Annotated in this window: 48 protein-coding genes and 2 pseudogenes (1 of these 50 cut by a window edge); 19 read left to right on the top strand and 31 right to left on the bottom strand. The window is 39.6% G+C overall.

Annotated features, from left to right (window positions below; genetic code table 11):
* Window positions 1-790: the 3' portion of an arsenosugar biosynthesis radical SAM (seleno)protein ArsS gene (gene arsS, locus NCWK1_RS08980; protein ID WP_103124474.1), read on the top strand. It extends 200 nt beyond the left edge of the window; only the last 790 of its 990 coding nucleotides appear in the window; the start codon falls outside the window, past its left edge; the stop codon is at window positions 788-790.
* Window positions 791-1,477: 687 nt separating this feature from the next.
* Here arsS and NCWK1_RS08975 read toward each other — a convergent pair.
* Window positions 1,478-2,431 carry a glycosyltransferase gene (locus tag NCWK1_RS08975; RefSeq protein WP_096579656.1) on the bottom strand — a complete coding sequence of 318 codons (954 nt, stop codon included), beginning with the start codon at window positions 2,429-2,431 and terminating at the stop codon, window positions 1,478-1,480.
* A gap of 159 nt (window positions 2,432-2,590) precedes the next feature.
* Here NCWK1_RS08975 and NCWK1_RS08970 point away from each other — a divergent pair, with 159 nt between their 5' ends.
* Window positions 2,591-3,823, top strand: coding sequence for a glycosyltransferase family 4 protein (locus NCWK1_RS08970; protein WP_096585204.1), 1,233 nt, complete (start codon window positions 2,591-2,593; stop codon window positions 3,821-3,823).
* Between the two features lie 226 nt (window positions 3,824-4,049).
* Here the strand turns inward: NCWK1_RS08970 and NCWK1_RS08965 are convergent, their stop codons facing one another.
* Window positions 4,050-4,370: a hypothetical protein gene (locus tag NCWK1_RS08965; RefSeq protein WP_103124473.1), complete on the bottom strand. Its 321-nt coding sequence runs from the start codon at window positions 4,368-4,370 to the stop codon at window positions 4,050-4,052.
* Between the two features lie 621 nt (window positions 4,371-4,991).
* Between NCWK1_RS08965 and NCWK1_RS08960 the strand changes: the two genes are divergently transcribed.
* The 4 genes from NCWK1_RS08960 (at window position 4,992) to glpK (ending at window position 10,576) form a co-directional block, all read left to right on the top strand.
* Window positions 4,992-6,269 carry a hypothetical protein gene (locus NCWK1_RS08960; RefSeq protein ID WP_096579652.1) on the top strand — a complete coding sequence of 426 codons (1,278 nt, stop codon included), beginning with the start codon at window positions 4,992-4,994 and terminating at the stop codon, window positions 6,267-6,269.
* Between the two features lie 959 nt (window positions 6,270-7,228).
* Complete coding sequence (locus tag NCWK1_RS08955; RefSeq protein ID WP_103124472.1) at window positions 7,229-8,419, top strand: helix-turn-helix domain-containing protein; 1,191 nt, start codon at window positions 7,229-7,231, stop codon at window positions 8,417-8,419.
* Between the two features lie 17 nt (window positions 8,420-8,436).
* Window positions 8,437-8,958: a GNAT family N-acetyltransferase gene (locus tag NCWK1_RS08950; protein ID WP_096579648.1), complete on the top strand. Its 522-nt coding sequence runs from the start codon at window positions 8,437-8,439 to the stop codon at window positions 8,956-8,958.
* Between the two features lie 109 nt (window positions 8,959-9,067).
* A complete protein-coding gene (glpK, locus tag NCWK1_RS08945) occupies window positions 9,068-10,576 on the top strand; it encodes a glycerol kinase GlpK (RefSeq protein ID WP_103124471.1) in 1,509 nt (502 codons plus the stop codon).
* 24 nt (window positions 10,577-10,600) lie between these two features.
* Here glpK and NCWK1_RS08940 read toward each other — a convergent pair whose 3' ends face one another.
* Both NCWK1_RS08940 and NCWK1_RS30080 read right to left on the bottom strand, forming a co-directional pair.
* Complete coding sequence (locus NCWK1_RS08940) at window positions 10,601-11,581, bottom strand: hypothetical protein (RefSeq protein WP_103124470.1); 981 nt, start codon at window positions 11,579-11,581, stop codon at window positions 10,601-10,603.
* A gap of 11 nt (window positions 11,582-11,592) precedes the next feature.
* Window positions 11,593-11,838: a hypothetical protein gene (locus NCWK1_RS30080; RefSeq protein WP_096579644.1), complete on the bottom strand. Its 246-nt coding sequence runs from the start codon at window positions 11,836-11,838 to the stop codon at window positions 11,593-11,595.
* Window positions 11,839-12,127: 289 nt separating this feature from the next.
* On the opposite strand from NCWK1_RS30080, the gene NCWK1_RS08930 reads away from it, so the two are divergent.
* A complete protein-coding gene (locus NCWK1_RS08930; protein ID WP_103124469.1) occupies window positions 12,128-12,340 on the top strand; it encodes a hypothetical protein in 213 nt (70 codons plus the stop codon).
* A gap of 249 nt (window positions 12,341-12,589) precedes the next feature.
* Here the strand turns inward: NCWK1_RS08930 and NCWK1_RS08925 are convergent, their stop codons facing one another.
* Complete coding sequence (locus tag NCWK1_RS08925; protein ID WP_103124468.1) at window positions 12,590-13,711, bottom strand: Gfo/Idh/MocA family protein; 1,122 nt, start codon at window positions 13,709-13,711, stop codon at window positions 12,590-12,592.
* Window positions 13,712-13,974: 263 nt separating this feature from the next.
* On the bottom strand, window positions 13,975-15,117 hold the full coding sequence (locus NCWK1_RS08920) for an IS4 family transposase (protein WP_103124467.1): 1,143 nt from the start codon (window positions 15,115-15,117) through the stop codon (window positions 13,975-13,977).
* 883 nt (window positions 15,118-16,000) lie between these two features.
* On the opposite strand from NCWK1_RS08920, the gene NCWK1_RS08915 reads away from it, so the two are divergent.
* Window positions 16,001-17,188, top strand: a complete 1,188-nt coding sequence (locus NCWK1_RS08915; protein ID WP_103124466.1) for an NADH:flavin oxidoreductase/NADH oxidase — start codon at window positions 16,001-16,003, stop codon at window positions 17,186-17,188.
* Window positions 17,189-18,069: 881 nt separating this feature from the next.
* Here NCWK1_RS08915 and NCWK1_RS08905 read toward each other — a convergent pair.
* From NCWK1_RS08905 to NCWK1_RS08865, 9 genes are all read right to left on the bottom strand, one after another.
* Window positions 18,070-19,326 (bottom strand): hybrid sensor histidine kinase/response regulator, encoded by a 1,257-nt coding sequence (locus tag NCWK1_RS08905; RefSeq protein ID WP_103124464.1) that lies wholly within the window; start codon window positions 19,324-19,326, stop codon window positions 18,070-18,072.
* Between the two features lie 48 nt (window positions 19,327-19,374).
* On the bottom strand, window positions 19,375-21,789 hold the full coding sequence (locus tag NCWK1_RS08900) for an MASE1 domain-containing protein (RefSeq protein ID WP_103124463.1): 2,415 nt from the start codon (window positions 21,787-21,789) through the stop codon (window positions 19,375-19,377).
* Window positions 21,790-22,060: 271 nt separating this feature from the next.
* Window positions 22,061-23,422, bottom strand: coding sequence for a (Fe-S)-binding protein (locus tag NCWK1_RS08895; protein WP_103124462.1), 1,362 nt, complete (start codon window positions 23,420-23,422; stop codon window positions 22,061-22,063).
* Between the two features lie 151 nt (window positions 23,423-23,573).
* Window positions 23,574-24,857, bottom strand: a complete 1,284-nt coding sequence (locus NCWK1_RS08890) for an FAD-binding oxidoreductase (protein ID WP_103124461.1) — start codon at window positions 24,855-24,857, stop codon at window positions 23,574-23,576.
* 83 nt (window positions 24,858-24,940) lie between these two features.
* On the bottom strand, window positions 24,941-26,287 hold the full coding sequence (locus tag NCWK1_RS08885; RefSeq protein WP_103124460.1) for an FAD-binding oxidoreductase: 1,347 nt from the start codon (window positions 26,285-26,287) through the stop codon (window positions 24,941-24,943).
* 106 nt (window positions 26,288-26,393) lie between these two features.
* A complete protein-coding gene (locus NCWK1_RS08880) occupies window positions 26,394-27,209 on the bottom strand; it encodes an ABC transporter permease (RefSeq protein ID WP_222838776.1) in 816 nt (271 codons plus the stop codon).
* 16 nt (window positions 27,210-27,225) lie between these two features.
* Window positions 27,226-27,978 (bottom strand): ABC transporter ATP-binding protein, encoded by a 753-nt coding sequence (locus NCWK1_RS08875; protein ID WP_103124458.1) that lies wholly within the window; start codon window positions 27,976-27,978, stop codon window positions 27,226-27,228.
* The gene (locus tag NCWK1_RS08870; RefSeq protein ID WP_103124457.1) at window positions 27,975-29,042 is read right to left on the bottom strand and encodes an ABC transporter substrate-binding protein; all 1,068 of its coding nucleotides are present in this window, start codon (window positions 29,040-29,042) and stop codon (window positions 27,975-27,977) included. The genes NCWK1_RS08875 and NCWK1_RS08870 overlap by 4 nt, the downstream gene beginning before the upstream one ends.
* A 30-nt stretch (window positions 29,043-29,072) precedes the next feature.
* Complete coding sequence (locus NCWK1_RS08865; RefSeq protein WP_015115012.1) at window positions 29,073-29,543, bottom strand: tetratricopeptide repeat protein; 471 nt, start codon at window positions 29,541-29,543, stop codon at window positions 29,073-29,075.
* A gap of 460 nt (window positions 29,544-30,003) precedes the next feature.
* On the opposite strand from NCWK1_RS08865, the gene NCWK1_RS08860 reads away from it, so the two are divergent.
* The 4 genes from NCWK1_RS08860 to NCWK1_RS08845 all read left to right on the top strand — a co-directional run bounded on the left by NCWK1_RS08860 (window position 30,004) and on the right by NCWK1_RS08845 (window position 34,315).
* A complete protein-coding gene (locus tag NCWK1_RS08860) occupies window positions 30,004-31,263 on the top strand; it encodes a GTP cyclohydrolase II (RefSeq protein ID WP_103124456.1) in 1,260 nt (419 codons plus the stop codon).
* 178 nt (window positions 31,264-31,441) lie between these two features.
* On the top strand, window positions 31,442-32,644 hold the full coding sequence (locus NCWK1_RS08855; protein WP_103124455.1) for a URC4/urg3 family protein: 1,203 nt from the start codon (window positions 31,442-31,444) through the stop codon (window positions 32,642-32,644).
* Window positions 32,645-32,764: 120 nt separating this feature from the next.
* Complete coding sequence (upp, locus tag NCWK1_RS08850; RefSeq protein ID WP_096579613.1) at window positions 32,765-33,400, top strand: uracil phosphoribosyltransferase; 636 nt, start codon at window positions 32,765-32,767, stop codon at window positions 33,398-33,400.
* A 510-nt stretch (window positions 33,401-33,910) separates the two neighbouring features.
* Window positions 33,911-34,315, top strand: coding sequence for a Na-translocating system protein MpsC family protein (locus NCWK1_RS08845; protein ID WP_096579611.1), 405 nt, complete (start codon window positions 33,911-33,913; stop codon window positions 34,313-34,315).
* Here NCWK1_RS08845 and NCWK1_RS08840 read toward each other — a convergent pair.
* From NCWK1_RS08840 to NCWK1_RS08810, 8 genes are all read right to left on the bottom strand, one after another.
* On the bottom strand, window positions 34,284-34,679 hold the full coding sequence (locus tag NCWK1_RS08840; protein WP_096579609.1) for a response regulator: 396 nt from the start codon (window positions 34,677-34,679) through the stop codon (window positions 34,284-34,286). The two genes, NCWK1_RS08845 and NCWK1_RS08840, sit on opposite strands and share 32 nt — an antisense overlap.
* A 322-nt stretch (window positions 34,680-35,001) precedes the next feature.
* Window positions 35,002-35,940 carry an ABC transporter permease gene (locus NCWK1_RS08835; RefSeq protein WP_103124454.1) on the bottom strand — a complete coding sequence of 313 codons (939 nt, stop codon included), beginning with the start codon at window positions 35,938-35,940 and terminating at the stop codon, window positions 35,002-35,004.
* 115 nt (window positions 35,941-36,055) lie between these two features.
* Window positions 36,056-37,099 carry an ABC transporter permease gene (locus NCWK1_RS08830; protein ID WP_103124453.1) on the bottom strand — a complete coding sequence of 348 codons (1,044 nt, stop codon included), beginning with the start codon at window positions 37,097-37,099 and terminating at the stop codon, window positions 36,056-36,058.
* A 7-nt stretch (window positions 37,100-37,106) separates the two neighbouring features.
* Complete coding sequence (locus tag NCWK1_RS08825) at window positions 37,107-37,778, bottom strand: DUF1877 family protein (RefSeq protein ID WP_103124452.1); 672 nt, start codon at window positions 37,776-37,778, stop codon at window positions 37,107-37,109.
* A complete protein-coding gene (locus NCWK1_RS08820) occupies window positions 37,756-38,802 on the bottom strand; it encodes an endonuclease NucS domain-containing protein (RefSeq protein WP_103124451.1) in 1,047 nt (348 codons plus the stop codon). The genes NCWK1_RS08825 and NCWK1_RS08820 overlap by 23 nt, the downstream gene beginning before the upstream one ends.
* An 85-nt stretch (window positions 38,803-38,887) precedes the next feature.
* Window positions 38,888-39,019 (bottom strand): hypothetical protein, encoded by a 132-nt coding sequence (locus tag NCWK1_RS30385; protein ID WP_281259102.1) that lies wholly within the window; start codon window positions 39,017-39,019, stop codon window positions 38,888-38,890.
* Complete coding sequence (locus NCWK1_RS08815; RefSeq protein ID WP_103124450.1) at window positions 39,016-40,473, bottom strand: ABC transporter ATP-binding protein; 1,458 nt, start codon at window positions 40,471-40,473, stop codon at window positions 39,016-39,018. Before NCWK1_RS08815 ends, NCWK1_RS30385 begins: the two co-directional genes overlap by 4 nt.
* Window positions 40,474-40,555: 82 nt before the next feature.
* Window positions 40,556-41,611 carry a BMP family protein gene (locus NCWK1_RS08810; RefSeq protein WP_103124449.1) on the bottom strand — a complete coding sequence of 352 codons (1,056 nt, stop codon included), beginning with the start codon at window positions 41,609-41,611 and terminating at the stop codon, window positions 40,556-40,558.
* Window positions 41,612-41,815: 204 nt separating this feature from the next.
* On the opposite strand from NCWK1_RS08810, the gene NCWK1_RS08805 reads away from it, so the two are divergent.
* The 4 genes from NCWK1_RS08805 (at window position 41,816) to NCWK1_RS08790 (ending at window position 44,989) form a co-directional block, all read left to right on the top strand.
* Complete coding sequence (locus NCWK1_RS08805) at window positions 41,816-42,259, top strand: hypothetical protein (protein WP_096579595.1); 444 nt, start codon at window positions 41,816-41,818, stop codon at window positions 42,257-42,259.
* A 384-nt stretch (window positions 42,260-42,643) separates the two neighbouring features.
* On the top strand, window positions 42,644-44,011 hold the full coding sequence (locus tag NCWK1_RS08800) for an NAD(P)/FAD-dependent oxidoreductase (RefSeq protein ID WP_103124448.1): 1,368 nt from the start codon (window positions 42,644-42,646) through the stop codon (window positions 44,009-44,011).
* A gap of 305 nt (window positions 44,012-44,316) precedes the next feature.
* Entirely contained in the window at window positions 44,317-44,580 is a 264-nt protein-coding gene (locus NCWK1_RS08795) for a Precorrin-3B methylase (protein WP_103124447.1), read from the top strand.
* Between the two features lie 70 nt (window positions 44,581-44,650).
* Window positions 44,651-44,989, top strand: coding sequence for a hypothetical protein (locus NCWK1_RS08790; RefSeq protein ID WP_103124446.1), 339 nt, complete (start codon window positions 44,651-44,653; stop codon window positions 44,987-44,989).
* A 160-nt stretch (window positions 44,990-45,149) separates the two neighbouring features.
* Here NCWK1_RS08790 and NCWK1_RS08785 read toward each other — a convergent pair whose 3' ends face one another.
* The 4 genes and pseudogenes from NCWK1_RS08785 to NCWK1_RS08765 form a co-directional block, all read right to left on the bottom strand.
* The gene (locus tag NCWK1_RS08785) at window positions 45,150-46,475 is read right to left on the bottom strand and encodes an NAD(P)/FAD-dependent oxidoreductase (RefSeq protein WP_103124565.1); all 1,326 of its coding nucleotides are present in this window, start codon (window positions 46,473-46,475) and stop codon (window positions 45,150-45,152) included.
* A gap of 152 nt (window positions 46,476-46,627) precedes the next feature.
* Window positions 46,628-46,813 (bottom strand): annotated as a pseudogene (locus NCWK1_RS08780) (helix-turn-helix domain-containing protein); the annotation flags it as partial.
* 115 nt (window positions 46,814-46,928) lie between these two features.
* Window positions 46,929-48,323 (bottom strand): tRNA uridine-5-carboxymethylaminomethyl(34) synthesis GTPase MnmE, encoded by a 1,395-nt coding sequence (mnmE, locus tag NCWK1_RS08770; protein ID WP_103124445.1) that lies wholly within the window; start codon window positions 48,321-48,323, stop codon window positions 46,929-46,931.
* Between the two features lie 141 nt (window positions 48,324-48,464).
* Window positions 48,465-49,127, bottom strand: coding sequence for a class I SAM-dependent methyltransferase (locus tag NCWK1_RS08765; RefSeq protein WP_103124444.1), 663 nt, complete (start codon window positions 49,125-49,127; stop codon window positions 48,465-48,467).
* A gap of 528 nt (window positions 49,128-49,655) precedes the next feature.
* On the opposite strand from NCWK1_RS08765, the gene NCWK1_RS08760 reads away from it, so the two are divergent.
* Complete coding sequence (locus tag NCWK1_RS08760; RefSeq protein ID WP_096579581.1) at window positions 49,656-50,522, top strand: SDR family oxidoreductase; 867 nt, start codon at window positions 49,656-49,658, stop codon at window positions 50,520-50,522.
* Between the two features lie 255 nt (window positions 50,523-50,777).
* Here the strand turns inward: NCWK1_RS08760 and NCWK1_RS29075 are convergent, their stop codons facing one another.
* From NCWK1_RS29075 to NCWK1_RS08745, 3 genes are all read right to left on the bottom strand, one after another.
* Window positions 50,778-50,984 carry a hypothetical protein gene (locus NCWK1_RS29075; protein ID WP_146033965.1) on the bottom strand — a complete coding sequence of 69 codons (207 nt, stop codon included), beginning with the start codon at window positions 50,982-50,984 and terminating at the stop codon, window positions 50,778-50,780.
* A 59-nt stretch (window positions 50,985-51,043) separates the two neighbouring features.
* A complete protein-coding gene (locus NCWK1_RS08750; protein ID WP_103124443.1) occupies window positions 51,044-53,263 on the bottom strand; it encodes an alkaline phosphatase family protein in 2,220 nt (739 codons plus the stop codon).
* Between the two features lie 325 nt (window positions 53,264-53,588).
* Entirely contained in the window at window positions 53,589-54,818 is a 1,230-nt protein-coding gene (locus tag NCWK1_RS08745) for an L-lactate MFS transporter (protein ID WP_245894862.1), read from the bottom strand.
* A gap of 236 nt (window positions 54,819-55,054) precedes the next feature.
* Here NCWK1_RS08745 and NCWK1_RS08740 point away from each other — a divergent pair, with 236 nt between their 5' ends.
* Window positions 55,055-55,966 (top strand): cation diffusion facilitator family transporter, encoded by a 912-nt coding sequence (locus NCWK1_RS08740; protein ID WP_103124441.1) that lies wholly within the window; start codon window positions 55,055-55,057, stop codon window positions 55,964-55,966.
* On the opposite strand, the pseudogene NCWK1_RS30685 reads toward NCWK1_RS08740, so the two are convergent.
* Window positions 55,960-56,043: pseudogene (locus tag NCWK1_RS30685) on the bottom strand (alpha/beta fold hydrolase); the annotation flags it as partial. The gene NCWK1_RS08740 and the pseudogene NCWK1_RS30685 sit on opposite strands and share 7 nt — an antisense overlap.
* A gap of 318 nt (window positions 56,044-56,361) precedes the next feature.
* On the opposite strand from NCWK1_RS30685, the gene NCWK1_RS08730 reads away from it, so the two are divergent.
* On the top strand, window positions 56,362-57,486 hold the full coding sequence (locus NCWK1_RS08730) for a hypothetical protein (RefSeq protein ID WP_187308091.1): 1,125 nt from the start codon (window positions 56,362-56,364) through the stop codon (window positions 57,484-57,486).
* Window positions 57,487-57,671 lie beyond the last annotated feature (185 nt).

The raw sequence follows: 57,671 nt of genomic DNA, 5'->3' as shown, positions 1-57,671 counted from the left end.
ATTTCCCGAAATTGAGATTGTTGATTTGACTGGTGGCGCACCAGAAATGAATTATGGTTTTAAACCATTAGTAGAAGCAGCGAGAGTCACTAATAAGCAGGTAATTGTTCGCTCTAATTTGACCATTTATTTTGTAGATGGTTTTGGGTATTTACCAGAATATTTCGCGCAAAATCAAGTCAGAATAGTTGCCTCTTTACCCTGTTATTTAGCAGATAATGTAGATAAAATGCGTGGCGCTGGGGTTTTTGATGATTCTATCAAAGCTTTGCAGTTACTCAACAAACTTGGCTATAGTCAAGACCCAAATTTAATATTAGATTTAGTTTATAATCCTCAGTTGCCTACAGATGAAAAATTTGCTTTATCTCCTGAACAAAATAATTTAGAGCAAAATTATAAAAGTTTTTTAAAAGACAAGTTTAATATTAAATTTAATAATTTGTTTACCATTACAAATTTACCAGTAGGTAGAACTAAAATGTATTTAGAGCGCAAAAAAATCTACATTCCCTATCTACAGTTTTTAGAAGCCCATTTTAATGCCAGCACCATTGAGCATTTAATGTGTCGTAATGAACTTTCGATTGATTATTTAGGCAATGTTTATGATTGCGATTTTAACCAAATGATGAATCTACCAGCGAAAAATGCTAATGGGGAAAACTTAACAGTTACTCAGTTGTTAGCAGCTAGTAGTTTAGACTTAGTTTCGGAGGTACAAACAGCCCCCTATTGCTACGGTTGTACCGCTGGAAGTGGTTCTAGTTGTGGTGGTGCTTTAATCTAAAAATTAACTCCAGAAAAAATTAAATCCCTCATCATTGAGAGTTATGTCATCAAACGATAATCTTGCTGCAAATTTTATTAAGAGTGAGTCAATAATCTTTCTAGGGGTTATATGATGAGATTAGTTAAGTCTCCTCACACCACACTATAAAACCGTAGAAATTATATTTTTCTACGGTTTTTATTTTGTCTGAAAAGAGTACAACTGGGAGTTATGGCTGTGCTTGCTAAAAATTTCTGTTACCAAAATTGTTACGAGGATGTAGCAAACTAGTCAGCTACCGTATCATGATATCTGACTTTTCCCGTTATCTTTCTATCACAGCGATCGCGATCAGGAGTGCTATCCTAAAAGTCCTATTTTCCCGTTGTTATATTCTCATTAAACATTTTTTATTGATAATAGACTTGTGTGCTGAAACTCTTACTATATCCATGTTTCGAGACTTAACGGGAAAAGTCAGATCATGATATGTAGTTAAGCTCCTCATACCACACCGAAAGCGCTGCAACGCTGAGTTGCAGCGGCTTTTTTCTTGTCTGTATCTGACAAGTATTAAGCAAAAATACTCATAATAATTTAGGAATGATATTTGATTTTTGCAAAAACTTAGATATCTGTCAGATGGGCATAAACTACTGTATTGTACGTTGATTGAAAGATGGACTGAAAATGCCCACTCTACGTCTACTTCTGTGCCTTTTTCACTAACTTTAACCTGATTAATTTCCCAGCTGTTCTGGGAACAGCATATAACTTGCTAAACACAAGATTCCATAAATAACCATATTGAGGAAAGTGTTTAATTAACAAGGCATCAGAAATCACATGAAATCTCGGTGGTTTTAAAGCGGGATCTTTATCTATATATCTAATTTGTTCTGGTTTTGGCATCCAGTGACCGATAATAGCATCTTTCTCGAAAAAGTTAGCCTGGACAAATAAACCAGATAATCTATCAAATCCACTTGAGGGTATCCACGTCACGGCTCCCATAACTTTTGTGGCGTGTGAAAGTTCAGGAAGGGCTTGCTGAATTAAATCATTTCGCCAAACAACGTTGTTAAAATTTTCCACATGATAACCTTCGTTGTCTTTTCTGGTTAAAAATGGCCAGAAAAGATAACGCCAATCAAAATTTTTATCTAAAGGAGCAATGGGAACTTCTAATAAACCTTTGTAGTTACCTTTTTGATAAGGATAAGGATTTTCAGGAGTTTTTTTGCATATTTCCAGTTGTTCCACATCAGGAATTTCTGCCCAAGGCTGTTGGATACGTTTTTCATCATTCATATCTATATTCAGCTTTTGTAAACGCAGAATCCAACTTGCAGGAAACCGTTGAAAATATTTAGCTAATAATTCACATACTTGGGGATGTACATAATCATCATCATCTAAGGCTAGAATATAGTCTCCTTGAGCATTGAGTAAACCTACAAACCTTTGTGGCATCTCACCTTTGTAGGTACTAATTATTTCTGTAACTCTGGGGTCATTTATTGCTTTGGGTTTGACTTTAGGTGGATAAACTAAAATAAATTGAACGGAACCTTCCACTTTTAAAAGATTTTCTAGCCAATAGTCAGAAAACTTACCCAAGGTAGGAGTAATAATAGACAAAAGCGGTTTGTTATTCATATTTTGTGATGATAATTTTGTGGGAGATTGGTTAAATAAAATGAGGATAATGACTTGAGATGAATCAGCTTACATTTAACAAAATAAAAGTTAAAGTATTATCGATTAGCGCAATGATTGCATAACAATATTTACTAGAAAAAGGAGATGCAAAATTATATGCGGATATTAATGCTATCGTCTACATTTCCATATCCGCCCAGTCGTGGAGGAACAGAAATTAGAACTTTTAATTTACTGAGATATCTTCAATATAACCACGACGTAACGTTGATTACACAGAATAACAAGGAAACAACATTAGCCGAGATAGAGGAATTACGGAAATATGTAGGTGAATTGATTGTTTTTAGTTTACCGCCAGAACCCCAAGAAAAAAATGCGATCGCTCGTTTATTTGGTAAGACAGTGCGCTTTATAGAATCAGTACTCAAAGCCACACCGCCAAATGTTCTCCATCGCTATTCTCCAGAGATTCAAGCTTGTGTCGATGAATACGTCCGGGCTGGTAAGTGTGATGTGATTACTTGTGAACATAGTGTTAATGAAATTTATATTCAGCCAGAGTACCGTCATAGTGTAAATACGGTGGTTGATGTCCACAGTTCCGTATACGGCTGGATTCGTGATCATCTAGAAATGGGTGCGGCGCAAAATGCACTGCGCGATCGCCTTTATTTATCTCTGGTTCTCAAACGCTACGAACAGCGTTACTGTAATAAATTTTCTAACATTGTGGTGACAACCGAAGACGATCGCCAAGAATTTCTGAAACTGCGTCCTGAACTAGAAATCAAAGTTATTCCCAACGGTGTCGATTTAGAATTGTTTCCCTGTCGTCACCAAGATCCAGGTGGACATAAATTAATCTTTGTCGGCGCGATGGATGCTTCACATAATATAGATGCAGCACGCTTTTTTGCTGTGGAAGTTTTACCAAAATTACAAACCCATTATCCAGACACCACATTTAGTATTGTTGGTGCTAGACCCACACCAGAAGTTTTAGAGTTGAAAAATCTTCCCGGCGTAATTGTGACTGGTCGTGTGGCTTCAATGTCAGAATACTTGCATCAGTCTACGGTTTGTGTAGTCCCGCTGAGAACTGGTTTTGGGATTAAAAATAAAACCTTGGAAGCAATGGCTGCTGGTGTACCCGTAGTAGCCAGCGATCGCGGTTTGGAAGGATTAGCTGTCGATATTGCAGACCAACCTCTACGCGCTTTTCGAGCCAATACACCAGCAGAGTATGTTACAGCTATTAGCAAGCTGTTTGATCATCCCCAACTGCGTTCAGAATTGTCTGATTACGGTAGACAATTAGTCGAAACAGAATTTACATGGGATATTGCTGGAAAACGTTATGAACAAGTTCTGCTACAGCAGTCTTAAATAACTTGATGTGCGACTTATTTTTGAAACCCCACTTCCATTCCTCTCCCCGCATCAGAGAGAGGCTTTGATTCTTACTCCCCTTCCCTACAAGGGAAGGGGTTGGGGGTTAGGTTTGAGAAAAAGTTAAACACGGCGTTAAATAATTAGTAAATAAATAGATCCCTGACTTCTCAAAGAATTCAGGGATCTGAGTTTTCCAATTTTAAGAAAATAAAAGCTGATTTTACTGTTGCATCGAAGGGGAAGCAAAAATCCGACTGCTGATAGGAATGCGAAATGTAGGTTGAGGATTAGTTTGATTACCAGTTACAGCAGCTGTAGTTTCAGACTTATCGGAGATAACAGTTGATTTAACAGTTGCAGAATCATCTGTAATATTTACTGGCAATACTTCATTATTATTAAATGATGTTTTCTCAGGCAAATTATTATTATCTAGCTCAGATTTTGCTTCTGTAGTAACTTGAGCATGACATGGAATGCAGACGAAACTAGAGACTACACTTAAGAGTAGTGCTAGGAGAGGACAACTATATTGGTTCATTATTGCAGTGGTCTAGTGTTGGAACTTAAAACTGGTATATGTTGCGTTATGCTATAAGCCAAAATTTTGAGTTTTATTTTCATGATAAATAGATCATTATGTTGCTATTTTCAAAGCAATTACTCAATAAAACTCATCTAAAAAGTAACTAAAAACTCAACCGATAGATGCACACTAATATAATAGTTATGGGGTTTGTTTGGGAAGCAAGATAACGCAACTATCAGCAATATAAAAGAAAACCAGATAATAGTTAAAGAGCAAAAGTACTGATTTTATTGCGGTTGCTAACCTTTAGCAAAAGATGATTTATTCGCATATTTAAGGATATATACAGCTTAAATATATGAATTTTTTATCAACAATCATTTTAATTATGTTTTCTATATCGAAACTTCACTAAAATTCAATAAATAGACGTATATTAGCTGTATAAAATTTTGTTGCAAGCAGAAACTTTAAAAGTATATATTAAGTCTTTATATTTCAGAATTACTTACGAAACTGAGTATTTGGCGATCGCAGCTATAGTTGAGCTATAAAAATAACATCTGAATCTGCTGATTTAGACTCAAAAATAGATGTTTTTCACCATCTCCAACTTCTCTTTATGGAAAATATATGACATTAAAAAACTTTACAAATGCCTTTGTTTTGACCTTGGTGATTTTAAATTTTTGGTCAACAGCGAAAGCGCAAACGCCTGTAAATGAAACTTCTTTGCTATCTCAAGAAGTTGCTGTGTTACGCAAACAAGGAAATCAGGGATTGCAAAAATTCTTGGATTCCCACAAAAATGAACTTAATCCTCGCACTTTAAATGCAGCTATCCCAAATCCCGAAATTCGTGCAGCCTTAGATGAACTTTGTCAACAGCGAGACTGCTATGCTTCGCGGTTATACTGGTACACTGATTTAGAAGCAGCTAAAGCAGCAGCTAAAGCTAGTGGTAAACCAATTTTATCTCTGCGTTTGTTAGGTAGACTAGATCAAGATTTAAGTTGTGCTAATAGTCGGTTTTTTCGAGTAGCGCTGTATCCCAATGCAGCAATTGCTCAAGCTTTACAAAACCGCTTTATTTTACACTGGCAGTCAGTCCGTCCTGTACCCAAAGTTACAATTGATTTTGGGGATGGTCGCAAACTAGAGCGAACAATCACAGGGAACAGCATTCACTATATATTAGATGCTTCTGGTCGTCCGATTGATGCAATTCCTGGACTCTACGGCCCCAAAGCTTTTTTGCGCCAACTACAACAGGCTGAAGTTGCAGCAAAAGAATACAGCAAACTTTCTAGCACCGAGCGTCAGGCTTTCTTAAAGAAATACCATAGCGATCGCCTGAATGCAATCCAAACTCAATGGACTGCTGATTTATCCCGCTTAGGTATTCAATCTCCTCCAAGACTGGTAGAAAACCCATCACCAACAGCAGAAATTGCAGGTTCTCTGGCGGTAACTAAAATGGCTGTAGAAAACCCAATGCTGAATGTTCTGCGTTCTGGTGCTGAAGTAAATCGCCAGACCTTAGCAGCAATTACCGACCAACAAGCTTGGAACAAAATTGCTCAACTTTATGCCAATGATGCCAAACTAGATCAAAACAGCATCTCTTTGATAGGTGCAAAAAAGTTTTCATCTACCAAAACCGCCGCCGAAAGTTTGCCGAAAATAGTCAACAAATTTGAAATTTTGATGGCTTTAGATACCGTCAGAAATGAATATATGCTGCACAGCCAAATTCATCAATGGTTTATACAAGATAATCAAACTAGTAACTTAGCTAAGTTGAACGATAAAGTTTACGCTCAACTTTTTTTGACTCCTAGTTCTGACCCTTGGCTGGGACTTTTAACCAACGATGGCTACAGTGCTATTGATAATGATGGTTTACGTTAGCAGAAATGCAGTAATTCCACCTTTGTTAACGACAAATCAGGTTATACCTACGGTAGTAGCAGTTTTATTCTTTTGATAGAAGCTAAGGCAAAAATTAACATCTATTGTTAAGCCATAGCAGTTCTAAATTATTCCTGAACCACAATATACCCGATTTTATGACAAGTCGGGTATGTAAGACTAGTAATTTTTTCCATTCACAGATGAGTTCTATAGACGAATTAGAACTGGCTCAATAATAACCCACTAACAAGTTTATAAAATAACCCCTAATCTTTACAGAGTAAGCTTTAGGTAAAGATAAATTATGTAGATAATAAAATATTGATATAAAGATGTCTGAAAACTTTTTGATGTTGTATTTGAGACTTGTAGATCCCCCTAAATCCATACTACTTGCTACAACGGAGGGAACCTCCCTTCGGGTTCGCAGTTCCTTCTCCTAATCGGAGACGCTGCGCGTAGCTTGCTTCCCCGTAGGGGTACAAGTCGGGCATTGCCCGCCCAACGGACTGCTCACCGCAACGCAGTGGCTCCCCTTTTTAAGGAGGGCTAGGGGGGGTCAGGCAAAATATTTAATACTTCTCAGACATCCTCTTAAAGCTTTTCGCTAAATACTAAATTTTTGTCACAAAATTGCACTTAAAGTCTACCAATAAGCTGTAATATGAGTTTGGGCTAAAGCTGTGTTAATAAATAATTTTGAATACGGAACAGTTATCAAGATGATATCCATGTTTGATAATCTGCATAACAAAATAAAGTTATAGTATTTAAAATCATCAAACACGTTTTTTTGTTTAGTTACACAACTCAAACAAAATATTATTAATAGATATATTAATAATTCATACAAAATAATAGAAAGTATTGAAAATAATAGATTTTTTCTGCTTTCTATAATTATTAATCTGTGGTGTTTTCGCTGAATATCTGCAAGTAAGTAGCGGCAATAAAAGATGAATATACAACTATTTATCCAACGTTTAGAAGCCTTGCACAAACCTCTAGCAGATCTGTACCAAACTGCTAGTATTTTGCCTTGGATTCCTCCCGATATGCTACCACAGGCTTTTCAAGAACTTTATAGTACTTCTAAGATGGTACAGTTAGCAGCAGAAGAACTATATCAACAAAATGAAGCTTTAAAAGAAACACAAAATTTACTAGAAACAGAACGCCAACATTACCAAGATTTATTCGAGTATGCACCAGATGGCTATTTAGTCACTAATCCAGAAGGTATTATTGAAAACGCTAACTTAACCGCTGCTAAACTGCTGAATATTTCCAGACAGTTTCTGATCGGCAAAGCAATGATTAACTTTGTTTGTCTAGAAGAACGACAGCACTTTCGCCATGAACTTAATCAGCTACATCATACAGATAGAACCAAAGAGTTAGTTATTCGCTTGCAACAACGTCATGGCGAGTACTTTGATGCAGCCTTCACAGTTAAAGTAGTGCGGGATCAGCAGACTCAAGCTGTACATTTACTCTGGTTAATCCGGAATATTGGCGATCGCCAGCCAACAGAATTACAATCAGCCAAGAATTACAGCGATTTGATTGAGAATCGCCCTAGATACAAACATTCTAAAGGCGAAAATATTTCTCTCAATAACTCTGTTGTTTGGTATATTTGTCGAGGTTTGGTCAAACTCAGCACCTTTAGTGAAACTGGCGAAGAAGTCTTGCTAGGGTTGGCAAAAACACAAATGGTATTTGGTTCTAGTATGACTTCTCTATCCATTTACCAAGCTACAGCTTTATCAGATGTTGAGTTAGTACCAATTTACGCATCAGAAATATTAGTAACCCCAAAACTTAGTCATACTTTATTACCCAAAATCAATCAGCGGTTACAACAGACAGAATCATTTTTAGTTATCTCTAAAAAACAATTAGTAGAAGACAGGTTGAACTATTTATTAGAGCTTTTGAAACAGGAAGTAGGTGAACAGATAGAAAGTGGGACTCGCTTCAGCGTGCGCTTTACTCATGAAGATATAGCTAGTGCTTGCGGTACTACCAGAGTCACAATTACAAGATTGTTTGGTAAATTACAACAACAAGGTTTAATTACGTTTGATGCCAAAAAACACATAATTTTGAAAAATTCAGAAGTCAGAATTCAGAAGTCAGAATAAATCAATTACCAATTACTATGATTCCTCAACTGAAAACTCAACGCCTCATCCTGCGGGGGTTTTGTGAAGCAGACTTGGATGCTTACGCTGATATGTGCGCCCATCCAGAGGTAATGCGCTATATCGGTGCTGGTCAACCTTTATCTCGTGAGGAGTCTTGGCGGAATATGGCTATGATAGTTGGTCATTGGCAACTGCGGGGCTATGGATTGTGGGCTGTTGAAGAAAGCCAAACTGGTGAGATGATTGGTCGGATTGGCTTTTGGCAACCAGAAGGCTGGCCAGGATTTGAGATTGGTTGGTCGTTGCGTTGGGCTTATTGGGGACGTGGTTTTGCTACAGAAGCCGCAACAGTAGCCATAAACTATGCTTTTACCCAATTACAGCGATCGCATATTATTAGTTTGATTCACCCCCAAAATACTGCTTCTGTGCGTGTAGCACAAAAGTTAGGCGAAAAACTGCAAGGGACAACAGAAATTTTCAAAACTGAGGTGTTAGTTTACGGTCTGAGTCGAGAAGACTGGCAAAAAATGTAGAAACATGATGATGTGTTATGTCAGTCCAATAGCTTGTGATATTTGTACCCAAACAATATAAAGTATATTTCATCCTTCATACTTCACACTTCATACTTAATCAGTAACCTTGGACAGCACATCTCCATCATCAGGCTATATCTTGGCTTTGGACTTGGGTACAACAGGCAACCGTGCTTTTGTGTTTAACACAGCAGGTCAAATTGTTGGGCAAGCATATAAAGAACTCACACAGTATTATCCCCAACCGGGCTGGTTAGAACATGACCCCAAAGAAATTTGGCAAGATACTTGCTGGGTGATGCAAAATGCGATCGCTCAGGCGCAAATTTCGCCATCAGAAATAGCCGCCTTGGGATTGACTGTACAGCGGGAAACCTGCTTAATTTGGGATAAAACCACTGGTAAGCCCCTACATAAAGCTATTGTCTGGCAAGACCGCCGTACTGCACCGCTTTGTCATCAATTACAAACACAAGGTTATGCAGCAGACATTTATGATCGCACTGGCTTGGTGATTGATGCTTATTTTTCGGCAACTAAGTTGAGATGGCTATTAGAAAACGTTGCAGACCTTGATTTAAACAATGTTTTGGCAGGTACGATTGATACTTGGGTGTTATGGAAATTAACAGGCGGGAAAGTCCATGCGACCGACCACAGCAACGCCAGCCGCACAATGTTAATGAACCTCAAAACCTGCGCTTGGGATGAAACATTACTCAAAATCTTACAAATTCCGGCTCAGATTTTGCCACAGATTCAACCCAGCTTAGGCAAATTTGGTGTGACTGATCAAACTTTGCTGGGTGTAGAAATTCCCATCACCGCTATTTTAGGCGACCAACAAGCAGCATTATTTGGTCATGGCTGCGATCGTCCCGGTTTAATGAAATGTACTTACGGCACTGGTAGCTTTTTGGTAGCCCATACTGGTTCAGAAATTGTGCGATCGCCACATCAACTAATTTCTACTTTGGCTTGGACGCAAAACCACAGCGGTAATTTAGATATTGGTTATGCCTTAGAAGGAAGTATGTTTACTAGTGGCGCTTGTATCCAATGGTTACGCGATGGCATCAAACTGATCAAGACAGCCGCAGAAACTGAAACAATGGCTAACCAAGTTCCCGATAACGGTGGTGTGTACTTTGTACCTGCCTTTAGTGGATTGGGTGCGCCTTATTGGGATATGAGCGCCAGAGGAGCCTTTTTAGGGATTACCGCCAGCGTCCAACCCCAACATTTAGTGCGGTCTGTTTTAGAAGCGATCGCTTACCAAGTTGTAGAAGTTGTGCAAGCTATTAATGCTTGTTCTCCTACACCAATGGGGCGGTTAATTGTCGATGGCGGCGCTTGTGAAAACAACTTTCTCATGCAGTTCCAAGCCGATGTTTTGGGGATTCCCGTAGAACGACCAAAAATGCGCGATACAACAGTACAAGGTGCAGCATTTGCCGCTGGTTTAGCAGCTGGATTTTGGGACAGCTACACAACATTAGTTAGTCAACGGCAAATAGACCGCATCTTTGAACCTAATCAATCTAGCAATAACGCCTTAGCTAACTTTGCTACTTGGCAAAAAGCAGTTCAGCGTAGCTTAAATTGGGCAGAGTAAAGTATTTCAACTTCTGCCCTCATTTCAGCCTGAAGTCTTGCGGACTAACTTAGTATCCAAGGTATAAAAGCCGACTGTATCGGGCATTCTCGCAAATCGTCCTGTCCGATAACCTCGTGAGAGTTCATTTAGTACCTTGCTTTTTACTTCTCTGACTTCTTCCGCATCTAGGTTGCCATAAATGCCAGCGATGACTTCAGCCACACCAAAAACTTTCCCCGGATTTTGCCGAAAGAAAATACTTAAGGCATCAATCAAAAATTGTCCTTCAAAAGCTTTGAGCATAGGAACAACTTTTGTTTGTGGCACTATCACAGGCTTCTTCTTACTTTTGCCAGTTTTAGAATTATTGTTGGTTTGATTGGTATTCACCAAACCCAAATCTAGGGTATAACAACCAGGCTCATTGGGGATGCCAAACCAAGCTTGTCTTTCTCTACCTTGGGTGAGTGAAGATTGAACTCTACCTTTGACCACCTTAAATACATGGGGTTCTAAGTCACCATAAAGCGATCGCACAATAAAATCTATGTGACAAACTGTACCCAAATGTTGCTCAAATAACTGTTTAATTGCTTCCATCCGAGTTAAAGATCGATACTCGCTCAACATAGGAATGTCTACGTTATTCAGCGAGTTAATGGTTTCTATCGCTGGGGACTCGTTGATGTTTATCGTTGCAGTCGCAGAACTATCCAGTTCTAATTCTTCCGAGTCTGGCTGTGGTGATGCTGAATGGGTTTCTAATTCGCTGTCAGACGGAGATAGAAGTAAGTCTTCTTTGGAAGCAGACAGCATTTCGTTCACGACTTCAACTGTCAGCAGCTTATTGTCAACTTCTGATGATGAAGACCAGCTAGACAATAAACCTTCCACATTGTTGAGTTGCGATCGCGCTTGATTATATAGAGTTCCGTACTCTTCTACAAGACGAGCATAGTAGTCTCGTAATTCCAACAACGGCGAGATTAAGGTTTGGGGAGGGGGTTCCAATTGCGGTTTCATAAAGCGTTAAATCAACCCAAAGTGGTATCACTTGTGTAAGTCATTGGTCTTGGTTTGGCTTTTTGAGAGGACTGTGTGGATTTGCGCGGAGGTTGTGGAGGACGGCAGCTTTCGCAATATAAAGGACGGGGGCCATACGTCTCGCGTTTGGTTGTCTGATTGCATTCTTTGCAGACAAAGTGAAAGACCCTAGTGTGAATTTGTCTTTTATGCGCTCTAACAGTGTATTCCTGCACGTCTATATATTTACTTGCCATAGTCCAGAAGCATGAATTTCAATTCTATCAATATAGCTATTCAAGCAAATGAAATTGAATCAGTGTGTGTTGATTTGTAAGTTTTATTCAAATCAATGATTCAGTCCCAAAACTTAGGTTGCAAATATTGCATCAAGGTAACTAGGCACTCACCAATTTGCTATCTTCCGACAGAGACATCAGTATTCATCTAACTTAGATTTAAGTCTTCTGATAGTGTCTGATGTAGAGTGTGTCAGTTTAGGTTGGGAGTGTGAATCTCTAGAATATCACTGTGGAGAAAATAGTTATGCCTAGTGGTCATGCAAGTCATAAAGGGACTGGGGACAAACCTAATACTAACGCTGAAGGCCGGATGGATATGGCTGCTGATAAAACTGTGAATCCAGAGGATGAGTTACTCGAAGGAGCAACTACAAATACTACGAGAACCCAAGAATTTGTGGATTATCCTCCAGCTATCCAACGTCCAGACAAGGAAATAGAAAAGGAAGAGAAATAACATCACACGATAGCATTTGCTAAAATTTTTGCTGCCTCATGTACTGTGGAATTAACTAGAAATCATCATTATCTCTACCTAGTATCACATCAGATTAACTAGTTAAACAAAATTAATTACATAATGTCATTGCGAATGCAGAGACATTATGTAATTAATTTTGCGTAGTTACTTACTATAGCAAAACCAACTGCTTGCTGTTTAGGCTGGCAGTTGGTTGTACTCAATGTTTCCCACTCACAGGCTGCGTTAAGAATTACCGGAAGGTGCAGCAGCACGAATTAGCGCTGGCTGATCTTCGTTAGCAGGACGTTTAACAGTTTGATCTGATGTAGGACGTTGAGAGCGATCGCGAGTTTGCACAGGCACTGGTTGACCTGTTTCAATAGATTGGTAGATTGCCTGAATGATGCGAACATCGTTCAATCCTTCGATTCCCGATGGCTCTGGGTCTTGGTCTTGGAGAATGCAATCTGAGAAATATTTGAATTCAGCCGCTAACTGATCGTGTTGTTCAAAAGTACGCTCTTGGGTTTCACCATCAATTGTGAGGTAATGCTTAAGTTCTCCATGCCATGTATAGGCGGATTCTACTTTTAAATCGCCTTTAGTGCCAACAACTTGATAAGTTGAAACTTTAGCGGCTCCAAAGCTACAGGTAAAGGTCGCCAGTCGTTCATGAGGAAAGCGTAAGATCACGCTGGCCATTTCTTCTACCTCGCTGAAGCGTTGTTCGCCTTTACTAGCAGCTACAGCAAATACTTCGGTTGGTTCATCTTGAAATAGATAACGTGCAGCGTTAATGCAGTAAATACCAATGTCATAGATAGTTCCGCCACCTGTAACGTTGCGTAAACGAATATTACCGCCTTCGACTTGTTGAGTAAAAACAGAGTTGAAAACACGCGCTTCACCAATTTGCTGCGATCGCACAATTTCTACAGCCTCCAAGTTGGCTGGTTCTAAGTGTAATCGATAAGCAATCATCAGCTTAACACCGTTATCTTTTGCAGCCTTGATCATAGCCTCACATTCTTCGTCGGTTACAGCCATCGGCTTTTCACACAGCACATGAATCGCTTGATTAGCTGCTCGCACAGTATATTCCCGATGTAAGTGATTGGGTAAAGCAATATAAACAGCATCAATCTCACCACTAGTTAAACAGTCTTCATATTCCTCATAAGAGTAAGTATGCTGAATGCCATACTTTTGGCTAATTTCTTTGAGTTTGGTCGCATCATCAGAAACTAAAGCAACTAATTCAGAGTTATCGGTATTAGTAAATGCAGGTAAGGCGGCTTCTTGTGCAAACCAACCTAAACCAACAACTGCGTAACGAATTTTATTTTTCTCATTTGTAGCCGTCATTATTTAGACCTCTTGAGGAAGAAATTGTTTTCAGAAAATTACTTTTATAAGGTGATGAATTTTTTGAAATACTCCATCCTGCTGATGAGAGAGGGAAGCATCGACTTTTGGAAGATATACCAGGCGATTGGAAATCGCGGTTCATCTTGCATACAAACTAAGTCCGCCTATCGCGCTTGGCGATAGGCGGACTATCTCAAAACCCGCGCAGGCGGGTTTAGTTTGTACTTCATACCGTTTCACTTCAAGGGGCGACAAGCTCCCTAAAGTGCTTGCTGTATAAGCTTAATAGCCTTTAAACCTCGCTGATAATATGCCCGCTTATTGCGAATCAAACCGACTAGTGCCTCGACCCATGCTTGACACCCTTGCCACGCAACTATCCAATTAAAACCATATAAACCTATCCAAAAGTTGCTGTGCCTTTTTTCAGTTTTACCTTGCTCTTGGGAGCGACAAACATAAGATTGTTGTCGTTGTAATTTAATTTTTTGACCTTGTATCCAAGCACTAGTCATTGCTAAAGCAATCAAAAAGATTAAACGTACAAGTCTATCAGGACTGGCTTGAGAGCTTTCCAAATTGTAGCCACCTGTTTTACAATCTTTGAACATAGCTTCAATCCCAAAACGTTGAGCATAGATTTTGAGAGCAGTATTGAAATCAGGCAAATTAGTTAATAAATACCAAGCTTCTTTATCTTGTTTACCTCTGTACTTCCTTTTCCAATAAACAGCCAAATTGAAACAACCAAACCCTTGCTTTTGAGTCACCTTAACATTTGTGTAAAATTGGTGGACACCAGGATAAATCTCAATGTTACTTAAAGGTTGAAATTTTTGCCTTTTCTCTCGAAAAGTCGTGTCCTTCTTTTGACGAAATACAAAACTGAGGTTCTGCTTGTGGAGCCATTGCGCTAGTTCGACGCTGTGAAATTCCCTGTCTCCAATAATTACTAATTTGTACTTTTTTAATAAGCGGATTACTGGACGTAATACTTTTTGCTGTTCTTCTAAGTTGCTACTACCCTCTTTCTCTAACAAGCACCAATATATTGGCCAAGCTCTCTTTTGGTAAATTACACTCACCATCAACACATTGTTTTCTTTCCACTGTGTTCTATCCATTGCAATGGTTAATTGTGACCCCTGTTTAAAATGTTGGTTAATTATTGCTTCAATAATCGGAAACCACAACAATACTACACTTAAGGCATTCAGTGTTAAAAACCTTTGTAAATGCCGTCTACGACTGTTTTGCTGTATAGGTAAAGGTAGCGTCGCTGCCAGTCTTTCTATCCTTACCTGCTTCTGATTTTGTAACAACCACACCAACATCTTCAGGGTGATTAACTGTGCTTTATTTAGGTATTTTTCTAAGAAGTTTTGGTAGAATGATGCCAGCATTATTATGACGGTCTTGGTCAAATTACGAGACCGTTCTTTTTTACCACGAAACCGCTCTCCATAGAAAAGTCTACTATCCCTATACAGTTCATTCTCAATAAGCACCCAAATTTTTTAAGGGGTTTGTAAGCCTAAAACCTTTATCTGGCTTGCTTTAGAGGCGATTGTCGCCCCTTGAACCGTTTCACTTTAAGTTTTATACAAATAGACTACAGGGGGCAGGGGGAAAGAATGAAAAACCCATAAATTTGTCTCATTTTTTTCGTGAAATGGTATTAGCGCAGGGTTATTTGCTTATGAGATATGCAGTTAAACTCACATCTTGCACCAAGAAAAATTGATGTAATTTTATTACTCTGTAAAAAAGCAAAAGCCTTGATTTAGCGACAATAGCCTATAAAAGTAAGGTATCTTTATCGCGCATCTTTTGACTTTACCTGTATTTATACGTAGAGGTGCAAGATATGAGTAAATAAAAAACTATAATTTAAGTAAATTTACTTTTTTATTTAGAATATTGGAAAGATACCGAACTTGCTAGACTTTTAGGCGCTTATTTAGTTAGTTGTGGAGTTGGTCTAACCGTAGGTAGTGGTGATACTTGTATCGCAATGGTTTAAATGTAGGTAAATATTTACGAGTAGTTAAAGAAACAGAGGAGTTAACCCGCCAAGCTCTTTGAGCCAGAAAACCACGGTTATTTAGAGCCAACTAGCGCGTAAAATGAACAGATGCTGACGGTATACACCAAATACAAACAAGTTGTTATAGTAAAGTGCTGAGTATAAACCCTATATCTTCGAGGCTTTGAACAATCAACCATTGTCCGAACCTAAACTAAGTACAGCTATAGCTCACAGATTAGAGGAATTTAATTAAAGATATGAATACAGATAATGTGACAAATTTATCATCCCTAGAGCAAAGGGGATTAGAATTCACGCGTTCTTCTGGAGGTGAATCAGCTTGTTTACATGATCAGGAAATACCTGAATTAGACTTATTTAGTCCCTTCAAAATTCGCGATTTAACTTTGCCAAATCGTGTGGCCATGTCACCTATGTGTCAATATTCCGCTGAGAATGGAATAGCAAATGATTGGCACTTTGTTCATTTGGGAAGCAGGGCTGTTGGCGGTGCTGGTTTAATTATGGTGGAAGCCACAGCAGTCACATCCCAAGGGCGCATTACACCTGGTGATCTCGGTCTTTGGGATGATACTCAAATTGAACCATTAGCCCGCATTGTGCGTTTTGTTCAGCAACAGGGAGCAGTTGCGGGTATCCAACTGGCTCATGCTGGGAGAAAAGCAAGTTGTCATGTTCCCTGGTTGGGTGGTACACCTTTAACACCTGAACTAGGTGCTTGGCCTACAATTGCACCCAGTGCCATTCCCTTTCATGACAATAGTCCTGTTCCCAAGGCTTTGGATGAACGTGGTATTGAAGAAGTTATTACAGCGTTTGTTCAAACAGCAGAGCGATCGCTGCAAGCTGGTTTTCAAGTTATTGAAATTCACGCGGCTCATGGATACTTATTGCATTCTTTTCTGTCACCACTCAGTAATCAGCGAACAGACATTTACGGAGGTTCTCTAGAAAATAGAATGCGTTTATTACTGGAAGTAGCCAGACGGATACGCGAGATTTTACCGCCAGGAATGCCACTTTTTGTTCGTATCTCTGCTACTGATTGGGTAGAAGGGGGTTGGGATATTGAACAATCAGTAATTTTATCTCGTGAACTAAAAGGTTTAGGTGTTGATGTAATTGATGTTTCTACAGGTGGCTTAGTACCCCACGCCAAAATTCCTGTAGAAAAGGGTTATCAAGTGCCTTTTGCTGCCAAAATCCGGCAAGAATCTCAAATCAATACCGCAGCTGTAGGGATGATAACTGAAGCTGAGTATGCCAATCAAATCATTACTCGTGGCTGCGCTGATTTGGTTCTGATTGGTCGAGAATTGCTCCGCGACCCATATTGGTCTATTCATGCTCAGGGTCACTTAGATGAAGTTCCTAACTGGCCTGTACCTTATGGTTATGCGGTAAAACGACAAAAACGTAGATAGATATTGGCTTTTTTTCTGTTTATATCCAATGGACTGCAACTCTTTCTGAAAATGGTTTTTTCACTTCTATTAAGTGTTAAAAGCATCTACAAGAAAAGTTATCATTGACATCAAAGTAGGAATGCACAGATGTGCATTCCTACCATTTTTTCCTAAATAAGCTGTTGGAAACAAACATTTTCCACCCACTTACTTAGTAGAAAAAACTATTATTATTAGACCTTGAGTGGTCTATAGTATGAATTCTATTATCATGATAGCTGATTGAATTTATACCAGCAGCTTCAATTGTATAATCTCCTCCGACAGCATTTATTGATAGGCTATCAGTAATATTGATTATATGAAAACCATAAGGATAACCACCTGCTAATATAGTTTCTGTTTCCTCTGGAGTTAAGTTTTGGATAAACGTCTTGTTCTGAATAGAATCTAAGCTAGAGATTATCAATTTATACATAAGTTTAATTAGTTTTTATTCTTGTAACTACTAAAATGAATTTTAAAATATTTATATATTTTTTTTGATTAAAATCTGTTATTGTCTATTTATCTTAGGACATAAGTTAACCTCTTTTGTCTAATAAAATCTGGCGCTTAATTTTAGAGCAATGTTCTCATTAATAATATATAAGTTTTTTGTGTAAACAGGGTAGAAATTCGCCACAAAATAGATAAATTTAAAAGACATAATTTAACGGCAAAAAAAGACATAAAAGCAAGTAATTACCTTGGATTATAAATGGTCTAGTATATAAATGAAAACCTCTCAAATTGCTGATATAACAATCGCCGGATGCCATAAAAATATGGGTTTACGCTTGAAAAAATAAGGCTATTTATCCATTCGGCAATTAAATACCATTCATCGCCCTATCTTGTTATTGGAAAGGCAGGATAATGACAAATTCACTACCTTGATAGGGGTGGGAGTTAACTTTAATTGCACCGCCATGCTTTTCGACTACAATTTGATGAGCGATCGCTAATCCCAATCCTGTACCTTTACCAACTGCTTTCGTGGTGAATAAACTGTCAAAAATACGTTGTTTCACCTCGTCTGTCATTCCAATACCATTATCAGCAATCCGAATCGTGATATATTCAGGGCTGGACATTTCTGTAGAGATTTTGATTATCAAGAAATCATCGACTTGCTTTTCTTGCTGCCAAACATCTTCTAAAGCATCAACGGCATTAGCTAAGATATTCATAAATACTTGATTGAGTTGCCCTGGATAACACTCAACTTTTGGTAAAGCAGCATATTGTCTGAGAATTTGAATTTCTGGTCGCGTCCCGAATCCTTTCAGACGATGGCGCAGAATTAATAATGTACTCTCAAGTCCTTCATGAACATCAAACTTAACCTTTACCGATGTGTCAGCACGAGCAAAGTTGCGTAGTGAAACAGAAATATCTTCAATTCGTTGCGTGCTAACCTGCATAGAATTGAGGAGTTTTGGTAAATCTTCTAAGAGAAATTCTAAATCTGTTTGGGCGATCGCATCTTGAATCACCTCTGGTAATTGCTCATAATGTTGCTGACATAATTGCAGAATTTTCGACAAATCCGCAACATATTCTTGCGCGGGAGGAAGATTACTCACAATGCAGCTAATAGGATTATTCATTTCATGGGCTACACCTGCTACTAACTGACCCAGCATCGACAGTTTTTCTTGTTGTACCAGTTGTACTTGTGCCTGTTTTAGCGCGGCTGTTCTTTCTATTACCCGTTGTTCCAGATTATCCGTCAATTGCTTGAGTTGTAAGTGCATTCGCACCCTAGCAATTACTTCTGCTTGTTCAAAGGGTTTAGGAATGTAATCAACTGCGCCTAAAGAAAGTCCTTTTACCTTATTTTCAGTATCAGTTAATGCTGTCATAAAAATAATGGGGATGCTTTGGGTTAAAGGATCAGCTTTGAGTTTCTGACAGGTTTCAAAACCATCTATTCCCGTCATCTGCACATCTAATAAAATTAGTGCTGGTGGTTTATGCTGCACTAATTCAATTGCACTTTCTCCATCTTCAGCTACTCTCACCGCAAAACCTGCACTTTTTAGCGCTTGTGATAATACTGACAAATTAGTAGGATTATCATCAACAATTAAAATAAATTCTGAGTTTGGCATTGGTTAAAATATTGCATTTCATTAAGACTAATTAACACTATTAATATTCTAGTTATTTTGATTTATCCATTGAGTTAAAATTTCTCGTAGCTTTTTCATTTGAAAATTTTCTGCTAGTTGGATTACTTGTTGAGCAAAATCAACATAAATATGATTATCAGTTTTTAAATCATTAGCTGCTTGCAATACTCCATCAACATTGCCATCTTTGGCTAAATCATATAAGTGATTCAATATATCAACAGTCGGTAAAGTTAAATCATTGTAATTAGATTGAACATTAGTTTGGTTGCGATTGGCATTAATTTGGGAGCTTGGTGCATAAATCCAAATTAAATTCAGATGTACTCGCAGTAGTTCTAATAAAATTTCCACAACAATAGGCTTAGATAAAAAGGCATTTGCACCAACATCTAAACTCTGATTTTGATCACTATCAAATACACTGGCAGAAGTAGCAATAATTACAACACTTTGTAACTGAGGAGATTGTTTAATTTGTCGGATAAAGTCAAAGCCATCCATGACAGGCATGATTAAATCAGTGATGATTAAATCAGGTAAAGACGCTACAGCCTGATTAATTCCCTCTTCTCCATTACTAGCTTCAATTAATTCAAATCCAATGGGTTCTAGTAAATTGAGCAGAACAGAACGATTTTCCCACTTATCATCTACTAGTAAAATGGTGCGTTTTTTGCCTTGATAACCTGTGATAGTTCCTTGTGGCATAAGTCTAGAACTTTCTGCCCATTGTTTTGCTTCTGGTAATTCCACTTCAAATGAGAAAATACTACCTTGACCAAGTTGACTTTCAACTTGCAAATTACTGCCCATCAGATAGACGATTTTTTGACTAATAGCTAATCCTAATCCAGTGCCTTCAGACTGTTTATTAATTTCTCCTACTTGCTCAAAAGGTAGGAATATTTTTTGTAATTGTGCCGATGTCATGCCTACACCTGTATCTTCGACCTGAAAGCGAATTTTATAGTTAGTTATTTCTTGTTGTTCTATTTTATTCAGGACATTGACTTTTAATGTCACTCCGCCTTTATCTGTAAATTTGATAGCATTACCTAAAAGATTAATTAGCACTTGCCTTAATCTTTTTTCATCAGCTTGAATGCCAATGGGAATTTGAGAGTCGGGTTGATAATTGAAAGCAATTACTTTCTGATCAGCTTTAATCCGGCATATTTCCACAACACCTTCTAGAAATGAAGGAAAATGAAAATCAATGGGATGTAACTCCATTTTGCGGGCTTCGATTTTGGATAAATCTAGCACATCATTAATTAAAGTTAAGAGATGAAAACCGCATTGATGGATGATTTCAATACCTTTATATCCTTTTTCTGTTAAGGTTTCAGTTCGTTGTAAGATTTGAGTGTAACCCAGGATGCCATTTAAGGGTGTGCGTAACTCATGGCTCATATTGGCGAGAAATTCACTTTTGGCTTGATTAGCAACTTCTGCAATATTTTTAGCTTCTTGGAGTTCAGCCGTTCGTTCTGCTACACGCTGTTCTAGTTCATCATTAGCTTGGCGGAGAATCATGGCTGATTTTTGATTTTCATGAGTTACCGCAGAGATGATAAAAGTAGTGATAGCAATCACACAAATGAATGATTGCAGTAAGATGAGTGATTCATTTGGCGATGGTTGTTTAGCAAAAGAACCAAAACCGTTAACAGTGCCAAAAACTGCGATCGCACAGACAATAAGTACAGCTACAGTCGATATCCGCGCGTCAAATCGATAGGCTGTCCAAATCAGCGGCGGGATAATCATATATTCAATTGGGTATCCCCCAGAAAAGGCGACTCGAACAACCGCCATCATTAACAGTAAGACAAATGCTAGTTCGATAATTTGTCGCCGACGAAAACTTCTTGGTGATGGAGACTTTTGCAACCATGCCAACAGTAAAGGTGTAACAATTAAAATACCTGCGCTGTCTGATGTTAGCCAGGTTTGAAAAACGTTACCAAATACTGGCCAAGGTGCAATCCCACTCATACACAGTGTCAGTGCAGCCAATACAGAACTGATTAGGGGACTGGGTATAGTGATAACTATAAATTTAAAAACATCTTGCGATCGCTCTAAAAAATAGCGCCGCTTAATAAATCGCTGAATTAAAAAAGTTGCAGCAAAAGGTGTAATTAAATTAACGGCAGGGATAATAGTACTAATTACAAGATTATGTTTAAAAAAAATAATATAACTAACAATAAAATCACTGATAAATAAGATAGGCCAAACTCGATAGCCTACTAATAACATTCCCGCTACAAATACACCCAACGCGGGCCAAAATGCTGATGCACCACCGACAAATGTCATTGATAAACCCATGTATCCTAGTCCGAGGTGAACCAGAGGAATAATCAGCGCTGCTAAGATAAATGGGCGATCAAGTTTGACTAGGAATTGCTGCTTTATCGTATTTAGCTGCATTTATAGTCTCCATACGAATAGCTGAAGGACTGCTACCTTCAACAAAGGTTGTCTCGCTTATGATTCCCAAATCAGCAGCCATCATGAACTGCGTATACTTAGATATATAGTTAAAAGTTCTGGGCGAATATAATTCACTACTACACAAACAAAGTCCGCCTATTGCGCTTGGCGCACCACGCGGACTAATCAAAAATCAAAGGTTTTGAACCCACGTACTGCTTCGCAGAAGCCGTAGGCTAGGTGGGTTTTGTCTGTGTAGCCGCGACTTCTAGTCGCCAAGGCTTAATTTCACACCTTGAATTGCATAATCTAACAATTCCATTGGGTGCATCACAGCAATATTTTTCCCCTGCAATTCTAAATGTTTGGTAATCTGTAAAGCACAACCAGGATTCGGAGAAGCAATTAAATTAGCACCAGTATTTAATAAGTTTTGTACCTTTTGTTTACCTAATTCCTCAGCGACTTCTGGTTGCAATAGGTTATAAACCCCAGCACTACCACAACATAAAGCTGCGTCTAAAGGTTCTCTTAAAGTCACGCCAGGAATTTGATGTAATAATTGACGCGGTTGCAGACTAATTTTTTGCCCATGTAATAAATGACAAGCATCTTGATAAACCAAAGTTAAAGGTTTATCTGTGATTGGTGATAGTTTAGCTGTTAAGCCAACAGTTGCTAAAAATTCTTGCGCGTCTTTGACTTTAGCGGCAAAATTCTCTGCCTTTTCTCGATATTCTGGATCATCCGCTAAAATATGACCATATTCTTTTAAAGTATGTCCACAACCAGCAGCATTGATAATGACAAAATCTACATCAGTATCAGCGAAACTATCAATCATTTGCCTTGCTAAAGCTTTGGCTTGTTCGGTTTGTCCTTGGTGTTCGGGAAGTGCAGCACAACAGCCTTGAGATTTAGGAATTACCACCTCACAACCGTTCGCTGTTAATACTCGCACTGTCGCTTCATTCACAGAGGAGAAAAACAGCCGTTGCACACATCCTAAAATCATCCCAACTCGATAGCGTTTTTGTCCCTTGGGGGGAATAATATCTGGTAAATTATCTTGAAAAGATTTGGCAGTAATTTGTGGCAGAATTGATTCCATTGCTGCCAACCTTGGCGAGATACTTTTGAGAATGCCAGTTGACTGTAATAGCTTAGAAAATCCTAACTTTTGATAAACAAATAATGGTACAAGTAAAATGCGTAAAATATCTGGGTTGGGAAACAAAGAAAATATCAGTTGGCGGATAAGTTTATCTGGTAAACTGCGAGGATAATTACGTTCAACTTGGTGGCGAGTGGCGGAAATTAATTTGTCATATTGTACGCCTGAAGGACAAGTTGACACACAAGCAAGACACCCTAAACAACTATCAAAATGTTCAACTGTAGCTGTATTTAGGGCAATTTCACCTTCATTAATTGCATCCATCAGATAGATTCGTCCTCTAGGAGAATCCATCTCTTTACCAATTACCCGATAACTAGGACAAGTTGAAAGACAAAATCCACAATGTACACAAGTATCAATTAACTTGGGGTCAGGCGGATGATTAGCATCAAAACCTGGTAAATTTTTGATACTAGCTGTATTGTTAATAGAATTTTCTGAAACCTGCATATTTCCCCTCTGAGTTGAAAGTGCTGAGTGCTAAGTGCTGAGTAAAAATCAGAGTCTCTCTTTCATATAAAGTGCTGAGTAAACATACTAGCCACTCTTTTATGCTGGGCTATAAAATAAGTTTCATAAGGGCTTTCTTAGTGGTAGTGAGTTAAATTTCCCCTACAAATCGACCCGGACTTAAAATATTTTGGCTATCAAACTGTGCTTTAATGCCACGCATCAACGGTAAAGCATTACCAGAATATCCCCAAACATCAATATTTTGTTTGACTGTGACAGGTGCAGTTAAAATAGATAAGAAACCTTGATGATTTTGAGTGCGATCGCGCAATTCCAAAACTTGATTCTGCTCCTCTAATTGTAGCCAACCCAAGCCGCTACTGATATGAATTAACCCGATTTTCACTTGATTTAATATTTCCACAGCCGCACTTGGTAATATTCCTATTTTGCAAGTAATTGCTGCATCTGTGTGAGGATAATTAATTTGATTTTGCAATCTCTGCCATAGATTAGTATCATCGGCATCGGCGTATATTGCCCCATTTAAACCTAACTGTGTGCCTACCTCTAAAAGTCGGTTTGATTGTTCTTTGACACTTTCACTAATACTTTGAAAACGGGCAATTAATCCTAATCCTTGACCTAACCCTAAGTTAGATACAAGTTGTGTGGATAGCAAATCAGCTTGGGTTGGCGTTAACGCTGAACCCCGCAACGTAGAAGCCGCTTGAGATATAGCCTCGGCTGCACCAGTCAGCACCACAGTACCTGAAACTTCTTGCATCGGATAGACACGAAAAGTTACTTGACTGATAATTCCTAATGTACCGTAAGACCCAGTAAACAATTTCATCAAGTCGTAGCCAGCAACGTTTTTGACAACTCGTCCACCAGCTTTAGCAATTTGTCCATCAGCACGGATAAAAGTAATACCTAACAACTGGTCACGGACACTACCATAACGTTGTCGCAGAGAACCTGTATCACCAGTAGCCACAATACCACCGATAGTTGCCTCATCTGGTGCTGTGGGGTCAAGGGCAAGAAATTGGCGTGATTTTGCCAAAATTCCTTGGAGTTGGGCAAATTTCATCCCAGATTCCACGGTGACAGTCAAATCACCAACAGCGTGTTCAATGAGTTGGTTAATGTGTTCTGTACTGACTACAATATCAATGCCTTTAGCTAAACCACCCCAGTTAAGTTTACTACGACTACCACAAGGCAGAACGCGCCACTTATTTTGATAAGCAGTGGCCATAACTTGAGATAATTGTGTTTGAGTGCGAGGATAGACAATACAATTAGGGGGATTTATGGAAGTTGTCGCCTGTTGAATAGGTTTTTGTTGACTGGCTTCTAGATTTTCCCAAAGAACAGTATTTTCTTCGCCAACAATAGATGCAATATCAGTCGCAATACCTTTCATTAGTTTAAGTAGCTCAGTGTTAAAAATTATCGTTATGGCAAGGTAGGAGGCAAGGTAAGAGTTCTTACTCAGCACTCAGCACTTTAATTTACCTTGAATTCCAGCACTTTACTCTTACCAGGATTCATTAACCCATAAGGGTCAACCATTTCTTTAAATTTCAACTGTTCAGGATCGATGACTTTTCTACCGCCGTCTTCAATAATATAGGTATGAGGATTAGCGATAAACACACCTTTTGCTTCGTGGTAGTGAATAATCTCATTTAGGCGGGTTTCGGTGGTGTAACGCACAAGTTGTAAAGCCGCAGGTACTACCCGGCCATTGACGCGAATAAATTCTAAGTGCATCATTACTTCCTCACCGAAATAATCATACAATTCTTCTACTAGCTCTAAACCTTTGTCGGCAGGGAAGATAGATTGCAAGTAGGTAATAGAAGTATCGACACTGCGGGCGTGTAACGTGGTGTGGTTCCAGGTAAATTCAGCCAAATTTAAGCCTTTACCTGCTTCTTGGGCTGGTTTTTGATAAGTAATTTGACCGCCGTATTGCTGTACCAAACCCGGCAATAGTTCTAAACTTGGTTCTGCAATCATTAATAAGGCTGCATGAGTACCATCAGGAATGTATTGTTGTAGGGCGCTAAAATATTTTGGGATAGGTGAGGCAAAAATAGAGATGATTTTTTTGATCATCCCATCAGCGTTACCTAATGACTGACCAAACTTAGCGGCTGTCATAAAGTTGTCAAAGGTGACAATAACTTCCGCCCAGGGATAAGCACTACCTAAAGGAATTTCAACTTCAGTAATAATGCCGTTAATTCCCCAAGCGTGGTTAACTTTCTGCACATCGTCACCACGCAGTTCGATCGCACGGGGTTCATCTTCTAAAGTTACCACGCGCAATGCTAAAAGATTGCCGCGATCGCCCAGTAACCCATACTGTATCGAACCAATACCACCACTCCCACCAGCGATAAACCCCCCAATAGTTGCTGTGCGGTAGGTTGAGGGTGCCATTCGCATTTCCCAGCCACTTCCCTTTGCTTTTTTATCTAAGGTGGCTAATTTCACCCCAGCTTGTACCCTCGCCACTCCTGGTTTTACCCAGAGAATTTCCTGCATTTTGGTCATATCTAAAATTACGCCACCGTGCATTGGTACACATTGCCCATAATTTCCAGTTCCCGCACCACGTACGGTTACAGGTATGCGTAACTTTGCACAGGTAGCCGCTACTTTTATCACTTCCGCTTCATTTGCCGGACGCACCACAATATCCCCGACTTTGCCTGCTAACTTGGGTACAAGGACAGGGCTAAAGGTGTGGTAGTCCTGGGATAGTTTTGCTACTTGGTGAGGGTCAGTGAGGGTTTCTATACCTGTAAAAGCAGCGCAGAGGGTATCTAAATTGGTAGTTGCCATAGTCTTTTGTTTAACGCAGAGTCACACAGAGGTAAGTGCAGAGTAACGCTGAGAATTTATCTCTTTGCGCACCTTTGCGTGAACCTCAGCGCACTTTTGCGTTTTATTAGTTTTCATGTTTAACGGCGCTTTCGTGCCATTTACTTAATATAAAGTCTGATAGGTAACTGAGGCTGATAAATATTAGTACGCCTAAGCCAGTGGTGAGGAATAAAGCCGCAAACATCCGGGGAATTTGGAGGTTGTAGCTAGAAATTAGGATACGGTAGGCAATGCCAGCTTTTGCCCCACCTGTCCCGGCGACAAACTCTGCAACTACAGCACCTATTAAGGCTAAACCACCGCTAATTTTTAACCCACCTAAAAAATAAGGCATGGCACTGGGTAAGCGGAGATACCATAAAGTTTGCCAGCGTGAGGCTTTGTAAAGTTGAAAGAGGTTGAGTAAGTTGCGGTCAACGCTGTTGAGTCCGAGGGTGGTGTTAGAGACGATGGGGAAAAAGGCGACTATCCAAGCACAAACTACAAGGGCGGCAAAGGTGTTATTTTTAAACCAGAGAATGATAAGGGGTGCGATCGCTACTATCGGCGTTGTCTGTAAAATAACAGTGTATGGAAATAAACTTTTTTCTATCCACTTACTTTGAGTAAACAAAATTGCAATTAATAAGCCAGAAACTACAGCAGCAATAAAAGCCGCCACTGTAATTTGTAACGTAATTAATAACGAAGAAAATAACTCGTTCCAGTCGGTAATTAACGTTTGAAATACCAACAAAGGGCCAGGCAAAATATAAGGCGGTAAATTAGTTACCCTTACTAAAATATCCCACAGCAGCAAAGCCACCACACCCACTACAACAGGTGCTAAAACCTCAGCAGAAATCAACTTACTTTGTGTCTTCCTATCAAAAATCTTCATCAGCATCCATCTGCGGTTAATTCATAGTTTCGGCTAAACAACGGGCAACCTTGCGGCAATATTCGTTATATAGTACTGATGTCCGAAACTCTTCATCACGGGGATAAGGTACATCAATTGCAATATCCGCTACCACCCGCCCAGGATTTATCCCCATAACTAACACGCGATTCGATAAATACACCGCCTCGTAAATATTATGGGTCACAAATACCACAGTCCAGTGATACTTTTGCCACAAATCTAGTAAATCACTGTTGAGTTTGCTGCGGGTAATTTCATCTAAAGCCCCGAAGGGTTCATCCATTAATAGAATGTTTGGTTGAGTAACTAATGCCCTAGCTATGGAAACACGCATTTTCATCCCCCCAGATAACTGTCGGGGATAGCTATCAGCAAAATTGGTCAGTCCGACTAATGCTAAGGCTTGCTGGACTAAATTTTGAGCATCTTGCTTCGGCACTCTCGCCAATTTTAGCGGTAGGCGGATATTCTCTCTCACCGTTGCCCAGGGCATGAGGGCGGCATCTTGAAAGACAAAGGCTAATTTTCGCGCTGCTTGTGGTATGCCCCAGTCAATGTTACCGGAACTGACTTTACCTAATCCGGCTATTAGTCGTAGCACTGTACTTTTACCGCATCCGGAAGCACCCACCAAGCTGATAAATTGTGCTTCGGGAATTGCTAAGTTCAGGTCTTGTAAGGCAACAGTGCCATTAGCGTAGACCTTGCTAATTTGATGGAGTGTAATCGCTGGATGGTTACTCATGCAGACTTGTAATAGTCTATGCCTTTATTGACGAATTGCAAGGTAAACGCGTCTTTGTAGTTAACATTGGGTTTGTAAACCCCAGCCGTTACCATGCTATCGTAGAGTGCTTTCCAGCGTTCTTCACTCATTGACCCGATCCCTTGTTTTTCGGCAGTACCAGAAGTAATAATCCCATATTCTTGGAGTTTTTGAATGCCGTATGCTAGTTGGTCATCGGTCATTTCGGGGTTATCTTTTTTGATGAGTTGGTTTCCTGGTTGGGGATTTTTGAGGTAGCTGTACCAACCTTTAATAGAAGCGTCAACAAATCGCTGGACTAAATCGGGATTTTTTTCTACTAGTTCTTTTTTGGTTTCAATAGTTGTGGCGTAGGTAGAGTAACCATAATCTGCTAGTAAAAAGACTGTGGGTTTAAACCCGCCTTGTTTTTCAATGGCGTAGGGTTCTGAGGTGATGTAACCTTGCTGTGCGGAAGTTTTATCTGCCAGGAAGGGGGCGGGATTAAAGTTATAGGGGCGTTTTTGGTCGTCGGTAAAACCATACTTAACTTTCAGAACTGGCCAATATGTGACGTTTGCTGCTGCTGAGATATAAATTGGTTTGCCTTTGAGGTTGGCAAGGGTTTTGGTTGCTGTGTTGGGATGGGCTATTAGGCACTGCGGGTCTTTTTGAAAGATGGCCGCGACGGTAATTTTGGGGATTTGTTGGGCAATGGCGTTAATGGCATCGATGCCATATCCCATAAAGAAATCAACTGCACCCCCTACTAACAACTGAGTGCCGCTAGGTACTTGTGGGCCGCCCATTTTAATGGTGACATCTAGACCGTGCTTTTGATAAATACCTGTGGCGATCGCTTGATAAAATCCGCCATGTTCTGCTTGTGCATACCAGTTTGTCCCAAAGCTAATTTTATCTAACTGTGAACTAGAGTAGGTGGGTTGGTTATTGTTGGTGCAGGCAGCAAGCAAGCTGCTACCCATACAAATGGAACCATACTGAATCAACTGGCGGCGACTAAGGCGATGAATCACTGTTGTTGAGGGTGGTAACGGATTCATAGAACAAAAGAATGTAATCAGACAGATGTTTTAACTGAGTCTGAGTGTACATTCTAAAATTAATTTTTGATTTACTAAAGAATAGGGTTGAATTGTTAAAGCACGTTTAAAGGCTTTAATGGCATCAAGATACTGACCAATGGCGGCATAACATAAGCCCATACCATGTAATGCACCAAAATGCACTGGATTAATTTGGATAACCATCTGACAGTCTGCCAGAGATTCTTTATATTTACCGACACTGTAGTACAGAAAAGCTCGACGATTCCAAGCTTCGGCAAAATCAGGCTGTTCTTGAATCAGTTGGGTTAACAGTGACTCAGATTCAGTGGTTTTACCAGCATCCAGTAATTTTTGACTTTGGTCGATTTTTTCCAGACCATGAATTCCCTTTTGCTGAAACCATATCCGCCATAGTTTCTTAGTTGCTTTTTCCCGGACAGAAGCATTAGGGTTCTTCAAATCTTCAAGTAAGGAATTAATAGATAAAGAATCCATGAATTTGAGAGATTTTGAGATTAGTGTTTTTACCTTATTAATAACTTTCGCACAAAATTATCTTCTCAGTGACATTTAATGTCATCTTTAAATTTATTCCACACTAGTATGAATAAATAGCGAATTTTATGTTAGTAATTGTATTAACCAATACTGACAAATACGAAACTCTACATAATGGAGTTGTAAACAATTAGTCATTAAACAAGCACACATTAAAAACAAACAACTTACTACAGATAGTTGACAACTACTTAGTGACTAATAATTCATAAAAAAATTACATAAACCTATGACTAATAGTTCCTTGATGGTAAAAGCCCTCCGGGTTATCTGTTGAATCAATCGAAAATCCTCAATCTTTTAACTCGGATCTATTAACGTCTAAAATTCTCCAACCCCGTGTTTCGCTATGGGGTCAATCCAAAAACCAGAATCCAAAATATAAAATTGTATGACTATGCCAAAGCCAAATAGTGTGTCCCGGCATATTGTTTTAACTTCCCATCCCAGTAATTTCGGCCCCAAGCCAATTGCAATTAACTGGGGCGTAAGTGAACCACTAGAACGCGGCCCGGTAATTGCAACGTTGACTAAGCAAGTTCATCGCAACGTGATTGGTACTCATTCGGGCGGTTATGCAATTTATCGCGCTTTAGCGGTGGCGAGTGGCGCTTTGCAAACAGACCACCGTGCTGATTTAACGAATACTTCGCCCATTGAGCATATTGGCCCCCATCCTAGTTGGGGTGATCCTGAGAAAATTGTCTCACTTGATCCCTTTGGCGCGATCGCCCCAGAGGTTTTTTCTACTTATTTACAACAGGGTTACGATATCCGCCCAACAATTGCTATCACCAAGGCGCATATCAATATGCCAGAACTGCAAGAGGCGGTGGCGAAAGGGCGCTTGCAGGTAGATGGGCAAATTATGAAACCTGGCGGTGATTTGGTGGTGACGAAAGCAGCCATTGAACCAGTTTGGTATTTACCAGGAGTTGCTAAACGCTTTGGCATTACCGAAGGAGATTTACGCCGCGCCTTGTTTGAACAAACTGGGGGTATGTTCCCCGAACTAGTGACACGTTCTGATTTAGAAGTATTTTTACCCCCAATTGGGGGTTTAACTGTATATATTGTGGGAGATTTAACCGCAATTACCGACCCGAATAAACCTGTGGCTGTGCGGGTACACGATGAGTGTAATGGTTCTGATGTCTTTGGTTCAGATATTTGTACCTGTCGCCCTTATTTAGTCCACGGCATTGAGGTATGTGTCCAAACTGCCCAAGAAGGCGGTGTGGGAATTATTGTTTACTGTCGCAAAGAAGGCCGGGCTTTGGGAGAGGTGACGAAGTTCTTAGTATACAACGCCCGGAAGCGTCAAGAAGGAGGCGATCGCGCTGATGCGTATTTTGCCCGGACAGAATGTGTCGCAGGTGTCCAAGATATGCGCTTTCAGGAATTAATGCCGGATGTGTTACATTGGCTGGGCATTACGCGCATTGACCGGATGGTGTCGATGAGTAATATGAAGTACAACGCCATTACTCAGTCAGGTATTGAAATTGTCGAACGCATTGCAATACCCGAAGATTTGATTCCTCAAGATGCGCGGGTGGAAATTGAAGCGAAGAAAGCTGCTGGTTATTACACTACAGGGGATGTGTTGGATACAGATGGTTTAGCAGAGGTGAAGGGGCGTTCTTTGGAAGTGTGAAGTCTGAAAAGTTTCATCAATTCATACTGATATAACCGTTGTATTATCACTTTCTTGTGGGATGAACTTTTAGTCCGTCCGTGAATTTTAATCTGTGAGAGTGTTCAGATCCCCGACTTCTCAAATAAGTCGGGGATCTCGTAACCCCTCAGAATTTATGGCATTACAGGGGTGAAGGGTGGAAAAAGTTGAGTATCTTCGTTCGCCTAGGGCGATAAGAGAAAGGTGTGGGCAAATTTTTGCGCTGGTGAATCAGGGGAAGTCGCGTTACTTTACTTGTGATTTGTCGCAGTTGGAAAGAGTGGCAGATTATGTAATTGAGGTGATGCGGGGTGAGTATCCAGATTTAGATATTCCCTTTCACAGTCGGTGGCGACATTTTGCAGCACAGGGTGTACCGCGTTTGGCAACGTTAAATAATTTGTTAGCGGGACTAACGCCTTTACAACAAGCGATTGCTAAGTTTGATTTGGCAATTGTGAGTGTGTTGTTAGATGCAGGGGCGGGGGCGAGTTGGCATTATTTTGAACAGTCAACAGGCTTGAGTTTGGGGCGTTCTGAGGGGTTGGCTATTGCAAGTTTTGAGATGTTTTGTCAAGGGGCGTTTTCGCTGTCAGGTCTACCGCAAGTTGATGGGTTGAAGTTGCTGAGGTTAACTGAGGCAGAATTAGCACAAGGGTTTCAGGTAAGCGCAGAAAATCCATTAGTGGGAATGAGTGGGCGATCGCAATTATTACAGAGATTGGGACGAGTCGTGATTGCTTTCCCGCATTTATTCGGCGAAGAAAACCCACGCCCAGGCAATTTAGTAAATTATCTTGTGAGTAAATCTCAAAATGAACAGTTAGCAGCAACAACGGTATTAAGTGCAGTGTTAGAAGGGCTGAGTGACATTTGGCCGGGAAGATTAACAATTTCTGGTGTTAATCTTGGTGATGTCTGGCAACATTCAGCTATAAATGATGATGGGTTAATTCCCTTTCACAAACTTTCGCAATGGTTAACATATTCTTTGTTAGAACCATTACAAGAAATGGGTTTAATTATTACTGATTTAGATGCTCTAACTGGATTACCCGAATATCGTAATGGTGGTTTATGTCTCGATTTAGAATTAATTAAGCCCAAAGATCCAAATATTTTGCATTCATCTCACTCTGTAGGTTCAGAATTAATTATTGAATGGCGGGCTTTAACTGTGATTTTGTTAGATGAAATTGCAGAAACAGTCCGTGAAAAGTTAGGCATGAATGTTGCAAAACTTCCTTTGGTGAAAATCCTCCAAGGCGGAACCTGGACAGCCGGACGCAAAATTGCCGCAGAACTAAGAAAAGGTGGTCAACCCCCTATCCAAATTGACAGCGATGGGACAGTATTTTAGTCAATAGTCCATTGTCTATTGTCCATAGCCAGTAGGAGTAGAGTAACAGCAAAGAGTAACTAATTACTATTGACCATTGACTATTGACTATTGACTATTGACCATTGACTAATAACCAAAATGCAAAATCAAGTAACAGTTATTGATCATCCCTTAATTCAACATAAACTAACTTTGATGCGGAAGGCTGAAACTAGCACGACGAAATTTCGCAATCTCCTCAAAGAAATTAGTCTGTTGTTAGGTTATGAAGTAACGCGCAATTTACCGCTGAAATACGAAGAGATTAAAACACCCCTCGCCCCAATGAATGCACCCGTGCTTGCACCGGATAAAAAGCTGGTGTTAGTGTCTATCATGCGTGCAGGGCAGGGAATTTTAGATGGTATGTTAGAATTAATGCCATCAGCACGGGTTGGTCATATTGGTTTATACCGTGACCCAAAAACATTAATTCCAATTGAATATTATTTCAAAGTTCCCCACGATGTTGAGCAGCGGGACATGATTATTGTTGACCCAATGTTAGCTACAGGAAATTCTGCTGTTGCGGCTGTGGAAAGGTTGAAATCTACTAACCCTTTATCAATGAGGTTTGTTTGCTTACTTGCAGCACCAGAAGGTCTCCAACATTTCTGTAACGTTCACCCTGATGTGCCGATTTATACTGCTGCTATTGATGAGTATTTGGATGAACACGGTTATATTATTCCCGGTTTGGGAGATGCAGGCGATCGCTTATTCGGGACAAAATAAGTAGGTACTATCCATTTTTGGATGCTCTCTAAATCTATCTTGTGACAGAGAGCAATCTATCCGTTGATTGATTATTGTTGGTCTACTAGCTAAACAAATTATTTCTATAAGTAACAAGTTTTCTCAGAAGTTTATAAGACCTAAATTTTTTAACCAAAAAATATTTAATGGACTGCCTCATTTTATCAAATGTTGTGCAGATTTTGAAGACAAAATTAACTGGTTTAGCAGAAATGTTTATTATCTCTACAATCAATATTTCACCTGATATGGCTTGTTTTTAAGTGATAATAGCTAAGGTTATGATTGCACTATAAGTTTTTTATTATTTAAAATGGGTCAATATTTTAGCAAAATTAAATACCAAAAAAATATAATTTAATTTCACATTGATGGTTTACATAGGATGATATATGTACTATGAATAGATATTATGTGATACCAATCATAATTTTATTGAACCCATACTCAGTTAACTCAACATCTAGATAATAAATACTGACGAAAATAATGTCATACCCAACTATTGGACAACTTGAGAGAGAAATTGCACAGCGTATCAGTGCTTTATATTATGAACAGCTAGGGCAGCGCCCAAGCCAAGTTGTATGTCATTTTTTTGATACAGAATTGGTGATTTCTTTAGAAAAATCGGCTTCTCCTGTTGAGGTAACACTGATATCTGGTGGCTATGGGAATTTGGCAGAACAAGTCCGCTTATTTTTAGACAAAATTATTAAACCACATCTGCAAAATTTGATTGAAGAAATCATTGGCAAGCCAATACTTGACTTGATGACAAATACAAATTTAGCTACAGGAAGGACTGGGATAATTGTAGTTTTACAACAGTTACCAGAAGTGCGGAATCCTGAATCTATTCCTAAAGCAAACTGGAAGAATTTAACTGAGTGAGATGGCGAGATAATAGCACTCCTAATTTCTTCAAGTCGTAGGGTTTTGTGAGATAGCCATCAGTACCTGTTAAAAATAAGCGTTCGGAATTTTGTTCTAGATACCAAGGGATAGCCGCAATGACGGGAATTTTTGCAGTTTTTTTCTCTCGCTTGAGGTAATCAATCACTTGACCGCCGCTAATATCAGAAATCATCATATCTAAGATAATTAAATCAGGTTGATGTGTTTGTGCAACTATCAAAGCTTTGATGCCTTGCTTTGCACAAATGCAAGAATAATTTAATGCTTTGAGGTGATAATTTAGCAGTTCTAAATTGTGTATATTTTCTTCTACAACTAATATCAGTGGCTTTCCGTTCATAAACAACAAGTCACCTTTAAATTAAAGACTACCTACCCAAATTTTGAATTTTCAATTCAAGAATGACCTTACTTTTAGTAAGGTCACATTCTCTAGTAAATATTTGATGGTTTACGAGGTTATTTTCACGCGGCTATATGCGGCTGGAAATGAACTAGCTCGTGTATGACTCACTAGGTTGATTGTCTATGCTGAAGTTAAGGGTAGACAATGACAAGCTAATGGCACTATCAAGCAAACATCATGATTAAAAGTGTACATTTTCGTAAGGGTTATGTGCAACTGTAGCAAGTATAAATTTTTCTAAAAACTATTATAGAATTTAATCTAGTCCGCGATTTTCGGGAAAATAATTAACGCCTAAAGCCTTTGGGGGAGAAGCTTTACCAGCTAATCCGAGTAATGCGAACAAAGCGATCGCATAAGGTAACATAACTAGGAATTGGTAAGGAATGTTAGCGCCCAAAGCCTGAATACGCAACTGTAAAGCTTCTGTCGCTCCAAACAATAAACAAGCTAAAGTACTGCCTATAGGATGCCATCTACCAAAAATTAAAGCAGCGATCGCAATAAATCCTCTACCTGCACTCATTCCTTCGCTGAAAAATCGAATTTGCACCAAAGCTAGATACGCACCGCCTAAACTCGCCAAACAACCACTCAGCACCACTGCACAGTAACGCACCATTGCAACGGATATCCCAGCCGTCACCACCGCTTGGGGATATTCCCCTACCGCCCGCAAAGTTAAACCAAAGCTGGTATGAAATAAAACATATACACTAACAGCAATTAAAAATAACAGTAAATAGACAAGAATATCTTGCTGAAACAATAGCACTCCCAACACCGGGATATTTGCCAAACCAGGAATAATCAAAGGCTCAATTCCTGGTAATCTTTGGGTACTCGCACCGTGAAACACCAACCGCGCTAAAAACGACGTTAACCCAGCAGCTACCAAATTAATTGCTAACCCCGATACTAACTGGTCAACTCGTAAAGTCACGCATAAAAAAGCGTGGAGTAAACCCACCAAACCCCCAGCTATCACAGCCGCAAGGATACCAACCCAGACATTTTCGGTATAGAAGGTAGCTACCGCACTGCTAAAAGCACCAGTCAGTAACATTCCTTCTAAGGCAATATTTAATACTCCCGAACGTTCAGAATATAATCCGCCCAAAGATGCAAAAGCCAAGGGGACAGTAAGGTGTAAACTGGCGACTAGGTAATCAGAGAAGAAGTTGAGGTTATTCATAGGATTTTTTAACGCAGAGTATCGCCAAGGTAAACGCGGTGAGACCAGCCCCCGTCTTGGCGGTTTCCGTCACGATGGGGGACTGGCGAGGGAGTATCGCAGAGTTTTTTTGGCGTTAAGCCTCAGCTTTCCTTTGGGTTTCTATGGCGAGACTAATAGCAATAAATAATACAGTCAAACCTTGAATAGCATAAACTACGGTAACTGGAACCCCGGCGCTACGTTGCATGACATTTGAACCACTACGCAAGGCGGCGAAAAATAATGAAGTTAGGATTACACCGCCAATATTACCGCGACTGAGTAAAGCGATCGCAATGGCATCAAAGCCATAACCAGGAGAAACTTGTTCAAATAAGCGATATTTTAACCCCATCACTTCACTTGCGCCTGCTAACCCAGCTAAACCACCAGCTAACGCCATGACTAACATAATGGTGCGTTCAACTGACATACCAGCATAACGGGCGGCAATGGGGTTTAATCCGACGGCGGTGATTTGGTATCCTAGAGGCGATCGCCCTAACAAAACCCATAATATCATCGCCGCCATTAACGCCAAGATAATTCCCGCATGGGCAAGACTTCCCGGTAGAATAATTGGTAACTGGGCAGACTTGGCAATTAATGGTGAATAAGGACTGGGTGCGGCTGGTGCTTTTAAAGGATTTTGTACCAAATAGCTAACCAAATTCACCGCAATATAATTCAGCAGCAAAGTTGTAATAACTTCATTCACTCCCCGCACAGCTTTCAAATAACCTGGTATCCATCCCCAAACCGCACCAAAAATAAATCCGGCGCACAAAGCCAAGGGAATATGAATAATCGCAGGTAATCCTTGCACATATAACCCAATTAAAGCACTACCCAACGCACCAAGATAAATTTGTCCTTCGCCACCGATATTAAATTGACCAGCCTTTAATGCAACTAAGACACCTAAACTGGTGAATAATAGCGGTGTCATTTTGGTGAGGGTGTTACCAAAACCAAAGTAATTGGCAAGTGACTCTTGAAATAAAGCCGTGTATGCAGTGATAGGGTTTGCGCCTGCAAAGATGATGAGAATTGCACCCACCAGAAGGGCAGAGGCGATCGCAATTAGCGGTGATAGGATTGGTAAAAATCTATGATTAATCCAATTAATTGGTTTCATTTATTCTCTAACCAAACTCAAGAAACATTGCGTTTCCTTTAGCCGCAGCATCTTGGTAATATTTCACAAGGGGATTATATGTGTAATCAAATAAATGATTGTAGCTATCTTCCGGTAATCCTCTAAACTTCAACCTTTGTCTGATTTCATCCATAGAAAAATCTGATAAAGCCTTGGCTATCTGTTGAACTTCATCAACGCTAAAATAATACAATGGATAGTCACCGCCATCATATTCAATTCCTTGACTGGGGCTGACAGCCCTAATTAAAGGAAGATTATCTGCTAGATTTTCACTTACAACTAATTTAGATAAATGAAATTCTTCATCATAAAATTCATATCCAGTAAGTAAAAAATTGATTGGTTGCCAAGTTTTATCCAAGTCTAAATACTTACTTTTACCTTCATTAATAATTAAAGGAATATCATCCTTCATTTTTCCAAATTTTTCTGGTTTGTGCGTGACTAATTTATCTAATCTTTCTTGTAAATAATTAGTTGCTTCATTAAACCACTCAACATCATCAATATCATTTGGGTCGATTGTAAATTCTTCCCAAAATGGTGAATCTTCCAAGTATTGTGCGTCTAAAAATATACCTGCTAACTCAGAATAATTTTTTATTTTCTCCAATAAATATGGAGATACTTGTTTAAGTTCTAGTGTAGTTCCCATTTTGAGTTATTTTATGTAGCCCAGCAATAAATATGTCTACTTCATCTAAAGTCTTGAAAAATCCTTCATGTCCGCACCAATCAGGTGTAGCACTAGGGTAATTTTCCCAAGCATATTTTGATGAGGGTAATAAATCTATTATATTTTCTAGATCTATACCCCAAGATTCTGAAAATCTTGTTGTGTATATACGAAATTTTAGACCTTTTTCCCCATTGCTTTCTACAGGAATTAAAGTAAATATAGTTTTATTACTTTTTTTAAAACTCAATGAACTTCTTGTTGTTGAAACAACGGTAAAATATTTATCTACTAAATTAGTATAAAGTTCAAAATATATTTTTTCTAAACCATGTCTCCTAGCAATTTCTTCAAGCTCTGCATAAGATAAATTTGGCTGTCTTTTAGAATTATTTTGTCGCTGTGTATTCTCTTCTACCTGATTTGGTTCAATTAAAAATACTCTTGCTAATAATTCTCTACCATCTTCACTACGGAAGTACTGAAAAGTTACCGCATTAATACTAACTCCATAACTTTCTGATAGATAATTAATAATTCTTTCAGAGCTACTATCTATTTCAGAAGCAACAATTAATATATGATGATTTGTATTTATAACTTCAGGTAATTCTATCTTAAAAGTTTTTTGAAAAGCCTTATCTAGTTCTAGATTATATTTATTCATCAAGTAACTATTTGCAATATTAGTAATATGGTCATTTGATAAATATTTTACCCAAGAAGCATAATCTAAGGCTTGAGCAGTAACTTCTCTGGGAGTTTTGCCGCGTTTTAATTCTATAATGAAAATATCTCCTTTTTGATCTAGGCATAATAGATCTATAAATCCACCATAATCTGTTTGAACCTCTTTACCTATTACCAATAAGTTAGGTGAAATAATAGAAATATCTTGCTCTAACCAATCTTGTATACGCTGTTCAAAGTCAAGCTTAGATTTTTTGATTTCACTAAGGTTCCCTGTAGTACAGACATCCCACACTCTAATATCTTGTGGCATAGTAGTTCGACCTGAAATAAATCAAGCCAAGTTAACATACTTGACCAATCCATGTCTACTTACTTACTGGGGTTATCACTATTTCTCAATAAATTTCACTTAGCAAATCAGTCCGCAGATCATCAAGATTACCATGCTTGACTATACCTGTTCTAATTGCCTCTAGTGTTTGTATAGCATTTGAAGCAATTTCTTTACGCCGTTGTTCAATAGTCATTTGCTACTTCCAGCCATCAATAAACCAATTTCTTCCACTGTTGAAGTCTGTGCGTCTAAAATAGCGACGAACTTACCTCTGTAGATTACGGCAATGCGATCGCTCATAGCCATGATTTCTTCTAACTCAGTAGAAATATACAGTATTGCCGCACCGCGATCGCGTTCTGCTAACAACTGCGAATGTACCATCGCTGTCGCCCCTACATCTAACCCTCGTGTGGGTTGCATAGCAACAATTAAATCAGGTTCACCTGCAAGTTCTCGCGCTAAAACTACTTTTTGTTGATTTCCACCCGAAAGTTGACTGACTTTGATATCTTCTCCTGTTGCGCGGATATCGAATGTTTGCATTGCAGCGTGGGCGTGATTGTTAATTGCTGCTGATTGTAATAAATAATTGCGACAAAAGGGCAAGTTTTTAAAAGCTTTTAAAATTAAATTTTGGGCAATGCTAAATTGTAATATTAAACCTATATTTTGCCTATCTTCAGGGATATAAGCAATAGTTTGAGAATTCTCTAAATGAATTTTACCTTGTCTAATCTTGCGTAAACCTGCGATCGCATCGGCTAATTCTCTTTGTCCATTGCCATCAACACCAGCAATTCCTAATATCTCCCCTGCATGTATTTGAAAGGAAACATCACAAACCGCATTAATACCTCTATCATCTGTAACTTGTAAATTATCCACCCTCAATATTACTTTTCCTGTTGAAGCTGGTGATTTATTAATGTTTAAATCAACTTCATGTCCTATCATTAATTCTGCTAGTTTTTGAGGTGTTGCTGCTTGAGTACTTATTGTTACAATTACTTTTCCCCTGCGTAATATGGTGACTGTATCGCAAAGGTTTATTACTTCTTCTAACTTATGACTGATAAAAATAATTGTGTTCCCCGCTGCGGCTAATTGACGTAAGATAAAAATTAACGATTTCACCTCTGGTGGTGTTAGGACTGCGGTTGGTTCATCAAGAATTAAAAGCTTGGCTTGGCGGTAAAGAACTTTGAGAATTTCGACACGCTGTTGTGTTCCCACTGGTAAATCTGCTACTTTTGCTGTGGGTTCAATTTCTAAACCATAAGCTTGAGATAAAGCCGCAATTTCTTGATGCTTTTGTCGCAGATTTAAGCGCCAGCTATTTTCTAAACCTAAGATAATATTTTCGGTAACAGTTAACTGAGGTATTAGCATGAAATGTTGATGAATCATGCCAATACCTAGTTTTGTTGCGTCATTAGGTGAGTTGATGTTTACTGGTTTATTTTGTATGTAAATGTGTCCAGCATCAGGTTGATATAGACCACTAATAATCTTCATTAAAGTGGTCTTACCAGCACCATTTTCACCTAAAATTGCATGAATTTGCCCTGAGTTAACACTCAAGTTAATGTTATCGTTGGCAATAAATGAGCCGAAGCTTTTAGTTATATTTTCTAAATAAAGCATTGAATTTACGGCTTTTTGAAACGCAGAGTTACGCAAAGGTCAGCGCAGAGTTAGGCGGAGTTGTTATTGAAAGTTTATCTAATTATGCTGATGATTTCTTGACACAACGGGTATCTTTACCAGCTTCTTTGCAATTTTCAAATGTCAGTTTTTTATCGATAATTTCTTGTTTTACTTTCAGGGCATTATTTTTCACTTGTTCTGGTACGACTGCGCTAAAGTTTCCTAAAGTTAATATATCTGGTCTTTCTAACCCGATGGCATATATTTGCCCTTTTAATTGTTTTTGTTTACTTAATTCTGCTAAGTAAGCTATGGCTAAATCTAATCTTTTCACCGCACTGGTTAATACTGCCTTTGGTGCAACATCTAATTGGTCTTTTGTATTACCAAAGGCATAAACACCTTTATCACTGGCGGTTTGTAAAACTGCGGGTGAGGCGCTATCTAACCATTGATAAATCACATCTGCACCAGAGGAAATTAAGGCGAGAGTTGCTTCTTTAGCCTTGGCGACATCATTCCAATCGCCTGTAAATGTGGAAACAATTTGAATATTTGGTTTAACTGATTTTGCACCTAATTCAAAGCCGCGTAATTCTTCTTGGGTGGCTTGAAATTCCTGCCCAGCAATGTAAGCTAATTTATTAGATTTGGTCATATCAGCAGCAATAATCCCGCACAAGTAGCTACCTTGTAAGTGATCTATGCGTAAAGAAGCGATATTTGCACCTTTCACATTCCCATTCACCCCGACAAAAAATGTATTGGGAAATTGTGTCGCCACTTGTTCTACTGCTGCATCAAATTGTCCACCGTGGGCAAAGACTAAATTGTACCCTTTACGAGCAAAATCTGTTAATACCTCTGTTTGATCGGCTTGGGCGACTTGTTCTATATATGCAACTTCTGCACCCAGTTTTTGTTTAGCTAGGTTTACGCCTTCGTAACCAGACTGATTCCAGGCTTTATCGCTGATGACTCCAGGGAGGGCGATCGCTATTTTAAACCCTTGATTGCCACTACTCGCTGTTGGTGTCTGGGTTTGGTTACTGCTACAAGCTTTGAGTAATAAGCTGGTAGCAAAGGTGGCTGAACCATAAAAAACAAATTGACGGCGACTAAAATTTAGTCTCATACACTAGCCTGTTGATTAATTTATGTTCAATACTAAATTACTCGTAATTGTTCACTTAGAGTTAAAAAAATAACCATCTTGGATTTTACGTGGGTATGTAATATAAAAGCCAGACTTATTTGTATGTTGTGAGTCTCATCACAGTAGCAGCCTGATGACTGAAATAAAATTAGTTATTTTATATCAATAAATACACAGTCATCTATGGATTTACTACAACTAATTTTAGTGCTAGGTCAACTTACTGGAATTGTAGACGCACAAAAAATCCAGGCTAAAGATAACCCAGGACAGGAATTAAATAGAGTTGTGAATCAATCTCAAATATCGACCTTCCGGGGAAAATTAATTTATGAAGAAATTCCGCCTGTGATGTCGCTTCGCGCTTATCAAGGTGAAGAATTCTTTTTGATTAGCGATACATCAAACCACAATAGATTAATTTTGCGTCCATCCCTTCAAGTTTCTCATACCAAATTGCAATCATTTCATAATCAACAAGTTGAAATTACAACCAAGTATGTAGAAGGGACTCGTCCAAATCTTGCAGAAACTGCTTGTCCCTTGGATGCTGATGGTCAATGTCTGCTTCAAGGTGAGGGTTATCAAGTTTTATCTATAGTGCGATTCAACCCTCATGCTAAATAAGCACTTCGCTATCAATCTTGGCGTGAAGTATAAAATTATTCAATTTTGTTCTTAATATTTATGAGAGTATTGACTCATTTTATTTACAACTATTTAGTTAGTTGCTAATTATCAATAAAGACAATTTTATAGCACTCATAATCGTCACAAATTGATTAATTATACTTAGCGCCTTATTTCCTCTGATGCTCATAATACAAGGTTTTCACGATTAGCAATCAAAATGGGATTTGGGTAAATAGTACTAGAAAACTCAAAATTCGTAACTTGAATGAATTTAATTATTTTTCCAATTGTTCAACATAGACTGTAACAAATATCATGAATTTGTTACACATTAGTTAAGAATAGTTACAAACCTCTTAACACAAGGAAATATTAATTATGCAAGCTTCACTTGAGAATCATCAACCACATGAAGTCGTAATCATTGGTGGTGGCTTTGGTGGACTATATGCAGCAAAGGCACTTGCCAAAGCGAATGTCAATGTTACCCTCATCGATAAAAGAAACTTTCATTTATTTCAGCCACTTTTATATCAAGTTGCAACTGGAGCGTTATCACCTGCTGATATTTCCGCACCATTGCGCTCAATCCTCAGCAAAAGCAAAAATACCAAAGTGGTGCTAGGAGAAGTAAATGATATTGATTCAGAAGCACAACAAGTTATTTTGGCTGATAGAATAATTCCTTATGATACATTAATTGTTGCCACAGGTGCAAAGCATTCTTACTTTGGTAAAGATAATTGGAGAGAAGTTGCGCCTGGCTTGAAAACTGTTGAAGATGCAATCGAAATGCGTCGGCGGATATTTAAGGCATTTGAAGCAGCAGAACATGAAACTGATCCGCAAAAACGCCGTGCTTTGCTGACTTTTGTAATTGTGGGTGCTGGCCCTACAGGTGTAGAATTAGCAGGTGCGATCGCCGAATTAGCATATAAAACCCTGCAAGAAGACTTCCGCAACATCGACACCTCCGAAACCAAAATTTTACTATTACAAGGTGGCGATCGCATCCTCCCACACATTTCGCCAGAATTATCCCAAGAAGCAGAAAAATCCTTAACACAACTGGGTGTGATTGTCCAGACAAAAACCAGAGTCACCAACATTGAAAACGATATCATTACCCTCAAGCAAGGTGATGAATTCAAAGAAATAGCCGCCAAAACTGTATTATGGGCAGCAGGCGTGCAAGGTTCAGCAATGGGTAAAGTCTTAACCCAAAAAACTGGGGTAGAATGCGATCGCAGCGGACGAGTGATTGTCGAACCAGACTTAAGCATTAAAGGACACAAAAACATTTTCGTTGTCGGAGACTTAGCCAACTTCTCCCACCAAAACGGTCAACCCCTCCCTGGTGTCGCACCCGTAGCCAAACAAGAAGGCGAATACGTTGCAGCATTAATTCAAAAACGTCTGCAAGGTAAAACCCTACGACCATTTAAATACACTGATTTTGGCAATCTAGCCATGATTGGCAAAAATTCAGCCGTTGTAGACATAGGTTTGATCAAATTAAAAGGCTTTTCTGCATGGGTATTCTGGCTATTGATTCATATCTACTTCTTAATTGAGTTTGACAGCAAAGTGTTAGTAATGATTCAGTGGGCATGGAACTACCTCACCCGTAGACGGAGCGCTAGATTGATTACCGAAAAAGAATCCTTAGCATTCGCTACATTTGAAGATAGTCATAGCAGAAATAACTACACACCAGCCAACAATAGACAGCCACTAAACGCCTAATCCGTTTATCTCTGCGTAAATCCTCAAATTACTGACTGCGATCGCTTCTTGTTTAACTAAACTTAACTTTTAAAATAGATATCTATAGTTTATCGGTAAAAAATTACGGCATTACTGAATATGAGAATGAAAATTAAAAGTTCAATCTCTCAAACTCTTATTCTCCGCGTCTCTGCGTGAGATAATCCATCCCCAAAATAATGCTGAGTTCTTCCGTTATCAAAAGTTAGGTTGCAATTTGCTCATATCAGTCAAAATCGCTACGATGTCATTAGTAATGATTGATCAAATTCCAGCATTTGCAAATGGCAAACCAAGAAACTCCACTTATCGGTGAAGCGTTAATTAAAGAAGTCTGTCGGCGAATTCGAGTAGCTCGGAACTATTGGGATGCTCACAACAACGCTGCTTGTCGGGGTGAGCGTGAACGAGCATTAGCTCTCTATAACAAACTGACTAAAGAAGAAAAAGAGCAAATTCCCCAAGTGTTGCGTGTGTGGCTGCGTTATCGTAGTGAAAAATACTTTGGTACACACAGAACACCACCCAAGTCAAAACGAAAATCTTAATAGTCTTTGCTGGTATATAGATTTTTGATTGAGCAATATTGCTGCTCTACTAAAATGCTGAGAAAATTTTATGAATAATTTAGTAAAAATCAAAGCAGGATTACTATTTGTAATTCTGACGACACATTTAGGAATTTATTCTCCTGTACAGGCTGACACTAACCGGAAGATAGGCCAAAACCAACAGTACATCAAGAAACCAACAACATCTCAAGAACTCTGGCAAAGATTTAGACAACGACAAGATGAAATTAGACTACAACAACAACATCGAATCGAACAATTTCGTATCGAAAATCAACTCAGACAACAACAAGTTGAGCCATTAATAATAGATAGACTCAGGCAACAACAAAGACAAGAATTAGAGACATTTAGATTACAACAAAAACTGAGAAACCCATACTAAAGATCCTGAAGCTGCAAAACAAATGAGCAAGAGAAGGTAAAGGAAGTATATCTGGAAGTTTGTGCTTAGTAGATATTTCTATTAGCAAAATGACCCTGATTATAATTTCAAAAATGCCTTGTTTGCAGCTTGAAGTTTTAATGTTGAGAATTAGCTACAGCTAATGACTACCACTACTGACAGGTTTTGGTTCAACAAATGCTTCTCGACCTGTAATTAATCTAGAGCGACGATTTCGAGTAATATAATTCCACGCCCACTGAAATACTACTAGTAATTTGGTGTCAAACTCGATTAAGAAGTAGATGTGAACTAATAGCCAAAATGCCCAAGCTAGGAAACCTTGGAGTTTGATAAAGCCTAAATCGACAACAGCCAAATTTTGCCCAATCATTGCCAAACTACCTACATCGTTGTAATGGAATTGTGGCAAAGTATGACCTTTAAGCCGTTTTTGAATAAGTTTAGCTACATATTCACCTTGTTGTTTAGCTACAGGTGCAACACCCGGTAAGGGTTTCATTGCTTGATGGGAAAAGTTGGCTAAATCTCCAACTACAAAAATATTTTTATAGTCCCTAACAGTCAAGTTCGGTTCGACAATCACACGTCCGGCGTGGTCGCACTCTACATCTGTACGTTCTGCTAAGATTTGCCCCATTGCGGAAGCTTTGACACCTGCGGCCCACAATATGGTTTTTGTGGTTATTTCTTTAACTTCGCCGCCTTGCTTGAAAGTAACGGTGTCATTTTCAATGTTTGTCACCCTAGTGTTGGTATGGATAACTGCACCCAACTTCCGCAAAGATTGTGCAGCTACTTCCGACAATTCAGGTGCAATGTGTGGGAGGATGCGATCGCCACCTTGTAATAGTAAAATTCTGGTTTCTGAGGTGTCGATGTTGCGAAAATCTTCTTTGAGGGTTTTGTATGCTAATTCAGCGATCGCACCGGCTAATTCTACACCTGTAGGGCCACCACCTACAAGCACAAAAGTCAACCAAGCACGGCGCTTTTCAGGATCAGTTTCTTTTTCTGCGGCTTCAAATGCACCAAATATCCGCCGGCGCATCTCAATCGCATCTTCCACAGTTTTTAAGCCAGGCGCAACATCTTTCCAGTCATCTTTCCCAAAATAGGAATGATTAGCACCCGTAGCAACCACTAATGTGTCATAGGGTATTACTTGATCACCCATCATCACTTTTTGGGCTTTGGGATCAATATCGCTGACTTCTCCCAACAACACCTGTGTATTCTTACTTTTGCTAAATACGGCTCGCAATGGTGAGGAAATGTCTCCAGGTGATAAAGTGCCTGTGGCAACTTGATATAAAAGTGGCTGAAATAAATGAAAGTTACGTTTATCAATCAGAGTAACATTGACGTTAGCTTTAGCCAGATGTTTTGCTGTATATAATCCACCAAAGCCACCACCTACAATTACTACCTGATGTGGTTTATTTTTATCACCTGAGACTTCCATAAAAATATTTCCTTGTGTTAAGAGCGTTGTAACTTTTCTTAACAAAGATGTAACAGCATTATCTTCAGGTTGCCGTTTACTTATCACAATTTAAAAAACACAAAAAGTAGTCAAAGTTATAAAATTAATCCCGACGCTGACAAATATTTCTGTTAGTAAGTATCGGCATTTCTACCTCCTGCTATCAGTAAACGTAAACGTTCAACATCCTTCATCGGCGGCGCACCGAACATCCGAGAATATTCGCGGCTGAAATGTGAGGGGCTTTCATAACCTACTTGATAAGCAGCATTAGCTGCATCTGATTTTTCTGCCAGCATCAGACGACGTGCTTCCAAAAAGTCTCTGCAACCAGATGCGATCGCTCAAGCAGTCTTGTATGCTGTGTCTCAACCGGATAATGTAGATATTAATGAAGTGATTGTCCGACCAACAGCCAGCCCTGTGTAAAGTTTATTTACCAATACAAAAGCGGCTAAAAATGCGATCTAAAACCGACTCGGTAACTTCTTCGCCAGTAATTTCTCCTAATGCTTGAATAGCACCACGCAAATCAATTGTCCAAAAGTCAAGGGGTAATTGTTGAGCAATTGTAGCTTGTACTTGTTCTAAGGAGATTTTAGCTTGAGTTAAAGCGGCTGCTTGTCTTTGATTAATTGCTAAATCCATATCAGCCGCTTGAATTTTTTCTAGTTTTACTTTTGCTAAAATCGCCGTTTCTAAATCATCAATCCCTCGATTTTGAGAAGCGGCAGTGAGGATTTTAGATTTTGGATTTTGGATTTTGGATTGGAGGTCTTTGCTTGTAGTTTCATCAACTAAATCAACTTTATTAATGACTAAAATTAAGGGACGATGTTGTACTTGGGCGTAAATTTCTTGGTCGCCTTCAGTCCAACCTGCGCCAGCATCGATGGTAAACAAAACTAAATCGGCAGCATTAGCAGCACGACGCGATCGCTCTACGCCGATTTTTTCTACTTGGTCTGCGGTTTCTCGAATGCCTGCGGTGTCTAGCACTTGTATCGGAATTCCACCCACCACTAATTGCGATTCCACCACATCGCGGGTTGTACCGGGTAAATCTGTCACAATGGCGCGATCGCTCCGGCTCCAAGCATTCAACAAGCTCGATTTACCCACATTCGGACGACCTACAATTGCCACTTTTAACCCTGTACGCAACAGTTCACCTTTATCTCTTGTGGCTAATAACTGAGTAATTTCGGCGGTAATCTTGTCAATTTCTGAGATAATGCTCTTATCATCCAGCGGGGGTAAATCTTCCTCAAAATCGATTCTGGCTTCAATTTCTGCCAAAATATCTAAACAGTTAGCGCGTAACTGGCGGATGGGATAAGCTAATTTTCCTTGTAAACCAGCTAAAGCAGTTTGGGCGGCTTGGGGAGATTTCGCCCCGACTAAATCAGCAATACTTTCAGCTTGGGTTAAATCTAGTCTGCCATTCAAAAACGCTCGTAAGGTAAATTCTCCCGGCTGTGCTAATCTTGCGCCATTTTCCAGACATAATTGCAAAACTTGTTGGACAGCAATAATTCCACCATGACAATGAAATTCCACCACATCTTCGCGGGTGTAAGAACGCGGTGCTTGCATCACTAACAGTAAGGCTTCATCTATTAGTTGTTGCGTCTGGGGATGGCGAATGTAACCGTAGAGAATGCGATGGCTTTCCCAAGCTTGCTTTCCGGGGGCGTGAAATAACATTTGGGCGATCGCCATTGCTTGAGAACCAGACACGCGCACAATACTGACGCTACCTTGTTGGGGGACAACAGCAGTAGCGATCGCCGCGATGGTTCCAGTAGTGGCAAAGATTTCTGACATTGTTTATTTATCTCCAGCAGAGGCAAGGCAGCGCGTTGGGGAGACAGTGCATTGCGGAGGTTCCCTCCGTTGTAGCAACTGTCGTCGGCTTTGCCGACTTGAAGCGACTGCCGCGCAGAGGCGCAAAGGTCTTTTTGAGAGTTAGTTCTTAAGTGCCAAGGTTAAGCCGTCGGCGATGGGAATTAAACTAAGGGTAATGCGGGAATCTTGGTGGAGTTTTTGATTGAAAGCGCGGATTTTTTTGGTGCGATTGTCTTGAACTTGGCTATCTGCAACTCTACCTGACCATAAAACATTATCAATTGCAATTAATCCACTTGGACGGACTAGTTGTAGCGATCGCTCATAATAATTATCATAATTGCTTTTGTCGGCATCGATGAACGCAAAATCAAAGGTTTCGGCTTCACCACTGGCTAACAATCGATCTAAAGTTTCCAGTGCTGGGGCGATGTGTAGGTCTATTTTCTCGGCGACTCCGGCTTGTTGCCAATAACGACGAGCGATCGCGGTAAACTCTTCACTAATATCACAAGCTACAACTTTGCCTGTTTTTGGCAGTGCTAACGCCACAACTAAAGTACTATAGCCCGTAAATACCCCAATTTCTAAAGTTTTCTGCGCTCCTATTAACTGTACTAGCAAAGACATCAACTGCCCTTGTTCTGGTGCAATTTGCATTCTTCCCATTGGATGTTGGGCGGTTTCTTGGCGTAATTGCGTTAATATTTCTGGTTCGCGCACAGACACAGAAAGCAAATATTCATATAAATTTGGCTCTAAACCCAACGTTTGAGTAGTCATTAATCTGAAAAGCGCTGTAATTGGGAATACATAGTAATTTTAAATTACTCTGAACAAACGTTCTCAAGTTCCTCTGCGTTCTCTGCGTCTCTACGGTTCGTTTTTCAATATGAATATCAACTCAACTTTATCCTTTAACTATAGACAGAAGATAAAAATAATTTTGGTTAATTGATGTCCCCCTCCAGATTGAGTATCCAGATAATCTTATTCCATCTTCAGAGTGATTAATCCTCAAAAATTAATAGCTAACTTAAAAACAGATGAAGAGACTTAAATTCTTTATCTATAAGTAAAGTTGTGTACTTTGTTTTTTGTGGTCAGATTAAGAGCGTGTTTTGGGTGTGAGGAGAATTAATCTCAGTTGATTATATTTGGCTAATATCCGGGGTAAAAATGCACCAGCTTACGATATGTAAGTAAAAGCAAAATCTATCAGTAAACCTTGGCTTGATTCTTCGATCCAAGGTTTATTTATAGGCATTTTTTCACCAAAAAACACAACAATAGATTATCAGGAGAAATCCGATGGTAGCATCAACACAACAAGAAAAATTACAACCGCCACAGCAGCAAAAACCACCAGGTACTGAATCGCAAATGCAGCCAAGACCGAAAGCTAAAGATGAACAGTATCGCGGTAGTGGTAAATTAAAAAATAAAGTTGCATTAATTACAGGTGGAGATAGTGGTATTGGTCGTGCTGTAGCGATTGCATTTGCTAAAGAAGGCGCAGATGTCGCAATTGTTTACCTGAATGAACATGGAGATGCAACAGAAACAAAAAATTTAGTAGAACAACAAGGTAGACGCGCGTTAACTATAGCAGGTGACATTACGGACGAAACTGTTTGTCAAAATGCTGTAAAACAAACACTAGGTGAATTTGGTAAACTAGATATTTTGGTAAATAACGCCGCTGAACAACACCCACAAAAAAGCATTGAAGATATTACCAAAGAACAGTTAGAGAGGACTTTTCGCACAAATATTTTTTCAATGTTTTACCTAACAAAAGCAGCATTAAAACATTTAAAAGCAGGTAGCGCTATCATCAACACTACCTCAGTAACTGCTTATAAAGGTAGTCCTCAACTATTAGATTACTCTGCTACCAAAGGTGCGATCGTGGCTTTTACTCGTTCGCTATCACAAAATTTAGTAGAAAAGAAAATTCGAGTCAATGCTGTCGCACCTGGCCCCATTTGGACACCATTAATTCCCTCAACTTTTCCTGAAGAAAAAGTCGAAACTTTTGGTAAACAAGTACCAATGGAAAGACCAGGACAACCAGAAGAAGTAGCACCTAGTTATGTATTTTTAGCTTCTGATGATGCTTCTTACATTTCTGGTCAAGTCATTCATGTCAATGGTGGAGAAGTTATTAACGGTTAATTAACAAGAAGGAGTTAGAACTTCAAATTATTCTGACTCCCTCTGTATTCAATAAATCATCCCGAAATTATACAAAATTTATTCACGAGTGAATTTTCCGCCTTAGTCTTCTATACTATTGTGTAGTAAAGCTGCGATCGCTTCTGCTTCAGTACCCCCAGCTTTGAGCATGAGTGATGCTACATTCAGCAAATGACTGAATAAATAGTTAAATAGAATTAATTACCCAATGTCATCTTGATATTTAATAAATACTTAATAATAAGCATCTTCTGGTGAACGATTGGTAAAAATGTTGTAAATGTCACAAGTCACATTGTTAATGTGTCGCCTCACATTGTGAATGTAGCAAGTCACACTGTTAATGCGTCGTTTCACATTGCAAATGTAGCAAGTCACATTGTGAATGCGTCGCTTTGTATTGCGAATGTAGCAAGTCACATTGTGAATGCGCCGCTTCACATTAGTCTTGTTTGTTGGGTTTCGCCATCGCTCCACCCAACAAACTTTTTGATAACCTGTTACCTATCACCTCTTCCCTTAATATTTAAAGCTCGTCCCTGAACTGTGGGAGCAGAGGGAACGTTTAGTAAACTGTTGATGGTTGGCGCAATATCAATATTGCGAATTCTGCCAATATTACCACGACGCTGAATGTCAGGGCCAGCAGCATAAAAGATGGCGCTGAGACTTGGGATTGTGGGATCATAACCATGCGCCCCGTAGAAATTTGGTACAGAAAATACAGCGTTATCAGTGTCTCCCAAACGGGTGATGATGGGGCTTTGTACACCGTCAAAGTTGTATCCCTCGCGCATGATTGCAAACACATCACCAGTATCTTGACCGACAAATTCGCTTGTACCTAAGCCAAATTTTGGATCATTGACATCGCTGGGTAATGGACGAGGGTAAATTAAGTCAAAGACTGCTTGTTGTCTTCCCCGCAAGTAATTAGGATTGGTATCTACCAATTCTCGCAACGCTGTGATCAGTTGCTGTTGTAAAGTAATGTATTCCGCGCGACTGACAACACCGTTGGGTTCACGTCCTTGCAGATTAATATAAATGTTGGCGGCTGGCCCTGATGTGACAGCGCGGACTTTAGTTAAATCAAAGCCTCTATTTCTCAGGTAGTTATTTAAGTTAACGGCTGTGTGAAAGGGGGCAAAGCCATGATCGGAAACAACTAAGATGTTACTGTTAGGTGTGCCTTGGCGATTTGTCCCCACTGCGTTGATGATGCGCTGAACGGCATTATTAGCAGCTTGATAACCGGCTTGTACGTAAGTTCTATATCGCGCTACTTTGGCTTTATCTTGTCTAGCGCCAATGGATAATGGATTTGTCGGATCACTAGGCTGACGAGAATCAGTTAATAAAAATTGGTGTTCTGAGCCATCTGGTTGTTCAATATAAACCATGACTAAATCTGCATTAGGATTTTGGTTAATGGCTCTCAATGCTAGTCGAGTTTGATAATCAACAAACAGTTGTACTTGGTCTTGGTAAATAGCTTCTAGTTCGCTGTCGGGGAAAGTGGTAAATCCTGGGCTGAGGCGTTCTGGAATGCGGAAATCAGCTTGGGGAGACCAAAAACCAACATGAGTCAGGATATCATCGACACTAGTTTGCACTGCGGGATTGCGGGGAATCGCATTTGCAGAATAACGTGCAATGCGAACGGTACTCAAATCTGGTGCAAGATTGCTGACGTAAAATGCTGTACCTGCTTGATTAGAACTGCCTTCAAGATAAAATAAACTAGATTTGCGATCGCTCACCTTCACATAAGCCGGGCCAGTTGCAGGTAAACTAAAAGTCCCTGTGGGAATGCCAATTTGAGCATCAAAAAATACTAATGTGTCATAATTGGTGCGGCGATCGCTAGTTGTATCTAGTGCCGCTACTTGAATATCATAATTGACACCACCAACAGTAAACTGATCATTTAAACTTGCTTGTAAAATAGGGCTGTAAGAAATTCTGCCTGCATTATTCAGTTGAGTAACTATTTGACTAGAAGCAGAACTAAAGTCCGCAGTAGTTAAATTAAAACCTCTTGCACCTACCCCCGCAAACGCCCCAAAAGGAACGGTGTAAGATACAGTTCTAGTGCTGGCTGGTTGAATAATGGGGCTATTAGTCAAACCGGGAACTCGGACATCAACACCATCTGCACCGGGAAAGGTAGCCGCCACAACTTGCTTGCCATTGCGCTGAAGCCCAACCCAAATCGGTTCCGCCGTTGGTTGTACACTGGCACTAGGGCCGATTGTGGAATAACCGCCAATTGGTGCGCCAAAACCACTAATGTTAGAGGTAAAGGGACTGGCAACTAAATGGAATGTATTAGAGTTAATATCATTGCGGGCAGCAGTGGAACCTGTACCAATAGCTACGTGACAAGCCGCAGTTAAAGAGGCGCTGCAAGTAATATTTCTTTCAGCATACACACCTTGTCTTTTAAGTAATCCTAATCCTTGGCGGCGATTTAATACACCATCTTTTAAATACTGCTCAACAAAATCTGGTGTGGCACCATCGAGGGAAATTAAAATTACTTTGGGGCTGGATGTAGTGGCTACTGGTTGAGTCGCCATAGAATAATGCACAGTTAAGCTGACGAAAAAAGTCACCAGCACCACAGCAGATAAGCGCAAAAATAACTTATGTCTGAAAGTTTGGCGTAACCACTGCCATGTTTGATTTATGCCATAAAATTTTAAATACTTGCTCACTTGTCCTCCGTTAGTCTTCGACCGTCATTTGCATAGGATGATTGCAGATCAAATTTATTGACGGTACGTTAACGGCAGGCTATGAAAATCTTAAGTTGAGTATTCTAGATAGTTTATTCTGCTGCACTCATAACTAGAATGCTAAAAAAAGAAGCTACTTAAGAAAGTAGCTTCTTTCTGCTAATATCAATCCTCCTGGAAGCTGCACATTATTTTGACCCCTCCCAACTTCTCCTTAACAAAGTGGGGTTTTTCCTATGAGGCTTCATCAAGAATTGGGATAAATTAAAAATATGCAAATAAAATCATGAACAACTGCCAACGCTTAATTAGCTTGGCTAATAGCAGAACTAGAAAAACTACGTTTGAGCATAAACACAGACAACACAATCCCTAAAATTGCTAGTGCTGTAGTTGGGTAAAAGAAAATTGTATAACTGCCAAAAATATCTCTAATTCTGCCAGCTAACAAAGTTCCACCTAAAGCACCTGCACCATAAGCTGTGAAAACTAGACCATAATTTTTGGCATAGTCGGCGGCGGAGAACAAAATCAAGGTGGTAGTAGGAGCGATCGCTAACCAGCCACCAAAAGAAAAATAAAATAGGGCAAATGCTACTAAATAAGTAGCTACAGTTCCTTGTCCAGCCTTTAGCATCATCAGCGATGCAATTAATACTAAAGTAAAAGAAACAATTGCAGCTAACTTGGGGCTGAAACGGTCAGTAAACCACCCAAAAAACAACCTACCTAAAGCATTAAATACTGCAAATAAAGAAACTGTACTTGCGGCTGTGGTTGCATCTAGTTTAATTATTTCTTGGGCTAACGGGCTAGAAATACCAATTGCTGCCAATCCTGAGAATGTACCGATGGTATAGCATAGCCACAAACCGTAAAATGCTGGTGTTTGCAATATTGTCTCGGAATTGGTGAGTGATGTACTTCCCGAAACTGCAACATTGGGATTCCAACCAGCTGGTTTCCAATCTGGAGGGGGTGTTTTTAGGACAGTGGCGATCGCTAAAATAATCAGTGTAAACGTTATACCTAAAATCACAAAAGTTTGCCGCACTCCATAGCTATCAATCAGTGATTTCGCCAAAGGTGCGGTAATTAACGGCGACAACCCAAAACCAATCACAGTTAAACCAACTGCAAGACCTTTTTTATCAGGAAACCACTTAGCTATCACGGCTAACGGTACACCATACACTATACCTACACCCGCACCTGCGATCGCACCATAGGTAAAAGTCAGCAGTTGTAAATTGCCATCCAAACTAGACAAAATATAACCAAGTCCCATAATTACACCACCAACTGCGGTAATCATCCTAGAACCGAAGCGATTGATGTAAAAGCCAGTAATTGGCATCAATACGGCAAACATAATTAGCAAAACCGTAAATGGCAACAAACTTTCTGTTGCATTAATATTCAGTAATTTCTCTAGAGGTTTTCTAAAAATACTCCATGAATAAACAGTGCCAAGGCAGAGTAAAACTGTTGCACCCAGAGGTATCAGCAACCATCTGCCTTTTTCTACTGGCATACCAAAAAGCCGCATATATTACATCTATCCTGTGAAATTATTTTTTCAACAGTATCTCACCTTTTGGGCTGGAAAATAATTTGCAACAATGCTTTTCCTACAATCTCCTGGTCTTTCTTTTGACTTTTGCCTTTTTTTACCAGCCTGTGTTTAAAAAAACCTAAAAATCTGAAGATAGATAAAACTAACAGCTAAATTTGTTACAGTTACGTAAAAATTACAGTTGAGTAGTTTGAATGAGTAGCCAAACAGCCCGTTCTTACGCCTTCTTATCAATTGCAGCCGCAGTAGTGACTATTGGTTTAAAGTTTGGGGCTTACCTACTAACAGGTTCAGTCGGGCTACTGTCTGATGCTATTGAATCATGTGTAAATCTAGTGGCTGCACTGGTAGCGCTATGGGCATTAACTTATGCAGCTAAACCAGCCGATGCCGAACACACCTTTGGCCATTCTAAAGCCGAGTATTTTTCTAGTGGAGCCGAAGGTGCATTAATTATCGTGGCAGCTATTAGCATTGCAGTCGAAGCTTGGGGACGCTTGCTGCATCCAGAACCACTAACTCAACTGGGATTAGGGCTGGTGCTATCATTATTAGCCACAGCAGTTAATGGTGCAGTAGCTGTTGTCTTACTCAAAGCCGGAAAACGCTTACGTTCCATTACCTTGCGAGCAGATGCTCATCACCTATTAACTGATGTCTGGACTTCCGGTGGTGTGATACTCGGAATTTTTCTCGTGCAGGTAACTGGTTGGTTGATACTTGACCCCATCATTGCCCTCTTGGTAGCAGTTAATATTATTTGGGCAGGATTTAATTTACTGCGGGAAACCTTTTCTGGACTACTAGACACGGCTTTACCAAAAGAAGAACTAGATATTATCCGGCAGATATTTAGTGAATACGAACATCAAAATATCCAGTTCCATGCCATGCGCTCTCGGTTAGCAGGAACCCGTCGCTTTATTTCCTTTCACGTTTTAGTCCCAGGCGCTTGGAGTGTGCGCCAAGGACATGATTTATGTGAAGAAATTGAGTTGAAAATTATTCAAGCACTGCCAGGAAGTAGCATTATCACTCACCTGGAGCCTGTAGAAGACCCTATCTCTTGGGATGATATGGAATTGGAGCGTCTCAGTCAACCGTGACTGAAAACGACAGGTTGTCCTGCACACCAATCTTTGTAATATATCTGCGTGCCATCTTGAGTTGTGATCATACTTATCTTTTAGGCTCCTTCATTCGCAAAATTGCAGAAATCGATGTAGCCAATAGCCTTATTGATCAAATTAGGCATTTCACTTCGTCATCAGAATAGAAAATTCGCCCCAACAAAGTAACAATTACTTCATTTTTACAAGACTGACAGTTAATTATTCCGCTTTTCTTAGGATCTTTCTCTTCAATACTAATTAGGATTCATAACCTATTCATAACCCATCTGCGATCGACATCCGATAGTCTAAATTGCTGATGGGAATGGTGTGGGCAGCAATTGTCCAAAAATACACTCACGGATGCCTAAATAATTGAGGAGATGATAATGACAAAGCTTGGCTACTCAATCTTTCACGGCTTCAGTAGTAAACATTTACTACGTCAAATGTGCTTACTGGCCTTAACTTTACCATTCCTGGCATCTGCCACCGCCAATTTAGTAGTGGCTGGAGAGAATGAACGGGAGAACGCAAACTCATCATACGAAATTGGACTTTGGGGCGATCTACCTTACTCAGCTGCCCAAGAAGTTGGGGTAACAAGACTAATCGAAGATATGAATTCCGAGAAACTGGCTTTCACCGTTCATGATGGTGATCTCAAGGCTGGTTCTAATAGTCTTTGCGACAACACACTGTATATCAAGGCGCTCGGCTACTTCAACTCTCTAGAAGCACCGGCAGCCTTTACTCCGGGTGACAACGATTGGACAGACTGCGATCGCCCTTCCAATGGTGGATACAACTCACTCGAACGCCTCGATTACGAGCGTCAGTTATTCTTTAGTACGAATTTTTCCCTAGGGCAGCGTCGGTTATTCCAAGAGGTGCAGACAGCACCACTATGCCTTGGTGTTAATGGTTCAGTGCCTTGTGTTGAGAACCGTCGTTGGACGGTCGGTAGGGTTACTTATGCGACACTCAACATCCAAGGTTCGTGCAATAACCTCTGCGACACTGCACCCTCTCCAGGGGAGTATGCAGCAAGAAATGCAGCTAATATTGCTTGGCTAAAAGAGACCTTCCGAGTAGCTAAGGAACGCAACTCAGCCGCAATTATGTTGATTTCTCAAGCTGACCCTGGTTGGGATCAAAGTGACTCAACTAGAGCGCCTTTGCGTGACCCCAGAACTCTTATACAAACGGATGGACAGCCTGATGGCTTCCAGGAATTTTTATTAGCATTGCGCGATGAGGTGATTGCTTTTCGCAAACCGGTTGCTTATGTACACGGCGATTCACACTATTTTCGGATTGATAGGCCATTTCTAGATGTTCAAGGCAGACGGCTGGAAAACTTCACGCGTGTTGAGACATTTGGCGACAATCAAGGAAACGGCACCAACGATGTACAGTGGCTGAAGGTAAGTGTCAATCCTCGTAGCCGCGAGGTATTTTCATATCAGCCACAGATTGTTCCTGGTAATCGAGTAGCAGTTCCGGCTCCCTAATTATGAGCTTTATCTATCCCAAACCCAATCTTCCTGAGAACTTTTGCAAGAGGTCTAATGTATTTGGCTCATCCTTTTACTAAATAGAAGATTGCGATCGCATAAACTCTGCAAATATCCATAAACGGGATCACACGGAATAAAAAAGCTGTAACTCAAACCCAAACTAAAAAGGCGCTCTCCTC

The organism is Nostoc cycadae WK-1 (genome assembly GCF_002897135.1).
Lineage (GTDB): Bacteria > Cyanobacteriota > Cyanobacteriia > Cyanobacteriales > Nostocaceae > Nostoc_B.
The sequence above is the reverse complement of the archived record's forward strand: the minus strand, read 5'-3'. Positions and strand labels throughout refer to the sequence as shown.

Coding starts and splice junctions, on each gene's coding strand:
- NCWK1_RS08975 (WP_096579656.1), bottom strand. CDS start 2,431: ATGAATAACAAACCGCTTTTGTCTATTATTACTCCTACCTTGGGTAAG.
- NCWK1_RS08970 (WP_096585204.1), top strand. CDS start 2,591: ATGCGGATATTAATGCTATCGTCTACATTTCCATATCCGCCCAGTCGT.
- NCWK1_RS08965 (WP_103124473.1), bottom strand. CDS start 4,370: ATGAACCAATATAGTTGTCCTCTCCTAGCACTACTCTTAAGTGTAGTC.
- NCWK1_RS08960 (WP_096579652.1), top strand. CDS start 4,992: ATGACATTAAAAAACTTTACAAATGCCTTTGTTTTGACCTTGGTGATT.
- NCWK1_RS08955 (WP_103124472.1), top strand. CDS start 7,229: ATGAATATACAACTATTTATCCAACGTTTAGAAGCCTTGCACAAACCT.
- NCWK1_RS08950 (WP_096579648.1), top strand. CDS start 8,437: ATGATTCCTCAACTGAAAACTCAACGCCTCATCCTGCGGGGGTTTTGT.
- NCWK1_RS08940 (WP_103124470.1), bottom strand. CDS start 11,581: ATGAAACCGCAATTGGAACCCCCTCCCCAAACCTTAATCTCGCCGTTG.
- NCWK1_RS30080 (WP_096579644.1), bottom strand. CDS start 11,838: ATGGCAAGTAAATATATAGACGTGCAGGAATACACTGTTAGAGCGCAT.
- NCWK1_RS08930 (WP_103124469.1), top strand. CDS start 12,128: ATGCCTAGTGGTCATGCAAGTCATAAAGGGACTGGGGACAAACCTAAT.
- NCWK1_RS08925 (WP_103124468.1), bottom strand. CDS start 13,711: ATGACGGCTACAAATGAGAAAAATAAAATTCGTTACGCAGTTGTTGGT.
- NCWK1_RS08920 (WP_103124467.1), bottom strand. CDS start 15,117: ATGCTGGCATCATTCTACCAAAACTTCTTAGAAAAATACCTAAATAAA.
- NCWK1_RS08915 (WP_103124466.1), top strand. CDS start 16,001: ATGAATACAGATAATGTGACAAATTTATCATCCCTAGAGCAAAGGGGA.
- NCWK1_RS08905 (WP_103124464.1), bottom strand. CDS start 19,326: ATGCCAAACTCAGAATTTATTTTAATTGTTGATGATAATCCTACTAAT.
- NCWK1_RS08900 (WP_103124463.1), bottom strand. CDS start 21,789: ATGCAGCTAAATACGATAAAGCAGCAATTCCTAGTCAAACTTGATCGC.
- NCWK1_RS08895 (WP_103124462.1), bottom strand. CDS start 23,422: ATGCAGGTTTCAGAAAATTCTATTAACAATACAGCTAGTATCAAAAAT.
- NCWK1_RS08890 (WP_103124461.1), bottom strand. CDS start 24,857: ATGAAAGGTATTGCGACTGATATTGCATCTATTGTTGGCGAAGAAAAT.
- NCWK1_RS08885 (WP_103124460.1), bottom strand. CDS start 26,287: ATGGCAACTACCAATTTAGATACCCTCTGCGCTGCTTTTACAGGTATA.
- NCWK1_RS08880 (WP_222838776.1), bottom strand. CDS start 27,209: ATGAAGATTTTTGATAGGAAGACACAAAGTAAGTTGATTTCTGCTGAG.
- NCWK1_RS08875 (WP_103124458.1), bottom strand. CDS start 27,978: ATGAGTAACCATCCAGCGATTACACTCCATCAAATTAGCAAGGTCTAC.
- NCWK1_RS08870 (WP_103124457.1), bottom strand. CDS start 29,042: ATGAATCCGTTACCACCCTCAACAACAGTGATTCATCGCCTTAGTCGC.
- NCWK1_RS08865 (WP_015115012.1), bottom strand. CDS start 29,543: ATGGATTCTTTATCTATTAATTCCTTACTTGAAGATTTGAAGAACCCT.
- NCWK1_RS08860 (WP_103124456.1), top strand. CDS start 30,004: ATGCCAAAGCCAAATAGTGTGTCCCGGCATATTGTTTTAACTTCCCAT.
- upp (WP_096579613.1), top strand. CDS start 32,765: ATGCAAAATCAAGTAACAGTTATTGATCATCCCTTAATTCAACATAAA.
- NCWK1_RS08845 (WP_096579611.1), top strand. CDS start 33,911: ATGTCATACCCAACTATTGGACAACTTGAGAGAGAAATTGCACAGCGT.
- NCWK1_RS08840 (WP_096579609.1), bottom strand. CDS start 34,679: ATGAACGGAAAGCCACTGATATTAGTTGTAGAAGAAAATATACACAAT.
- NCWK1_RS08835 (WP_103124454.1), bottom strand. CDS start 35,940: ATGAATAACCTCAACTTCTTCTCTGATTACCTAGTCGCCAGTTTACAC.
- NCWK1_RS08830 (WP_103124453.1), bottom strand. CDS start 37,099: ATGAAACCAATTAATTGGATTAATCATAGATTTTTACCAATCCTATCA.
- NCWK1_RS08825 (WP_103124452.1), bottom strand. CDS start 37,778: ATGGGAACTACACTAGAACTTAAACAAGTATCTCCATATTTATTGGAG.
- NCWK1_RS08820 (WP_103124451.1), bottom strand. CDS start 38,802: ATGCCACAAGATATTAGAGTGTGGGATGTCTGTACTACAGGGAACCTT.
- NCWK1_RS30385 (WP_281259102.1), bottom strand. CDS start 39,019: ATGACTATTGAACAACGGCGTAAAGAAATTGCTTCAAATGCTATACAA.
- NCWK1_RS08815 (WP_103124450.1), bottom strand. CDS start 40,473: ATGCTTTATTTAGAAAATATAACTAAAAGCTTCGGCTCATTTATTGCC.
- NCWK1_RS08810 (WP_103124449.1), bottom strand. CDS start 41,611: ATGAGACTAAATTTTAGTCGCCGTCAATTTGTTTTTTATGGTTCAGCC.
- NCWK1_RS08805 (WP_096579595.1), top strand. CDS start 41,816: ATGGATTTACTACAACTAATTTTAGTGCTAGGTCAACTTACTGGAATT.
- NCWK1_RS08800 (WP_103124448.1), top strand. CDS start 42,644: ATGCAAGCTTCACTTGAGAATCATCAACCACATGAAGTCGTAATCATT.
- NCWK1_RS08795 (WP_103124447.1), top strand. CDS start 44,317: ATGGCAAACCAAGAAACTCCACTTATCGGTGAAGCGTTAATTAAAGAA.
- NCWK1_RS08790 (WP_103124446.1), top strand. CDS start 44,651: ATGAATAATTTAGTAAAAATCAAAGCAGGATTACTATTTGTAATTCTG.
- NCWK1_RS08785 (WP_103124565.1), bottom strand. CDS start 46,475: ATGGAAGTCTCAGGTGATAAAAATAAACCACATCAGGTAGTAATTGTA.
- mnmE (WP_103124445.1), bottom strand. CDS start 48,323: ATGTCAGAAATCTTTGCCACTACTGGAACCATCGCGGCGATCGCTACT.
- NCWK1_RS08765 (WP_103124444.1), bottom strand. CDS start 49,127: ATGACTACTCAAACGTTGGGTTTAGAGCCAAATTTATATGAATATTTG.
- NCWK1_RS08760 (WP_096579581.1), top strand. CDS start 49,656: ATGGTAGCATCAACACAACAAGAAAAATTACAACCGCCACAGCAGCAA.
- NCWK1_RS08745 (WP_245894862.1), bottom strand. CDS start 54,818: ATGCCAGTAGAAAAAGGCAGATGGTTGCTGATACCTCTGGGTGCAACA.
- NCWK1_RS08740 (WP_103124441.1), top strand. CDS start 55,055: ATGAGTAGCCAAACAGCCCGTTCTTACGCCTTCTTATCAATTGCAGCC.
- NCWK1_RS08730 (WP_187308091.1), top strand. CDS start 56,362: ATGACAAAGCTTGGCTACTCAATCTTTCACGGCTTCAGTAGTAAACAT.